Source organism: Paraglaciecola sp. (assembly GCF_039964565.1).
Taxonomy (GTDB): Bacteria; Pseudomonadota; Gammaproteobacteria; order Enterobacterales; family Alteromonadaceae; genus Paraglaciecola.
Map to the genome: position 1 here is coordinate 1 of NZ_JBDVXF010000005.1, position 57,671 is coordinate 57,671.

General features: G+C 39.2%; 50 protein-coding genes (1 of these 50 running past the window's edge). 23 read left to right on the plus strand and 27 right to left on the minus strand.

The features are described 5' to 3' along the window. Nucleotides 1–362 precede the first annotated feature (362 nt). On the minus strand, nt 363–1,187 hold the full coding sequence (locus ABJK37_RS01390) for a transporter substrate-binding domain-containing protein (protein WP_348349348.1): 825 nt from the start codon (nt 1,185–1,187) through the stop codon (nt 363–365). Between the two features lie 307 nt (nt 1,188–1,494). Here ABJK37_RS01390 and ABJK37_RS01395 point away from each other — a divergent pair, with 307 nt between their 5' ends. The 3 genes from ABJK37_RS01395 to ABJK37_RS01405 all read left to right on the plus strand — a co-directional run bounded on the left by ABJK37_RS01395 (nt 1,495) and on the right by ABJK37_RS01405 (nt 3,378). Next, nucleotides 1,495–2,136: an energy transducer TonB gene (locus tag ABJK37_RS01395; protein ID WP_348349350.1), complete on the plus strand. Its 642-nt coding sequence runs from the start codon at nt 1,495–1,497 to the stop codon at nt 2,134–2,136. A gap of 92 nt (nt 2,137–2,228) precedes the next feature. Continuing rightward, nucleotides 2,229–2,807, plus strand: a complete 579-nt coding sequence (locus tag ABJK37_RS01400) for a sigma-70 family RNA polymerase sigma factor (RefSeq protein WP_348349352.1) — start codon at nt 2,229–2,231, stop codon at nt 2,805–2,807. Then, a complete protein-coding gene (locus tag ABJK37_RS01405; protein ID WP_348349354.1) occupies nt 2,800–3,378 on the plus strand; it encodes a hypothetical protein in 579 nt (192 codons plus the stop codon). Before ABJK37_RS01400 ends, ABJK37_RS01405 begins: the two co-directional genes overlap by 8 nt. Before the next feature lie 165 nt (nt 3,379–3,543). Here ABJK37_RS01405 and ABJK37_RS01410 read toward each other — a convergent pair whose 3' ends face one another. Further along, on the minus strand, nt 3,544–3,834 hold the full coding sequence (locus ABJK37_RS01410) for a GIY-YIG nuclease family protein (RefSeq protein ID WP_348349356.1): 291 nt from the start codon (nt 3,832–3,834) through the stop codon (nt 3,544–3,546). Between the two features lie 587 nt (nt 3,835–4,421). Here ABJK37_RS01410 and ABJK37_RS01415 point away from each other — a divergent pair. Next, nucleotides 4,422–5,852 (plus strand): TonB-dependent receptor, encoded by a 1,431-nt coding sequence (locus ABJK37_RS01415; RefSeq protein WP_348349358.1) that lies wholly within the window; start codon nt 4,422–4,424, stop codon nt 5,850–5,852. 140 nt (nt 5,853–5,992) lie between these two features. Here the strand turns inward: ABJK37_RS01415 and ABJK37_RS01420 are convergent, their stop codons facing one another. Both ABJK37_RS01420 and ABJK37_RS01425 read right to left on the minus strand, forming a co-directional pair. Next, on the minus strand, nt 5,993–7,588 hold the full coding sequence (locus ABJK37_RS01420) for a hypothetical protein (RefSeq protein ID WP_348349359.1): 1,596 nt from the start codon (nt 7,586–7,588) through the stop codon (nt 5,993–5,995). A gap of 162 nt (nt 7,589–7,750) precedes the next feature. Then, nucleotides 7,751–10,162, minus strand: coding sequence for a zinc-dependent metalloprotease (locus ABJK37_RS01425; RefSeq protein ID WP_348349361.1), 2,412 nt, complete (start codon nt 10,160–10,162; stop codon nt 7,751–7,753). 266 nt (nt 10,163–10,428) lie between these two features. Between ABJK37_RS01425 and ABJK37_RS01430 the strand changes: the two genes are divergently transcribed. From ABJK37_RS01430 to ABJK37_RS01440, 3 genes are read left to right on the plus strand one after another with little or no spacing between them, the layout of a single operon-like run. Then, entirely contained in the window at nt 10,429–12,096 is a 1,668-nt protein-coding gene (locus ABJK37_RS01430) for an ABC transporter ATP-binding protein (protein ID WP_348349363.1), read from the plus strand. 34 nt (nt 12,097–12,130) lie between these two features. Beyond that, the gene (locus ABJK37_RS01435) at nt 12,131–12,397 is read left to right on the plus strand and encodes a PqqD family protein (RefSeq protein WP_348349366.1); all 267 of its coding nucleotides are present in this window, start codon (nt 12,131–12,133) and stop codon (nt 12,395–12,397) included. Nucleotides 12,398–12,440: 43 nt separating this feature from the next. Further along, on the plus strand, nt 12,441–12,845 hold the full coding sequence (locus ABJK37_RS01440) for a lasso peptide biosynthesis B2 protein (protein ID WP_348349941.1): 405 nt from the start codon (nt 12,441–12,443) through the stop codon (nt 12,843–12,845). Between the two features lie 209 nt (nt 12,846–13,054). On the opposite strand, the gene ABJK37_RS01445 is transcribed toward ABJK37_RS01440, so the two are convergent. Further along, a complete protein-coding gene (locus ABJK37_RS01445) occupies nt 13,055–14,941 on the minus strand; it encodes an asparagine synthase C-terminal domain-containing protein (RefSeq protein WP_348349367.1) in 1,887 nt (628 codons plus the stop codon). 317 nt (nt 14,942–15,258) lie between these two features. On the opposite strand from ABJK37_RS01445, the gene ABJK37_RS01450 reads away from it, so the two are divergent. From ABJK37_RS01450 to ABJK37_RS01500, 11 genes are all read left to right on the plus strand, one after another. Then, nucleotides 15,259–15,915, plus strand: coding sequence for a PEP-CTERM sorting domain-containing protein (locus ABJK37_RS01450; RefSeq protein ID WP_348349369.1), 657 nt, complete (start codon nt 15,259–15,261; stop codon nt 15,913–15,915). A gap of 11 nt (nt 15,916–15,926) precedes the next feature. Next, the gene (locus tag ABJK37_RS01455; RefSeq protein WP_348349372.1) at nt 15,927–16,082 is read left to right on the plus strand and encodes a lasso RiPP family leader peptide-containing protein; all 156 of its coding nucleotides are present in this window, start codon (nt 15,927–15,929) and stop codon (nt 16,080–16,082) included. 55 nt (nt 16,083–16,137) lie between these two features. After that, a complete protein-coding gene (locus ABJK37_RS01460) occupies nt 16,138–17,085 on the plus strand; it encodes a hypothetical protein (protein ID WP_348349374.1) in 948 nt (315 codons plus the stop codon). A gap of 35 nt (nt 17,086–17,120) precedes the next feature. Further along, nucleotides 17,121–18,527, plus strand: a complete 1,407-nt coding sequence (locus ABJK37_RS01465) for an undecaprenyl-phosphate glucose phosphotransferase (RefSeq protein ID WP_348349376.1) — start codon at nt 17,121–17,123, stop codon at nt 18,525–18,527. Nucleotides 18,528–18,655: 128 nt separating this feature from the next. Beyond that, nucleotides 18,656–19,654, plus strand: coding sequence for an NAD-dependent epimerase (locus ABJK37_RS01470; protein ID WP_348349378.1), 999 nt, complete (start codon nt 18,656–18,658; stop codon nt 19,652–19,654). Next, on the plus strand, nt 19,644–20,864 hold the full coding sequence (locus tag ABJK37_RS01475) for an oligosaccharide flippase family protein (protein WP_348349380.1): 1,221 nt from the start codon (nt 19,644–19,646) through the stop codon (nt 20,862–20,864). The genes ABJK37_RS01470 and ABJK37_RS01475 overlap by 11 nt, the downstream gene beginning before the upstream one ends. Next, the gene (locus tag ABJK37_RS01480; RefSeq protein WP_348349382.1) at nt 20,861–22,366 is read left to right on the plus strand and encodes a hypothetical protein; all 1,506 of its coding nucleotides are present in this window, start codon (nt 20,861–20,863) and stop codon (nt 22,364–22,366) included. The genes ABJK37_RS01475 and ABJK37_RS01480 overlap by 4 nt, the downstream gene beginning before the upstream one ends. Further along, nucleotides 22,351–23,544 (plus strand): polysaccharide pyruvyl transferase family protein, encoded by a 1,194-nt coding sequence (locus tag ABJK37_RS01485; protein WP_348349384.1) that lies wholly within the window; start codon nt 22,351–22,353, stop codon nt 23,542–23,544. Before ABJK37_RS01480 ends, ABJK37_RS01485 begins: the two co-directional genes overlap by 16 nt. A 2-nt stretch (nt 23,545–23,546) precedes the next feature. Next, nucleotides 23,547–24,722 (plus strand): glycosyltransferase, encoded by a 1,176-nt coding sequence (locus tag ABJK37_RS01490; protein ID WP_348349387.1) that lies wholly within the window; start codon nt 23,547–23,549, stop codon nt 24,720–24,722. A 12-nt stretch (nt 24,723–24,734) separates the two neighbouring features. Next, entirely contained in the window at nt 24,735–25,835 is a 1,101-nt protein-coding gene (locus ABJK37_RS01495; protein WP_348349389.1) for a glycosyltransferase family 4 protein, read from the plus strand. Nucleotides 25,836–25,887: 52 nt separating this feature from the next. Further along, nucleotides 25,888–26,409: a hypothetical protein gene (locus ABJK37_RS01500; RefSeq protein WP_348349391.1), complete on the plus strand. Its 522-nt coding sequence runs from the start codon at nt 25,888–25,890 to the stop codon at nt 26,407–26,409. Between the two features lie 12 nt (nt 26,410–26,421). Here the strand turns inward: ABJK37_RS01500 and ABJK37_RS01505 are convergent, their stop codons facing one another. The 16 genes from ABJK37_RS01505 to phoB form a co-directional block, all read right to left on the minus strand. Beyond that, nucleotides 26,422–27,486: a nucleotidyltransferase family protein gene (locus ABJK37_RS01505; protein ID WP_348349393.1), complete on the minus strand. Its 1,065-nt coding sequence runs from the start codon at nt 27,484–27,486 to the stop codon at nt 26,422–26,424. Nucleotides 27,487–27,702: 216 nt separating this feature from the next. Beyond that, nucleotides 27,703–29,097 (minus strand): O-antigen ligase family protein, encoded by a 1,395-nt coding sequence (locus ABJK37_RS01510; RefSeq protein ID WP_348349395.1) that lies wholly within the window; start codon nt 29,095–29,097, stop codon nt 27,703–27,705. Further along, nucleotides 29,094–29,672 (minus strand): hypothetical protein, encoded by a 579-nt coding sequence (locus tag ABJK37_RS01515; protein ID WP_348349397.1) that lies wholly within the window; start codon nt 29,670–29,672, stop codon nt 29,094–29,096. Before ABJK37_RS01515 ends, ABJK37_RS01510 begins: the two co-directional genes overlap by 4 nt. A gap of 112 nt (nt 29,673–29,784) precedes the next feature. Beyond that, on the minus strand, nt 29,785–30,525 hold the full coding sequence (locus ABJK37_RS01520) for a CpsB/CapC family capsule biosynthesis tyrosine phosphatase (RefSeq protein ID WP_348349399.1): 741 nt from the start codon (nt 30,523–30,525) through the stop codon (nt 29,785–29,787). A 252-nt stretch (nt 30,526–30,777) separates the two neighbouring features. After that, nucleotides 30,778–32,979, minus strand: a complete 2,202-nt coding sequence (locus tag ABJK37_RS01525) for a polysaccharide biosynthesis tyrosine autokinase (RefSeq protein WP_348349401.1) — start codon at nt 32,977–32,979, stop codon at nt 30,778–30,780. A gap of 74 nt (nt 32,980–33,053) precedes the next feature. Next, on the minus strand, nt 33,054–33,584 hold the full coding sequence (locus tag ABJK37_RS01530) for a polysaccharide biosynthesis/export family protein (protein WP_348349403.1): 531 nt from the start codon (nt 33,582–33,584) through the stop codon (nt 33,054–33,056). Between the two features lie 28 nt (nt 33,585–33,612). Beyond that, nucleotides 33,613–34,791: an outer membrane beta-barrel protein gene (locus ABJK37_RS01535; RefSeq protein ID WP_348349405.1), complete on the minus strand. Its 1,179-nt coding sequence runs from the start codon at nt 34,789–34,791 to the stop codon at nt 33,613–33,615. Further along, the gene (locus tag ABJK37_RS01540) at nt 34,788–35,198 is read right to left on the minus strand and encodes a 3-phosphoshikimate 1-carboxyvinyltransferase (protein WP_348349407.1); all 411 of its coding nucleotides are present in this window, start codon (nt 35,196–35,198) and stop codon (nt 34,788–34,790) included. Before ABJK37_RS01540 ends, ABJK37_RS01535 begins: the two co-directional genes overlap by 4 nt. Nucleotides 35,199–35,854: 656 nt before the next feature. Then, entirely contained in the window at nt 35,855–38,017 is a 2,163-nt protein-coding gene (locus ABJK37_RS01545) for a S9 family peptidase (protein WP_348349409.1), read from the minus strand. A 156-nt stretch (nt 38,018–38,173) separates the two neighbouring features. Further along, complete coding sequence (locus tag ABJK37_RS01550; protein WP_348349411.1) at nt 38,174–39,418, minus strand: serine hydrolase; 1,245 nt, start codon at nt 39,416–39,418, stop codon at nt 38,174–38,176. A gap of 159 nt (nt 39,419–39,577) precedes the next feature. Then, the gene (locus tag ABJK37_RS01555; RefSeq protein WP_348349413.1) at nt 39,578–40,765 is read right to left on the minus strand and encodes an ABC transporter permease; all 1,188 of its coding nucleotides are present in this window, start codon (nt 40,763–40,765) and stop codon (nt 39,578–39,580) included. A 2-nt stretch (nt 40,766–40,767) separates the two neighbouring features. Next, a complete protein-coding gene (locus tag ABJK37_RS01560) occupies nt 40,768–41,925 on the minus strand; it encodes an FtsX-like permease family protein (RefSeq protein ID WP_348349415.1) in 1,158 nt (385 codons plus the stop codon). Beyond that, nucleotides 41,922–42,620 (minus strand): ABC transporter ATP-binding protein, encoded by a 699-nt coding sequence (locus ABJK37_RS01565; RefSeq protein WP_348349417.1) that lies wholly within the window; start codon nt 42,618–42,620, stop codon nt 41,922–41,924. The genes ABJK37_RS01560 and ABJK37_RS01565 overlap by 4 nt, the downstream gene beginning before the upstream one ends. A gap of 34 nt (nt 42,621–42,654) precedes the next feature. After that, nucleotides 42,655–43,680 (minus strand): efflux RND transporter periplasmic adaptor subunit, encoded by a 1,026-nt coding sequence (locus ABJK37_RS01570; RefSeq protein WP_348349419.1) that lies wholly within the window; start codon nt 43,678–43,680, stop codon nt 42,655–42,657. A gap of 198 nt (nt 43,681–43,878) precedes the next feature. Then, the gene (gene phoR, locus ABJK37_RS01575; RefSeq protein ID WP_348349421.1) at nt 43,879–45,198 is read right to left on the minus strand and encodes a phosphate regulon sensor histidine kinase PhoR; all 1,320 of its coding nucleotides are present in this window, start codon (nt 45,196–45,198) and stop codon (nt 43,879–43,881) included. An 83-nt stretch (nt 45,199–45,281) separates the two neighbouring features. Further along, complete coding sequence (gene phoB, locus ABJK37_RS01580; RefSeq protein ID WP_348349423.1) at nt 45,282–45,971, minus strand: phosphate regulon transcriptional regulator PhoB; 690 nt, start codon at nt 45,969–45,971, stop codon at nt 45,282–45,284. Between the two features lie 263 nt (nt 45,972–46,234). On the opposite strand from phoB, the gene ABJK37_RS01585 reads away from it, so the two are divergent. Next, a complete protein-coding gene (locus ABJK37_RS01585; RefSeq protein ID WP_348349425.1) occupies nt 46,235–47,956 on the plus strand; it encodes an ATP-binding protein in 1,722 nt (573 codons plus the stop codon). A 221-nt stretch (nt 47,957–48,177) separates the two neighbouring features. Next, nucleotides 48,178–49,086: a recombination-associated protein RdgC gene (gene rdgC / locus ABJK37_RS01590; RefSeq protein WP_348349427.1), complete on the plus strand. Its 909-nt coding sequence runs from the start codon at nt 48,178–48,180 to the stop codon at nt 49,084–49,086. A gap of 179 nt (nt 49,087–49,265) precedes the next feature. Here the strand turns inward: rdgC and ABJK37_RS01595 are convergent, their stop codons facing one another. Beyond that, complete coding sequence (locus tag ABJK37_RS01595) at nt 49,266–50,102, minus strand: HDOD domain-containing protein (protein WP_348349429.1); 837 nt, start codon at nt 50,100–50,102, stop codon at nt 49,266–49,268. Between the two features lie 235 nt (nt 50,103–50,337). Here ABJK37_RS01595 and ABJK37_RS01600 point away from each other — a divergent pair, with 235 nt between their 5' ends. Both ABJK37_RS01600 and ABJK37_RS01605 read left to right on the plus strand, forming a co-directional pair. Further along, a complete protein-coding gene (locus ABJK37_RS01600; RefSeq protein ID WP_348349431.1) occupies nt 50,338–52,044 on the plus strand; it encodes a Zn-dependent hydrolase in 1,707 nt (568 codons plus the stop codon). 26 nt (nt 52,045–52,070) lie between these two features. Then, nucleotides 52,071–54,011, plus strand: coding sequence for an EAL domain-containing protein (locus tag ABJK37_RS01605; RefSeq protein WP_348349433.1), 1,941 nt, complete (start codon nt 52,071–52,073; stop codon nt 54,009–54,011). Here the strand turns inward: ABJK37_RS01605 and ABJK37_RS01610 are convergent. The 4 genes from ABJK37_RS01610 to folB are packed head-to-tail and all read right to left on the minus strand — an operon-like array spanning nt 54,003 to nt 56,055. Then, nucleotides 54,003–54,368, minus strand: a complete 366-nt coding sequence (locus ABJK37_RS01610) for a histidine triad nucleotide-binding protein (protein ID WP_348349435.1) — start codon at nt 54,366–54,368, stop codon at nt 54,003–54,005. The genes ABJK37_RS01605 and ABJK37_RS01610 overlap by 9 nt on opposite strands. A 12-nt stretch (nt 54,369–54,380) precedes the next feature. Continuing rightward, nucleotides 54,381–55,181, minus strand: a complete 801-nt coding sequence (locus tag ABJK37_RS01615; RefSeq protein WP_348349437.1) for an undecaprenyl-diphosphate phosphatase — start codon at nt 55,179–55,181, stop codon at nt 54,381–54,383. Beyond that, nucleotides 55,178–55,699 (minus strand): 2-amino-4-hydroxy-6-hydroxymethyldihydropteridine diphosphokinase, encoded by a 522-nt coding sequence (folK, locus tag ABJK37_RS01620; protein WP_348349439.1) that lies wholly within the window; start codon nt 55,697–55,699, stop codon nt 55,178–55,180. The genes ABJK37_RS01615 and folK overlap by 4 nt, the downstream gene beginning before the upstream one ends. Continuing rightward, the gene (gene folB / locus ABJK37_RS01625; protein ID WP_348349441.1) at nt 55,696–56,055 is read right to left on the minus strand and encodes a dihydroneopterin aldolase; all 360 of its coding nucleotides are present in this window, start codon (nt 56,053–56,055) and stop codon (nt 55,696–55,698) included. Before folB ends, folK begins: the two co-directional genes overlap by 4 nt. 73 nt (nt 56,056–56,128) lie before the next feature. On the opposite strand from folB, the gene plsY reads away from it, so the two are divergent. Then, complete coding sequence (plsY, locus tag ABJK37_RS01630) at nt 56,129–56,728, plus strand: glycerol-3-phosphate 1-O-acyltransferase PlsY (RefSeq protein WP_348349443.1); 600 nt, start codon at nt 56,129–56,131, stop codon at nt 56,726–56,728. A 3-nt stretch (nt 56,729–56,731) separates the two neighbouring features. On the opposite strand, the gene tsaD is transcribed toward plsY, so the two are convergent. Continuing rightward, nucleotides 56,732–57,671: the 3' portion of a tRNA (adenosine(37)-N6)-threonylcarbamoyltransferase complex transferase subunit TsaD gene (tsaD, locus tag ABJK37_RS01635; RefSeq protein WP_348349445.1), read on the minus strand. Its footprint extends 74 nt past the window's final position; 940 of the gene's 1,014 nt are visible here — the last part of the coding sequence; the start codon falls outside the window, past its right edge; it ends in the stop codon at nt 56,732–56,734.

Genomic DNA, 57,671 nt, shown 5'->3' on the forward strand with positions numbered 1-57,671 from the left:
TTCAAAGGACTAGAACGAAGAGAGAAAGTCGCTGGTGTTCTCCCTTTGGGCGAGGTTTAAAAGCACCTACTCTGCGTTGCTCGAACTTACAATAGAATAACTATTGCTTCATTCGAGCGCCTTGATTAGGTGATTTTAAATCTCGCTGAGCGATCAATTGTTAGGATGGATTGGTATAACTTCGTTACAATTGTTTAAGCGGTATGAAGGGAAGATTATTTATATCAAGGATCAGCAATTTCCGCTATTGAGCTGTATATCGTGAAGAAACATAAAAGTTGACGAACCTAATAACTGAACTGCCCCCAATTAAGTTTCATGCCAATTTAAATTTTAATCTAATAGATGGAAAAAAAGCATGACTAAAAGAGGTATTTATTGAATATTTTGTCGTAACTTCCATCTTCTTTCATTGACGCTAGTACATGATTGAATTCTGCAATGGCCTTACTGAAGTCTCGTTTATTTGTGAATGCAAGGTAGCTTGGGATGGCTTCTATATCAGGAGATAACTGCCTTATTTTTGCACTCGCTCCTAGTGATTTCGCTGTACTAAGTGCAACATGTCGATAAGAGGGAATTAAATCAACACGACCTGCCAACAACTTTTTAACGTTGCTTTGAGAACTCTGTGCTTGACTCACCCAATTAAACACTCCCGCTTCTAGTGCCGAATCTAATCTGGGGCCATAGCTAGTTTGATTGATAATGCTAATCGACTTATTTGCCAATTTACGAAGATCACCGTCGAAACTAATACTAGAGTCAGAAGTCACAAAAAATGCTTGTACTTGCGTTATAAGCACTTCGTCGGTGTAACTTAAAAAAATCACTCTCTCAGGTGTTTTGTATACAGAAAATATTCCATCAACGCTGCCGTTTTTGACCTCTCTAAGACACCTAGCCCACGGCATAAGCAAGATTTCTACAGTGTGACCTGACCGCGAAAATACTTCGGTTATTACATCAACCAATATACCTCTCTTTTTTTGATTGGATAGGTATGAGGTAGGATTACTTTTTTCGGCTGCCGCAAAAACAAATTTGGCTGCCGAAGCTTTATTTGAAATCAAAATCAAAACTAAAATTAAGAACAATGACAGAAAATAAAACCAATACCCATTTAATTGAGGGAATAGTCTAGATGGCTGTGCATAATAAGAAATATTACTTGAATCGACATGCATATTTTTGAACCTAATATGGAGCTCCAACTAGGCCAGTCATTGGCGTTTTAGCATCAAGCCATGATATGTAGAGCATATAATAATATGTAGCGCACTAACGGCCGCAATATTTGCGCAGATTGTCAAAACTCCGCTCAAGAATCCATCTATTACGCTTACTCTAAATAACCCCATTTAAAAACACAATCAAAGAACAAGGCATTTAGTGATTATTTGTTTTTTGACCCGCGGCGCAGCAAAGTCTAAAAATTTTTAACCCCTTTATTCATTGTGATTCGTTACTCAAATGAACCAACGGAGAAATTCTATGCACATTCTACCAGCGCAAAATACACTACATTTTAACCTAAATAAATATCTAGTCATTGCTATCGTCGCCATCACCATTACATTTACGTTATTTGTTGGCATGAAAAAACTGATTGAGAGTGACCAAATTCAACCAATTGAAGTAACTGTTCCACCACCCATTACATTAACCTATGACATCAAGGAAAAACCGCTTGTTGAGAGAATAAAACTCAAACCTAAGCCGGTTCCTTTACCTCAACCCAAGTTAATTGCGAGAGTAACAGAGTCCGATCCTAATACTGGCTTTGATCCAAACTCACTCATATCAAGTTTCGGCGCGCCTAAAATTAAGACTCAAATCAATCCAACCTTTGATTCTGGCGGCGGTGACGCTCGCCCCATAGTTAGAGTAGAGCCTAAATATCCAACGACTGCTGCCAAAGATGGTGTCGAAGGCTGGGTAAAGCTAAGCTTTTCAATTACGGCATCAGGAACTGTCAGCAATATTAAAGTATTAGACTCCAAGCCCAAAAGAACATTTAATCAAGCGGCTAAACGGGCCTTGGCAAAGTGGAAGTACAAACCGAATATTCAGGCTGGTAAAGCGCAGGCTCAAGATGGCATGATGGTCATGTTAGACTTTAAATTGGCAAGTTAACTACTTTGTCACCACATGATATATACACATTAGGGATAAAGAAAACAGCCTATGTGCCAACTATTTTGAGTACTGCTAATTAAGGAGCGTCTATGAGTTTTGCGTTAACCTTAAAATCGAAATTATTTGATCGAACCAGTAATGAAAATCTTATGATGCGCTATGCAAAGTCCGGTGACCGGGCTTTGCTCACCAAGTTGTACGATACCTGTGGTGATGATTTGTTTCACTTTGTGTTAACCCTTTCTGACCCAACTATGGCTAAGGATATTTGCCAAAAAACTTGGTTGAAAGTGATAGAAAAAAAGCATTTATACCAACAATCCGGACAGTTTAAAGCTTGGTTATTTACGATGGCTCGCAACCAGTTAATTGACGAGTTTCGTAGCAACAAAAACAGTGATAGTGAAATCGAACAATTACTTGACGATGAGCAATGTGTCGAGGTGAGCCTGAATGATGAGAATATTAGTCTCATGTTTGACAAGGCACTACTTTCCTTGGCGTTTGAACAAAGAGAGGCATTTTGTTTGCAACAAGAAGGCTTCTCCTTGCAGGAAATTTCCAGCATAACTCATTGCACGTTAGAAACCGTCAAAAGCAGACTGAGATACGCGAAACACAATATTCGCAAGGTACTAAGTAAACAGTGTGGAGAGCAGCATGAGTAAACCAGACCCAAAATCAGATGAGGCACTACAGCGACTTTATGTTAGACGCAAAAGTCAACATGCGGCCCCTACATCAATTAAACGCCATGTATTGACTCAACAACAAGACAAGCAAAGTACCGCTTATATATTTAAACGTATTAGCTATGTTGCTGTGGCTGCCAGTACCTTGTTATTGATTAATTTGTTATTGCTGCAACAAGCTGACCAAGTATCCACACATTATCAATACCAAGTTGCACAACTGCATACTTTGGATGTCGAGCCTGAAAGTTTTTCTGACAGTATCAATAATCGCCATGCTGAACATTACAAGAACTATTTAGCACAAAAACAAACCTATGCAGCACACCACAAATCCAAGGCAGTTCTGCAACTTGTTGATGAAGGGTGGCGGTTGAAAAGCTGCGATAACCAAGTGTTACAAATATCCAATGATTTAATAGCTGCGCTAAGCCAAATGCGGCAAATAGACTCACAGATCAGCAGCGGTGATGCAGTAGAAATTGCGTTCGACCAAACTGGAATAATCTTGGGCATCACTCGCAGTGGAAACCATTTGCGCTGTTAACGCACAAATATTTGGCAATAGAGAAAAGTAATCACTCAATAATTATTCTTACAATCTGTACGACTGTTTTGAACGTTGAGCTAGACGTTATTTTGATTGAAACAACTTCCCTTCATCCTTGCGAAAGCAAGGACCTCCCAAAAAGCTTACCAAACTCAACCCATCTCAACCTATCAAATCTGGGTACAAGTCTTTCCAACTTGGGTTCATCTCATTAATAAGCCGGTTTTTCCAATCTCTTTTCCACACCTTTAACCTTTTTTCACGAGTGATCGCATTTTCCATATCTTCAAAGCACTCAAAATAAACCAACTTATCGAGGTTATACTGAGCGCTAAAGCCCTCTACCAATTTATTTTTATGTTGGTAAATACGTTTAACCAAATTACTGGTTACACCGATATATAAGGTTGTATTGTGACGGTTTGTTATGATGTAAACACTTGGCTGTTTCATTATCATTGAATTCCTTTTCAACTGAGCACTTAAAATACACTTTAAATATAATATTAGCTGAGTAGGATAGCTTTGCATTTGGCTAGAGTGATGGAGATCCTTGCCTTCGCAAGGATGACTCGGGGGAGGTTTCAAATATACGAATAAATTGCTTATTGCGATGTTATTTCTTTTATTTGAATTAGCTTGTTCACTGAGCCCATAGTGACGTCTGTAGGTTGATTTAAAGCAATCCTATACTTGAATTGCAAACCGGCTCTAGGCATTTTGAAGACGACTAGCAAAGTCGCTTGGTGTTAATACTGTTGGTTAAGATGTTTAGTTAGCACTTTTCTACGAGACTATTTAGCGCACTTTCCTTTGGGGAGAATTAGTTTTTCTACTTTATTATCCATGTTCATAGTGTTTTTTATGTTTTTATATGACTACTGCCTTACCTTACTTTTAGCTTTTAACTTTTCATTAACCATTTCGTCATATTATTCAATGAATTAGTCGCTTCTATGATGAAAATTTAGATTAATGCCGTGACGAAAAAAGGCTACAATAGTGGTATTCGTTCATTGCCCGCTTCATTAGGAGAAATCATGGATAAAAATATCAAATCTCGCAGTAGTGTCAGTTCCCGCACCACAACTCAAAAAGCACTACGTTTAAATCTTGATGAGAAAAAATACGGCACTATTGTCGAAATCGGCGCAGGTCAAGAAGTTGCAAGACAATTTTTCTTGGCGGGGGCGGCAGCGGGTACCATTGCCAAAACCATGTCTGCTTACGATATGAAATTTTCAGATGCCATATACGGTGTACAAGAAGACGGACGTTATGTGAGTCGAGCCCGTGTAAAGGCGATGATGGAGCAAGAGTTTGATCTGGTGGTAGACCGAGTCGGTGAGATACGTTCTAGGTCATCTCGCTATTTTGCGTATGCAGCTACTGTCGCTGCAAAAAGCTTTAATCGCAAAAACGAATGCCACGCTTGGTGTGGAATTCGTGTGCAAATGTACCCTGGTGCAAAGCCTTCAAATATTACAGTACATGTCAGGATGTTGGATGACAATGCCGAAGCACAACAGCAAGCGCTAGGCGTGCTGGGCGTTAACCTTATTTACGCCGCCTACCATTATTTTGAAAACCCCAAACAAATTATTGATTCATTAACTGATGGCATGAAAGCCAATCGAATTGAAATTGATTCAATTGAATTTGAAGGCCCGTACTTTGAAGATATCGACAACAGAACCAAAAACATTCATCTAATCCGTAGTTGGAAAACACGTGCCATCATGTTTAGACCCGACGGCAGTGTGGCAGTGCCAGCCGAGATGCTATACAAAAAGAATGTTCTCACAATTCGTGGCTCGTTCCGACCTGTCACTAAATTAAATGTAGACATGATTGAGCAGGGGCAAAACTCTTTTTCTACCCTAGCGGGTGTCGAACCAGGCAACACCATTGCCATCGCCGAAATATCCCTAAATGACGTGCACGGAAACGACGCAAAAGTACCAGAAAGTGACATTGTAGCCAGAGTGCAATTATTAAACTCACTGGGTTACAACGTAATGGTCTCGGATTACACCCGATACTTCTCTCTTAGAGCTTACTTCCGCCAATTTACACAATTACAAATTGGCATAGTAATGGGTATGGTCAATGTAAAACAGATATTCGATGAGAACTTTTATCGAGGTGTTGAAGGCGGTATTTTAGAAGGATTTGGTAAGTTGTTTCCTGATAATACCCGATTGTTTATTTACCCAGAAATGAATGAAGAAGGCGAAGTAACCGAATTTACTGATGTAAAAGTACCAGAACATTTACGCTTTTTGTATCGCCATTTATTAGAAAATGGTTTCCTTCACGGAATTGAATGTAGCGACCCCGCTTTGTTTAATATCTATTCGCGTCAAATCCTTAAGCAGCTCGCTACTGGTAAGGGTGAATGGCAAGACAGCTTGCCAGACGGTATTGCCGAAGAAATTATCAAACATAAACTCTTCGGTTACCGCGGCTAAAGCATCTCGATTTAAAAAGGGCATAAACCCCTAGTTTATGCCCTTCTATCTACTATCTACTATCTACTATCTACTATCAATTAAACGTCAATATGACGAGCATCCGTCAATTGTCGCAACCTTAGATACATTTTAATCAATTATTGGCAGTAAATAGAATTCCATGCCCAATTTGTGCCTAGTTCAGTTCCTTCAGGTAAAGATTCTAAAGCAGGAATATTAAACTGCGCCGCTACTTCAGTAGTCTCTGGGCCCCAACCACCACTGAGTACACAAGGTTGTTGCTCCCACACAATTTCGATTTTTTTATCAACATTTCCGTCACTATCTAAATCTTCTTCGATTAGGACCAACAAACCTGCGGTATTGTAACTGAATGTGGTTGTCACTAATTTTGCAGTATAGGTAGGTGTATTAGATACAATGGATGACATAGAACCATCGCTACCATAGGTGTAAATTGTTTGGTTTATCAGCTCTGTGTCATAGGTTACTGTCAATTCGGCGAGAGTATTATTACTATTCCACACGTAGGTCACTAACCTTTCATCGTCTTGATACTGGGCAACTTCAGATATCACGCGATTTTGTTCATCGTAAGTAAGGGTGCCATTAAAGTCTCGAATCAGTTCTGAGTTTTTTTCAGCCTCATAAGATTGTACGAAATTGCCGGAATAAACAGGGGCTATTGTCCAAGTATATTCAAAAGGATTTTCTTCACTTGTTGAATAACTGACTATTGTCATCTTACTTACGACAAGATCTTCTGCATATTCATAAAATCGATCTAGCGCTTGTGCTCCCTGAACCTGGGTTTGCTCAATTATTCGATTCGAATTGTCATACACTATCTCAGATTCAACTGATTCATCCTGAAATCCCCTAAACATACCAGCAGACATTGACAATGGGTGGTCTTCAAACCCATCGTCTAAGTAGTTTTGCTGTATAAGAACAATTCTATTTGCGGTGTCATAATCAAGCTCAATTCGACCTTCTGCAATTCCATTGGCGTCGTAATCAACGGTTAGACGCTCTGCTCGCCATGTTCCAGTAGGCACAAGTGTATCGCTGACTACAGGAGGGGTGATGATAATGCTAATCGAATCTTCGGTTGTGGCTCCCTGATTGTCGGTGGCAACAAGACTAAATATAAGCTCCTCAGAAAAGGTAACTTGTGGTGCCATAAAAGTAGGGGTGAGTACGGTATTATCTGAAAGAACTACGTTAGTGCCGCTGATCTGCGTCCATACAACCGTAACTTCACTTTCTGTATCGCTAGCCGAACCATTGAGGCTAATAAGGGTGTTACCTTCAACCGTTTGATCAGTTCCAGCTTCAACAACAGGGGCGTCATTCATTACTTCAATATTTATATTGACAGTATCAGTTGAGGTTGCTCCTTCATTGTCAGTAACGGTAAGTCTAAAAGTTAAGGTTGTATTACTAGAAACCAAAGGAGCAGTAAAACTTAACGAGCTACTATCTGCCCCACTCATTGATACAGCATCACCAACAGTTTGGGTCCATGAATAACTAACAATAGAGCCATCACTATCGGTTGCGGAGGCAGACAAAGTCACGTCAGAATTAGGACTGACACTCTGCACATCCCCCGCATCAACACTAGGTGCTAAGTTAGTAGGCGTTGGGCTTGATTTGGAACCACCAGAGCCCCCGCATCCAAGCAGCAACAAAACAATTAAAATTAGACACAGGTTGGAAGTTACTTTCATACGGATATTCCCTTATCAAAAAATTGAGTTTAAATAGGTTTCTTCAGCAACGTTGACTGAATTGATGGAAATAATAGTTCCCAAAAATCGATTACGCCAGCTATCTACTACCTACTAACAATTAACCTTCATTTAAAACGCTTCAACTTAAAAAACTGTCTCCTAAATTGGTGATCCCGGAGGTAAAGGTTTTACCTTAAATTGAGATTTCCACTCGCCTACTCGCCAATATTGCTCTAATTGCCTGGCCATAACAGCGTTGTGTGCGTTGCGTTTATTGTTTTTGAACCACTTATGTAATTCAACCAGGTTTGTTTCTATTTCACCCCGCACTTCAGGCGCCAAGTTTGCTTGTTGCATGGCTTTTACTACCTGATCTAACACTAAATAGTTTACTCGATTGCTTAGCTGAGGATGGGCTTTATTGGTGCCATGCTTAATGGTTTGTTTAAACAAACGATTCATTAAATAACCTAAATCAGGTGCATCTTTAAGTTGTTGTTTTTGTTGGGCTACACGGTTAAGGCGCTCGGCTTTTAACAACAAATTAAGACTATAAGCTGCAGCTGATTCGGCAGCGCTAATAGGATCGAACGTTAATCCCGTGCGCCCCTTAAAACTTTCTCGGTTGCGATATTCGCCGTAAGCTTTAGGGGTAATCAATTGTGTCAACGTAGTGGGAATACTCAAAAACTCACTCTTTAGAGTCTCTAACATCGCTGTTATAGCGTGTTTTTGCTGTTCTGCAGCAATCACTTCAACTCCTTTAGCAACAAAGTAATCTCCTTTTAGTTCATATTCATAGTTCACCCCACCAATCACTTTTGCAACGGCGTCTAGTTGATAACGATGTAACAAATAAATAGGCGCAAAGGTTTCTTCTAAAGAAGACAATGTGGCACCAGACTGAATGGTTTTAAGCCCGAAATTAGCCATGGCGACTTTTCGCACTTCGCTGATCCGCTTTAATTCGCTGATCGCATCAGCGCCGTTGTCCCAAAGATGTCCTTCTACATTAGCCGCGTTGGATGGGCGGGCATCTGGATCAGATTGGTACCTAAAGCCTTTTTCTCTGGCTGCAGCAACTAACTGCTCTAGTCCTTGATGTTCTTTGATTTTGTCGCTGTAAGTTTGATATCCATAGGCCACGACGTATTTATCCCACTCACCCATTCCCACATCGTAAGCGTTATCTAAAGTAATTTTTCCGTCTTTAATGCTCACTAAAGGATGGGGATAATCCATAACCGATTCACGGCCATATTCGCTAGCGGCGAAGTTGTGGGCGATGCCTAAAGTGTGCCCCACCTCGTGGGCTGAAAGCTGACGAATACGCGCCAATGCCATGGCCTTTTGTTTAGAGGTATCGACTTGCTCATCGGATTTACCATCAGCACTAAAAGGGCTAGTTAGACCTAAAGCGATTAAATAATCTTGCCTTACCCGCAATGAACCCAAAGTAACGTGCCCTTTGATGATTTCCCCAGTACGAGGGTCAATCACCGAAGAACCATAAGACCAACCTCGTGTAGCCCTATGCACCCACTGGATCACGTTATATCGTACATCCATAGGGTCTGCCTCTTCAGGTAACACCTTAACTTGAAAGGCATTTTTGTAACCTATGGCACTGAATGCTTGATCCCACCATAATGCACCGTCTTTTAAGGCGCTCATAACAGGCTCAGGGATACCCGGATCAAGGTAATAGACTATAGGTTCCACCGCTTCACTAACCTGTGCGTTAGGTTGTTTTTTAGTTAAGCGATGACGAGGGATAAACGCTTTGCTCATGCTGTCTTCGATGGGCACTGAATAATCTTGATAGCCCACAGACCAAAAACCCGAAAAAGGTACAAACTTTCTGGGTTGATATTCTGAATCTGGCAACTTCACTAACGAATGGTGCAAATGCACCGAAATACTAATGGGATCGGGGGTAACTTGATTGACATACTGCCCAGGTTTAGAACCACCAAAGGTCACTAGAGCTTCTAATTCGGTGTTATTTGGAAAGGCCTTACTACGCTTTAAATACACCCCACTTCTTTTCGCATCGGGTCGATAACTGCCTTGATTTGAACCCGACAATCGTTGCGATATCTGGTGAATATCTGAGAGCAAAAAGTCGGTGTAATCTATCACCACCACGTCATCATCACTCGCCACTACAGAAAACCCAGCAATTACAGAATCGGCAAAAGCTTCGTCTATACTTGCTTGTTCGGCAAGGTTAGACGAGCTTGCTCGGTATTGGGTATTTAATTGTTTTAACAACACTTTATTGCCGTAGCGTTCGAATTTAACGAGTCGCGTATCCCCCAATTGACCGCGATCTAAACCTATATCATTCGAACCAATACCTTGGGGCAGACTGCTTTGAAAAAGAAAGGGTTGATCAAACTTATCAATCTTGAGGAACACTTTGTCTTGTTCAATTTGATAATAAAAGTCAAAAAAACCACTTTGCTGCGACATGTTTGCAGTAAAGTCCTCGACACTAGTTGGTTTATTCGAGTCAGAAGCAAACACCTGAACAGAAAGCATTAACAGGCAAATAACAGCAAAACGCATTGGGCTTATCTCATTAATAAATATATACAGCTAACATTAACGATATTTACACACAAAAAAAAGCAAAGTTGATTTATTGATAAAAATTGCATGACAAGCATTTTATTTTTTGACTGGAAACAAGGTAATATACAGCCCTACTTTAACAACGCCTTAATTTGTTTTTCTGACATCCTTTGAACTCAACTAGGTCAATCCATCAATTGAGTTGAGTAGGCACACTCTTTGCGTATCTTTTATTTTAAGTAAATGGACTGACTAGCATTATGTTTAACACCCTTAAATTTGAATATGCCATGAAGCTATTCAAAGCACACAAAAAAGCCTTTGCTTATGTGGTGTGTCTTATGATTTGCGAAACGTTAGTCAGCTTGTCTGTGCCTTTTTTAGCCGGTCAGTATTCAGAATATTTTATCTCCAATGCCACCGGCATGAATCAAACCCATATCTATATTTTACTGTTGTGGATTGCCTTATTTGCGGTACACGCACTGCTGAGATTCTTGTCCACCTATAATGTCAGTTTAATCGGCGCGCGTTTAATGGCAGAGCTGAGTTGCCGACTGTATGACCATATTCAAGTATTACCCATGCAGTACTTTAAAGAAAATAAACGTGGTGATGTGTTGTCTATGTTGAGTAATGATTTAGCCGTAATCAGCTACTTCGCTTCCAGTGTGTTGACCAACCTAATACCCAGCGTGTTGGTGTTAATTGGCGCTGCGATTTTGATGTTTACAATAGAACCTAGCATTGCCTTACTTATTATTGTGTTTGTACCCGCGATATTTATCGTTTTGAAGTTTGTGAGTCGCGGCATGCAACCCATCTCTAGAGCTCTCATTCAACATCAGGCAGATTCAATGGCTTTAGCCAGTGAAAATATTGGCGCAATCTCTTTAATCAAAGCCTTTAATCGTGAGTCATCAGAGTCAAAAAAATTCAAACACAAAACCTCTGAAATACTCGCGCTTCGCAGTCAGCAATTAAAACTACAGGCAATTTTGTCACCTTTAGTGCAATTTATGGCGTCTATCGCTGTGTTAATTGTGATTGTCTTGAGTTTTATTCGCTTTCAATCTGGCAACATCAGTATTCCTGATTTAATTAGTTTGATGCTTTATGGACTAATTTTTACTCGCCCTTTAGGGGCATTAGCGGGTTTATATGGGCAAATACAACAGGTGATGGGTGCATCAGACAGATTGCTAACCTTTTATCATGTCGAATCTGAGTTTCAGTCAAGTGCCAATCAACACTTAGTAATCAAAAATGCCGATATTTGCTTCGACAATGTTTCTTTTGCTTTTAAGAATAAGCCCTCTGTTTTTGAATCGTTATCCTTTACGTTAGATGCAAAACACACCATGTTGTTGTACGGTAAAAACGGCGGAGGCAAAACAACATTACTGCATTTATTGATGAAATTTCTCGAGCCAACCAAAGGCAAGATTTCAATCGATAATCAAGATATTGCCCAAATGAATAACTCGTCGGTACGTGCCGCTATTGCCTTAGTTTCGCAAGATGTATTGTTATGCAATGGCTCCATTTTGGACAATATTACTTATGGAGTGGTGGCTCCCTCTGCAGAAAGGATCAGCAAAGCCTGCCAAGCCTCTGGGGCTGATAGATTTATTCAAGATTTACCACAGGGGTATCAAACAGCAGTAGGAGAAGGCGGTGTTTTGTTATCAGGTGGGCAAAAACAACGCATATCTCTGGCCCGAGCACTATTACTAGAACCGCATATTCTGCTGTTAGATGAGCCCACCTCAATGCTTGATGAGTTTTCTAGCCAATCTTTTAAAGATGAGTTTACGCGATTATTTAGTCGCTACACTGTTATTGTCATATCTCATGATAAGTCGTTAATTGAAATAGCAGATGTTGTGTATAAACTAGATAATGGCAAATTAACCCAAGAAAAATAACGTATAAGTCCCAGCTAATTAAAAGGAACTAAAAATGGATCTAGTATTAAAAGAAGGCCTACTTATACAGAAAGTAGTAGACGAAGTGGTAATACTTGAGCCAGATAGTGGCGATTATTACACCTTGAACGAAATCGGCGCATTGATGCTTGAGAGTCTACAAAAAGGGCTATCAAGTAGCGAAATCGCAGACACATTAAGCCAAAAATTCACTGTGGAAACTGGCCAAGTTGAACAAGATTTACAGTATCTAATGATTGCCTTATCTAAGTGTGGGTTAGCACATTTAAAAGATGCCTAATTTCCTTATAAAATGGATGGCGCTGCCCCTTAAACATAAACTCATGGTCTGTCGTCTTTGGTGTTCATTTATATATTGGCATCTGGTGATTGCGTATTTGCCGTTTCGATTTTGGCGACACCACCTAATGGATATCTCCCAACAATCAACCGATACATCATTGTCTGAGGTACGCCAACTCATAAAATTAAGCGAAAGTGTTGGGCGGAATCATTTTGTCAAAATTAACTGTTTACGCCGCTCTATGGTACAAAAATCGCTGTTAGAACGCCTAGGCACAAAAAGCCACCTAGTTATAGGTGTTAAAAAAAACCAAGAGGTTTTCGCCGCACATTGCTGGTTGACCTACCAAAATAAAATCATCAACGATTCAAAAGATACAACCAGCGAATACATTACATTAGAAAAAATCAACGCCAATTCCAGCAATATTTTCAAACACTTTTAACGCTGTAGTCAGAAAAAACACAAGGCAAAAAATTTGAAGTAAAGTGGGCACGGAGGACATGGAGAAAAGATTAGCTAAAATTAAAATCTAAGTAGTTGAACATATGATTGTGATGTGATTGACCTACTCATACTTCCCCAAATTCTTCTTTACTCTGTGTAGCGCAGCGCTCTGTGTCCTCTTTGATTCAATGGCTTTTTCTATAGCTATCATTCAGGAAAATGCGTTTTTAACCAAGTAAACGTCAAAATGGCATAAAGCAAATCCACCTGTAGCGGAATATCTGGATTAGCCACGACTCTATCGAATTCAGCTAATAGTAACGACTGGTTAACTAGTCCCATATCGGCCAAGCGATGATCCTGTAGAACTTCTCGCAACTCGTTAGCGTTTTCTCGCACTAAATTGCCAAAATGTTGGTCGAATGTGGTTTTTTTAAGATTCCAACAAACACTACTTGGTAATTTATCACTCATGGCATTTCGTAAAAGCCACTTTGGATAAGGACCTTGAATCAATTGCTTAGGAGGGATCGCAAAAGAAAACTCGGCGATCGCAGTATTAAAAAACGGATGACGAACATCGATACCAAATTGTTGCGCCACTTTTTCATAAGAACGCACCGCATTGTAAGTCGAAGTTGTTTTTAAACTGCTATATCTGTTATACCCAACAGGATCTTTGTTTATATCAAAAGGATTATTAATGCGAGTTTCTTCAATAGATAACGACTTAGCCTTATCGGTTAACCATATAGGCATGCTGTGTTCATTGGAGTTTTTGCGATTAAGTGTCAGGATTTTTAACACTATTTCTGGCACAAAAGGTTTCACAAATAAGTTTGTTAGTGTTTGACGTTTCGACATACCTATGGCATCACATGCCTTAAGCACCTCTGTAATCACTCGCCAATCCCCCTGTTTAAACCTTTGTGTATAGGCGGCGCTATGCCCCCAGCACATTTCATCACCACCATTGCCCGTAAGCAGCACATCAGCCCCTGCCTTCTTAACTAAGGCCAGCTCTTTTACATACCGAGGTGACAATACGGTTCCCGGACTTTCTAAGTCAGTGGGATACAAGGCTAAAAAGTCTCGGTCTTTGCCTTCATCAACAGACATTTGAACGCTTTTTTCTATTTTCAAGACATCCAACATATCCCTAACCAATTGACTTTCATCAGATTTCTCAGACTGAGTATAAATATGCGATAACGGCAGTACCTTTTTATCTACACTGTTTAAATAGTCATTGGCTAAAGCGGTAATACTAGTGGAATCTAACCCACCACTCATTTGAGAGGCAATTACCTGTTGCTGCGAATCACAAGCAGCATTAACGCTATCACTCAATAACTCAACAAAACGTTCTGAATACTCTGTTTGGCTTGCTAAGGTGATTTTATTATCGGGTTCTATATCCCAAAACTTAGTGACTTTAGCTTTATCTGACAAAGACAATTCAAGCCTGTAACCAATGGGTAACACATTTACCCGTTCAAAAAGTGATATCGCGGGATTAGGGTAACCACTTAGCCAACTCGCTAACCCCCGCTCTGAAAGCCCTAATTCTTTACCCAACATAGTGCTAATAAATGCCAAATCGGTAGACACCATTACGCAACATTCGTCTTCAATCCAATAAATTGAACGCGAACTTAGAGGATCTGTTGCTATATGGATACTATTTTGACCCGCAATCTTAGCCACAAGTAAGAAACTACTTTTTAATTCGGTAAATATTTCAGTTTTATATTGGGAAAATTTATTGCTCAAACTTTGTGCAACATTATCTATATCAGTGCAATTATCGCCGTTAGGAGACGAAGTAAAAAATGCTTTTCTTCCCTCATAATCACCTAACAACATGCTTTTATTCACTATTTCTTCATTAAATTCATCAAAGTTAAATTTTGGTTCAAACTTTGCAAAGTCATCAGAATAGAGAATTGAAGCATCCCCACTTTCAATAACCATAAGGCGGTCGAATCGCTCAGGAAAAAGTGCGGCAAACCTTTTACGGAAATGCTCAACACTGCCAAACATGACAGTTTTGTTAAGATTTTGTGAATTTTCTTTGAAAATGCATACAAACATCAGTTTTAACAACCTTTACAAGGTAAATATCAATAATATCAACAGCAAACTATAGCAAACCAAAATTTGCTGATGAAATATTAGACCAATTAGGGATCAAAAATTGGGCGGTGTCTGATTTTTTTACAGAGTTAACGACAATATAGCGGATAAAGCCCTATAAAAACAAAACTAAACCCTAAAATAAAAATAAGATAATGATTTACAAAGATAAAAATTAATAGGATCATTTATTGCATATAAAAAATAGAATTTAGAGATACTTAATTCGACTAAATTTTAGTTAATGACAACACCCTAACTTTTTGGAGACGGATATGAAAAAGCTTTTAATAATGGGTTTTCTATCAATGTTTGGCGCTAGTCAAGCTCACGCAAGCTTTACAAGTATAATTACCGGTGCAGATATGGCTGGTTTGGAAGTAACAGCTAACTTTTCAGGTGGCCTTACAGAAACATTGACCTGGCAGGTTATTAGCACTGGTACTGGCTTAACCGACACAGTTTCATTGGAAGCGGAAGAAGGCGGTGTAGACGGTTCATTGTTTTCACTAACCCAGAATGGCGACTCTATAGGTAACGTAGACACAGGTGGCACCTCCGATTTCAGTGACGATATCTTTTATGGTCTTTGGTCACTCACCAATAAATCTCAAAACATCTTAACGTCAATTGTAATTAGTGCTTTAGGTACTGATGTAGTGTTTGACTCTTTATTCGACGACAATGGAAATGGTTCTGGTTTAGGCCGTGCATTTATAATTAAACCATCGGGTGTAACCGCAATAGCGACCTACAGCGACCTAATTCAAGACGAGTTATATAGCACCTTATCAATTGAGCTAAATTTAGATGGTCAAGAGAGTGTTGACTTTTTTGCAGATACCGATATTAAAAATGTACCTGCTCCAGCAACTTTATCATTGTTGTTATTAGGCCTTGGTGGCTTAGTAGCTCGACGCAAACAGGCTTAAGGAGAATTCACATGACTAAATTAATTATTGATGCAAACGAAAAACGTGAATACGTAAAGCCTGAACTCACCAAAGTGGGTAGTTTGGCTGAATTGACTCAAGGGTTCTCTGGTAGTGTTCCAGACGAAAACGGCGGTCATACTAAACGTAACCCGTTCCAAGGTTAAATTTTCTATCAACCCCTAAAAATTGTTTAGGGGTTGATACTTCCGACAGAATCTAATGGTTAATGATTTTTATACTATGCCCTTACATGGCGTAGCGTGTGCTTTTTTGGGCTCAAAAAGCCAACAAACTAACTTACCTTACAGCCTGTCATTGAATTTTGATTCAATAGTAGAAAGTACGGTAGGACCAAAAATTTGGTCTTTAACGGATATTGGTGAAAAGTACCGTACTGAACTTAACCTGTTCAGAAGTGCTACTAGCTGTAGTTTAAAAGTTAATTGTGAAGGCCATGGTGTTTTTAAATTTACCGGTAACCAATTAACTGTAGATTGGCAAAAATACGGCACAGGATCAGCGCATTATTTTCAAACAGTTGGATTAGCTGTTTGGTTAGAACTGAAGCAAATTTTATGTATTCATGGCAACGCACTTGAATATAAAGGACAAGCAATAGGGTTAGTAGCGCCAAGTGGCACGGGAAAATCCACACTGAGCGCAAAGTTGTGTGATAGCGGTTTTTCGTGGATGACCGACGACATGATGGCGTTACATCCCGAAAATAACGGCGAACAATACCGAATTTATCCGAGTTGGCCAATTGCCAGAATGTGGCCTGACTCAGTGGAAACAGAACTTGATGTAAGTCACAAGTCGCTGTCCAAGGTACACGAGGGGTTTAATAAACGGGTAGTAAAATTAGAAGGTAATTTGCCTGCTGGTAATGCCAGCCAAATACTAACCACAATATATGTACTTAACCGGGTAGCAGAGTCACAAAAAAGCTGTGAAATTAAAACGGTTAGAGGCAGCAGAGCACTGATACTGCTGTTGCAGAATAGTATTTTAGGTGACGCCTATAGAGCCCTAGGGGTTGAACAAAACAGAATGGCAACCCTAAGTAATTTGCTCGAAAAAATAACGATTAAAGAAGTCACTTATAGCAACGGAAGTCACAATTTAAATATTGTACGCAACAACATTCTTGAAGATTTAGCTAAATAACCCGTTAAATATTGAATGCAAGGGAAATAAATAAAATGACGAAGCAACAGCATGGCATGGTTAAAAATAACACCAATAAAATGGCGGCTTTATATCGCTTAATTGATATTATTTTGATTCAATTGCTTCTCTATATATGTGCAACCTTTTACACCCAAAATTATAACGAACATTACTTCACAATTTCTCTCATAGGCTCGGTGGCTTTTGCGTTAATTGCAGAATCATTCGCACTCTACCGTTCTTGGCGAGCAGGCTTTTTTACACAAATCATTTTTTATACCTTTACCTGCTGGGCGTTTTCTTCAGTTGTAGTGTTTGGTTACTTGTTTTTCTCAAAAACTTCTACAGACTTTTCCCGTGTAGCATTAGGTTTATGGATGTGTTCATCGCTATTTAGTTTGATAGCATGGCGCTTTTGTTTTCAGATGTTTTTGTCGAGCATGCGTCGTAAAGGATACAACACTCGCAACATTGCCATTTTTGGCTTATCTGAAAAAGGCATTCGTTTAGCTAAAGAAGTCATAGATAACCCAGAGACAGGTTACCGAATGGCTGCCTTTTATGATGATCGCGACAAAAGCAGACTAGATGAAGACTATCACTACTACCTTCGTGGCAGTATTGCTGAAGGCATCAAAAACGCTAAGAACAATAAATACGACGTTATTTATATCACCCTGCCTATTCAAGCCAAAGTTCGTATTGAAGAAATGTTATATGCCTTAGGAGACTCCACTGCCAATGTGCATGTGGTGCCCGACTTGTTTATGTATTGTTTAATGCACGGCGAAATGTCTCATGTGGGTGATGTGCAAACCATCAGTGTTTACGATAATCCTATGCAAGGCAGTTTAGGGGTATTAAAACGCTTAGAAGATTTGTTCCTATCAATGAGTATTTTAACTGTCATCGCCTTACCCATGTTGGTCATTGCCTTAGCCGTAAAATTAACGTCGAAAGGCCCTATTATCTTTAAACAAGACAGATATGGCCTTAACGGTCGTAAAATAAAAATGTGGAAGTTCCGCTCGATGACAGTCACCGAAAATAATGACGTTGTCACCCAAGCAACCAAAGGTGACAAACGCATTACTAAGGTGGGCGCTATCTTACGTAAAACCTCATTGGACGAACTCCCCCAATTTATCAACGTATTAAAAGGCGACATGTCGGTGATCGGCCCTCGCCCCCACGCAATCGCGCACAACGAAGAATACCGAAAAATAGTCGACTTCTATATGCTGCGCCATAAAGTAAAACCCGGCATAACCGGCTGGGCTCAAGTAAATGGCGCACGGGGCGAAACCGAAACAGTCGACAAAATGAAAACACGTGTAGAGTACGATTTAGAATACATTCGAAATTGGTCATTATGGCTAGATTTCAAGATCATGATGATTACGATGTTTCGCGGATTTAATGATAAGAATGCATATTAATAGCAACCTGATTGCGTACATTTACAATCATATTTTTTTATGACCGAGATGGAACGTCACCGCTTAAAATATACACCTAAGTTTAGGCGCGGTTATTGCACTAAAAAACAGAGATATAGGTATATATAGTGAAGTACTTAGTAACAGGTGCCGCAGGATTTATTGGTATGTACACTTGTATTCGTTTATTAGAACAAGGTCACGACGTAGTTGGCATAGACAATTTAAATGCCTATTACAGTGTCGAGCTTAAAGAATACCGCTTAAATAAACTAATACCCTTTGATAACTTCACTTTTATAAAAATGGATATCAGCAATAGAAATGCAATGCGTCAACTATTTGCTGACGAACAGTTTCAAAAGGTTATTCACTTAGCTGCGCAAGCAGGTGTGCGTTATTCAATTGAAGCACCGTTTGAATATGTCGACAGTAACTTAGTGGGCATGATGACTGTTTTAGAAGGTTGCAGACAAAATAAAGTTGAACATTTAGTGTATGCCTCATCTAGTTCGGTTTATGGTATGAACCCTAAAGTACCCTTTTCGACCGACGACCCTGTAGATCATCCTGTTTCATTGTATGCCGCCACTAAAAAATCAAATGAACTCATGGCGCACTCATATTCACATTTGTATGACATACCGACCACTGGCCTAAGATTTTTTACAGTTTATGGCCCTGCAGGTCGGCCAGACATGGCACCTTGGTTATTCACTGAGGCTATTAACCAAGGTAAACCAATCAAAGTGTTTAACAATGGTGAAATGGAACGAGACTTCACTTATATAGACGACATCGTTGAAGGCATTATTCGCATTCAAAACGTGATACCTAAACGCAATAACGATAACGATTTAATGAGTCCCGCTAGTAGCACAGCGCCATACAGCATTTACAATATTGGTAATAATAACAGTGTTAAACTTAGTGACTTTATTGATGCCATTGAAAAAGCCTGTGGTAAAAAAGCAGAAAAAATAATGCTACCAATGCAGCCCGGTGATGTGAAACGTACTTTTGCAGATATAGACCAGCTATCGAAAGCCATTGGTTATAAGCCTCAAATGGATATTTATAAAGGCATAAGCAATTTCGTAGATTGGTATTCCTCGTATGAAAAGTAAAGCCCTATGGATGATTAGTGGCAATGGTGGGTATGCAGCATTTCAACTTCTAAACATGGTAGTAATCAGCAAAACTTTAGGTGTTGAAGAATTAGGTGTATTTAGTTTGGGCTTGGCCCTGTCAGCACCAATTATGCTGTTTTCGAATTTCGGAACAAGGATTTTGTGGATTACAGGTGTAAATCATGGCATGTCCTTCCGTTTATTTAGAAACGCTAGAATAATATCATCTTTAGCTGGATTGCTAATTTGTCTGGTTTTTCTGGCTATTTATACTCAAATGTCAGCACACCTACCCATCATGTCTTTGATAGCCATGTCTAAAGTTATCGAAAATAATGCTGATATTTATTATGCCGATTTTCACAAGACCTCCAATCAAAAACTAGTCTGTACCTCTTTACTTGTGCGAGGACTGTTTGGAGTGACTGGTGTTATAATAGGCTGCGTAATTTTTGATAGCTTATTAGTTGCCGCACTCCTTTATTTTTTAACATGGGGTACAGCTCATTTATTAACCGAGCACATTCTTACAAGAACTGCAGTTAATATGGGGAGTGATCAAAACACACTATCCAAAAAGCAATGGATTTGGCTTGCTAAGCAAGGAACTCCATTAGCCATCAGTATGTTCTTGGTAAATTTCAATATGAATATCCCTAGAGTAATACTCGAAAATCAACATGGACTAGCAGCAATCGGAATCTTTTCTGCATTATATTTCTTTATTCAGACTGGTACCGTTGTTGTTAACTCTATTGGCCAAGTCGTGCTTCCTATTTTATCGTCTATGTTTGATAAAGGGGAAACAAAGAAACACCTTTTTATAACCTTAAAGACCTTCGGAGTAATTTTCGCTTTTTCTTTATCAGGGGCTGTATTTAGCTATTTTTTCGGAAAATATTTTCTAAATTTATTATTCAGTAAGGAAATATCTTCTTATTCGTCATTATTATGTCTGTTCTTTTTGTTGTCACCAGCACAATATTTAATAACTATCATGAGTCAAGTTATTGCATCAACGAAAAACAACATCTCTTTAATGTGGTGCCAGTTAGTCATGCTAGTCACCGTGCTCATTCTTTCTTTTGTATTTATACCCTCAAATGGTATTAAGGGTACCTATTGGGCTACTGCAATTGCCAGTGGCATTGTATTTTTAATTTATATTTTCTCTTACCTCAGAGCGATAAAAATAGGAAATGAATGATTTCTAAAAGCTTGATGTATTCAATTTGTTTATCCTTAAGCATAGGTTTTTGCTTAATGATGGTATTCGGTCGTGAAGCATTTAGTTTAACTTTTGTGTTTGGGATATTGTCTACTTCAGTTATTTTGGATGATGTAGTTAAAATTTTAAGAGGAAAACGCGATTTACTCGACCCTGCATTATTAATAGGCGTTGTCGGTACATTCCTATTTTTAATTAGTCCAGTAAGTCAAATGGCATGGGATTACTGGCCCTTTCTACAGAACATGAATGAACATGCGGTTTGGATAGATACCTGGGCAGGTTTGAATTTTTTGGGGCTTTTAATTTACAAATGGTCATCTTCTACTTCCTTTAAAAAAACTAATCCTCGAATGTCAAATGTTAATGGAATGAGAAGATGGAATTTTTTAGATGCACGATTTCGAATTGTGGCTCCAGCCTTTTTGGGGATGTGTTTTCTTGCACAACTAATTATCTATATTTCATTTGGTGGTATATCTGGTTTTGTAAACGCTTTTACACAACGACAGGAATATGGCGCATTGAGTGGGAATGACCCTTTTGAAGGAATGGGATTAATAATGCTGGTCGCTGAAAGCTTCAAGTATATTTTTGCAATGTATGTTATTTACTTAATAAGAAAATCAGGTCGTTTTCAATCCAACAACGCTTTTTTATTGGTAATGGCGATATTGGCGATTACTTTTATTTTCTTTGGGGGCTTAAGGGGAAGTAGAAGCGCTACATTGTTCCCTTTATTTTTTGCCGCTGGTATGTACCATTATTATGTTCGCAAGCTTGATACAACACTTATCGCTTTTGGAGCTGTTATTACGATATTATTTTCTGTTTCATATTATTGGTATAAAATTGCTGGGCTTCAGGGTATCGAAGCCATTTATAATGTTGAAGCAAGATCAAGTTTTCATTCTCAACGACAGGATGCGAATCAATATATGATTTCGAGAGATCTTGGTCGTATGGACTTTCAAAGTTTGGCATTAAAGAATATTGCTACAGGTGAAAATGCCCCTTCATTTGGCCGAACTTATTTAGTTGCAATATTTTCTAGTATACCCAAGTCAATAATCCCCTTTAACCCGCCGCAAATTACTAAAGAGAAAACCGAATTGCTGCATGGTGAAGGTACCTACATACACAATGCACCAAGACAAACAACTTTGGTATTAGGCCAGTTCGGTGAGGCCATAGTCAATTTTGGCCCCTTAGGTGGACTGGCCTTTTATTTTTTATTAGGTCGTTGGGTTTATATGGTAAGGCACCTAGCCAAAAAATTACATGCTTCTGATGTACGAAGATTGTTTCTGCCCGTACTCAATTTTATGCCCGTTCTTATGCTTATAACAGACATGAATGTAATTTTATATCAGCTAACGAGGTATTTGACTTTGCCAATTATCTTGTTTTTGGTTTGTGCAAAAATATTTACGTTTAAATTTAGTTCAGGGATGGGTGGTCAAAAATGCATAATAAAGTAATTGTGTGTACCGCGAAGTATAGCGATAACCTCGGAGATGGAGTTATTTCAGATAGTGTTGAGTATTTACTTAAACGTGCGAACCCAAATATTCAAGTAGACACATTAGATATTTCGGGACGAACACACTATGACAACAGTGACAATACCGATACTACCTTAGTTAAGAAAGTGTTTTTAAATACGCCAGAGATATTTAGGCCACTGGTGACTTTGATTGGTTGGTTTTTTATTTTTAAACCGCGATTACGCACTGAAATTAAACGTTTAAATTTCAAACAGTGCAGCTTGTTAATTTTTGGAGGCGGACAACTCATTAATGATATTGCTTTAAACTTTCCACTTAAAATGTCGTATATCACTAAACATGCCAGACAACAGCAGTTGAAGTATAGCTTTAATGCGGTTGGTGTCGGCCAAAAGGTTTCACCAGTGGGGAAGAAGCTTTTTAACTCTATTTTCAAATCCCGCCATTTAGTTTCGATTCATGTAAGAGATAATGAAAGCCTACAACGTTTTAACCATATTTTTTGTAGTCATAAAGAGCCATTATTGACTATTGATTCTGGCTTATGGGCACAAGAAACTTACAAATTAACGAGCGTTGCTCGAAACAATAAATCATTAGACGGTAGACTTCGGATTGGAGTTGGGATTTCCCATCCAAAGGAGCTAGCGGCTCACTCCGTTGACGTTAGCAACCTAGACATGATTGATTTTTGGGTTGAAATAATATCTCGAATTACCCAGCTTAATTTATGCCCTGTACTTTTTACTAATGGCTCTAGGGATGATCATTTGTTTATGAGACAAGTTGTTAATAAACTAGATGAGCATGATAAGTTAAATGACATTGACGTTTTGGCCCGCTTTAAAAAGCCTGAACAACTAGTAATGGCAATTGCTACCTTTGCAGGAGTTTTATCTCACCGCCTACATGCCAATATTATTTCACATTCGCTAAATGTCCCATCAGTAGCGTTAGCTTGGGATAAAAAAGTACAATCCTATTTTAATCTAATAGAAAGAAGTGAATGGTGTTATTCCGACAGTTTACCTCCTGAGACTATTGTTAATGGGCTAATTGAAGCCATAAACTTAGGCCTAAATCAGAAAAAAATTGATAATTTAAAAATAATTTCATTAAGGAATTTGGAAATGCAGATTAGGATGGATTAGTTATGGAGCTGTTTATTATTCGAGATGGAGCATTCACTCTTAACAAAGGTAAACCCGCTTCAAATCTGCTGCATTACGATTCTTTTGGAAAACGATATTTAGATATTTTCCAAAGAGTTTATATAGTAGGCCGCCTATTTGAAAGAGAAGACCCTACTGCCAAAGCAGTGACTGGGAATGGAGTCGAGTTTATTCCTCTGCCAGGAAAACGAGGTATTTTGGGTTTAATTAGTATGTTTTGGACGCTTTTAATATTTTCGCTCAAGAATGCAAAAAAAGGGCGAGCCTACATATTGAGAGTGCCCGGCACCATTCCTAGTGTGTTTTTTTGGATATTATTGTTAAAGAGAATTCCCTTCGCTGTTGAAGTGGCAGCTGATCCATACGACTCCTACTCCTCCAAGGCTTTAGATGGGCATTTTTTAAGTCCTCTAGTTCAACGCTTTTTTGTATGGTTAGTGAAACTTCAATGTAAATATGCGGAATCGTCTGTATATGTAACCAATTATTCACTGCAACAACGCTACCCACCTGGAAATATGCAGACTTCTTATGGCTTTACATCACTTGATTTGCAGGAAGAGGCTTATGCCCAAAACCCTAAATCACTTTCAGATTTTAATATGAATACACCTCATATTGTACTAACTGGGAATATGCAAGGAAGCATGAAGGGACATGATGTGTTGATTAGAGCCTTAGCCAAAATCAGAAAAGTTGGAATTAATGCGCAATTAACAATAATAGGCTTTGGTGACAATACCGATTATTTTAAAGAAATGTGTAAAACAGAAGGACTGAGTAGCTTTGTGACTTTTGCCGGTAAACTTAGCAGTGGTGAACCTGTACGAGCGATTTTAAGGCAAGCAGACCTTTTTGTCTTACCTTCACGACAGGAAGGTTTACCAAGAGCATTATTAGAAGCTATGTCGCTTGGATTACCAGCTATCGGCACTCGTGTAGGAGGGGTCCCAGAACTAATCAGTCCTTCAGCAATTGTAGAGCCTGACTCTGTTGAGCAACTTGCAAATAAAATAATAGAATTTCTTAGTTCCTCTGAGTTATTAGTGGCATATTCTGTCGAAAATTTATCTAAAGCTCGTTCTTATAGTGCATGTAAGATAAGTGAAAAAAGGAATGCATTTTTAAATTGCTTAAAGAAAGTATCTAATAGCTAAAGGAAGATAAAAGTGAAAATTGCTGTTATTCATGATTGGCTGGTAGAGCTAGGTGGCGCAGAACTTGTATTGAAAGAAATAGTAGAATGTTATCCAGATGCGGATGTATTTTCATTGATTGATTTTCTTTCTGAAAAGGATAGAAAATTTTATATACAGGGTAAAAAAGTAACTACAAGCTTTTTGCAAAAGTTACCTAAAGCTAAAACCCAATATAGAAATTTTTTACCTTTAATGCCCATCGCTATAGAGCAGCTTGATCTGCGTGGGTATGATTTAGTAATTAGTAGTAGTTACGCAGTTGCCAAAGGGGTTATTACCGGACCAAATCAAGTTCACGTTTGTTATTGTCATTCACCCATAAGATATGCATGGGATATGCAATTTCAGTATTTAGAAGAAGCAGGGTTGACTCGTGGTTTAAAGTCAATTTTTGTTAAATATATATTGCATAAAATAAGAAACTGGGATGTTAGGAGTTCTTTTTCAGTGGATCACTTTTTATCAAATAGTAAATTTATCAATAGAAGGATACACAAAGTATATAAAAGAAACTCAACTGTCATTTATCCCCCGGTTAATTTGGATGATTTTACACTTTGCGAAAATAAACAAGACTTTTATCTAACTGCATCAAGAATGGTGCCATATAAAAAAATTGATTTGATTGTTCGTGCTTTTAATAAAATGCCTGACAAAAAACTTGTTGTAATTGGAACAGGACCCGACTTTGACAAAATAAAAAAGCAAGCTGGCCCTAACGTTAAATTAATGGGATACCAACCGTTTGAGCAATTAAAAGCCAAGATGTGTATTGCTAAAGCCTTCGTATTTGCTGCCGAAGAGGATTTCGGTATTGTTCCAGTCGAAGCTCAAGCATGTGGAACGCCGGTCATTGCGTTTGGTAAAGGAGGGGCGTTAGAAACGGTAATAGATGGCACTACCGGCATTTATTTTGATAAACAAGAAGAGCAATCGATTGTAAATGCCGTCTATAATTTTGAGAAAAAAGAATTTGCTCCAAAAGTTATTCGAAAACACGCAGAAAGCTTTTCCACACCTAGGTTCCGCAAAGAGTTGATGTCATATATCCAATCGGTAATGCAGAGGTAGTATATCGATTGATCTGTTGTTACCACTTTATTAAAAGGCATTTGAATTAATTATGGGTTTAATTGTAGATTTGAAAGAAGATATTCGGATGGTCGGAGCAAAATCACCATCAGTTATCAGGTTTTTAGTATTACTTACTATGGACGCTGGGTTTCTTGCTGTCTTTTTGTATAGAATTTATAGTCGACTATATAGATGCAACATACTCTGCAAAGTATTAGCAAAAATTCTATGGCGTTTCTCAGTATTTATTTGTGGGTGTTACCTTCAACCACAAGCAAAAATTGGCAAAGGCTTTTGCTTACCCCACCCTATTGGTGTTGTTGTTGGTGAGGGGGTGACTATAGGCGAATTTGTCAAGGTATATCAATCTGTAACGTTAGGACAAGACAGTTGCAATAATTATCCTGCTATTCAAGATAGAGTGACAATATTTGCAGCTACAACCATTGCTGGTAAAGTAACAATCAATGCTAGAAGCATCGTTGGGGCTAATTCATTTGTTAACAAAGACGTACCCAATGATTGTACTGTTGCAGGTGCTCCGGCAAAAGTTATTCGGCAAATTAACTAAATATTGAGGTTGCTATGTTCTTAGCCATTTTAAAATACCCTTTGCTAATCGCTTTGTGTAGTACAGCCATAGTAGTTTATTGTTGATTTTTCCGTATTTTAAATAGATTTGTTCTTTTGGTGGAAATAAAGTTTCCACCAAAAGAGTGACGGCACTACTAATTTTTTTAGTCGCTTGCATCTGCCTGATGAACCTTTGCAGTCCGTTTTTGTTGTCGTCCAGAAGGTAGTTTAGTTTGCGAGCAACGGGTAGGTGCTGCATTATATTTCTTAGGGCGTTTAAGTGCTCACTTTGAAAATTTTCGCTAGTATCATCTATTGCTTGAATGATTATATTTGAAATAGATTTACGTTTTACTATCGAAATCAATTCATCTCGTTCCGCAATAGTCATTTTTTCAGCGATCGCGACAAGGTCATATAGCCAAATCAGTCTTACCATTTCCTTTCTGTATTTATGCCTTAAAAAATGTATGCACGCATGTATAAAGGCATAAGGTCTACTGATTGATTTAAACCATGTATTTCCAGCGTTAATAATTGCATGATTGCTATAAATTTCATTAAAAGGGAGTAAATTTGATACTTCATGGTCATTAGATATAAGCCGATGAATGTCCAGATGGCATGTAATGTTTTTGGCAATGGTTTTTGAATAAGTAAACTGTAGGTGTACTTCTTTTGGTTCCCACTCTTTAATATTATGATACTCATTTTGCAAAAATATTTCTTTCGCACGCTCAATATCTTTTTCCTCAATCATAATATCAATATCAACAGAAGGGCGCAGATGTGGATTTGAGTATGTATCGTGTGCCAAAGCAAATCCTTTGAGTACGATATAGCGTATTTTATTTGCGTTTAATTTATTTAATAGTTCGAATGTTTCTTTATGTATTAAACTTGTGCAAATAGCTCCACTTAAATTTCTATTTTTGACTCCATTAAAAATACGTTGATAAAAATCTCCATTAATCTGAGTTTGTGAGTCACAAAAACGCTTATATATTAAAGGTATGATTCCATGAATCTGTGCCTCTTCTAATATCTCTTCTACATCAAACTCTAAATCACTCAAATGACTACTTTTATCAAAGTTTATCAAAGAGGAAAGGAAAGATGTGTGCTTTGGCTTGTAATTCATGAGGCGTAACACGTGAAGTTTTTAGTTTTAAACAAAATATACGTGTTCTGATAGAAGTTGAATAAACCTTTCATCATTAGATGATCAATTTCGAAAATTACACTCAGAATTCGTACAAGAGGGCTACTCACGATGTCTTCACCTAGTTATTCATTGTTGTTCTGCCATTCTTAACAGAAGAGCTATAATCACAAAAAAATACACTGATAAGGCTAATGTACCAAAATTAAAATCTATAAATGAATGACCAAGTATACACACGATAGACACTTGGCATCCCAATACAACACTTACGTTTTTGTCGGGAATTCTATAAAAAATTTTACTTAATATTAATAGCAGTGACCAAGTAATGAGCAAAGCACCAAGCACTCCTTGCGTAGCCAATAGCTCTAAATAGTCATTGTGAGCATGTTTCGACATAGCTGAATTACCCAATCTAATATCCTTGTAGCTGTGTTGAATAGCAGAGTAAGTACCCGGTCCTGTGCCCAGTAAGGGATAATCTTCAAATATTGATAAGGCCGTTTTATGTAGCATTATCCTGCCATTATCCTTAATACCGAGCGTTGTGAAACGCTCATAACTTTTAGATGTGAAAAAAACTATTGAAAAAACAACCACAACGCATGTGACAAAAATTGCTTTATTTTTAGAGAAATTGTGTGTTTTTGTTCTTAAAGAATAATTCAACAAGGTTATCGTCGTAGCTATGGCTAAAATTAAACTACCTCCTCTAGAGTTAGTTCCAAAAAAGGACACCAACATCACTATCAACAGCAAAATAGTAATAATGTGCCTTGTGGTAACTAAATGTATTATGAAAGTGGTTACATTATTTAGATCTAACTGTTTACTCTTTTTTTTCAAATTATTAAGTAGTAAGCCAAATCCAATGGAAATGGTCATAGCGAGATAGATAGAATATTGATTTTTATAACTAAAAGTACCTCTAACCATGGAGTCCCATGGACTTCCAAAAGGCGGAATGGCTCGAACTAACTCAAACTGCCCGTTGGTGTAGTGATTAACCTGTGAATAAATAGCCATTACTGCACTACTATAAAACAATACTTTTAGTATCTTTTCTTGTTGAGTTCTGTGTTTTGCAAGCAAATAACAAAGACAAAACACACAGATTACACTGGCTATTTTCGCTAATTCAATCAGAGTTAAAGCCTTTGAAATCGTTAAAATGACGCTTTCTTTCTGTAAGCTATTAGCTTCAATTAGCATTGTCATATTAGGAGATAACCTTTGCGCCATTTCAACAGGTAATGGTATTAGAAAAATACAACAGTACACAAACCAGAGTATCAGCAGGCACAATGGTAATTTCACATTGGTAAATGCAGTAAGTACATTTACTTGTTTTGACACTATCGCGAATCCAAATGTCGCCATAAACAAAGCAGAAAACAGCATTATTTCCCAAACTAACTCTGCCCCATGTAACCAAGGGATAAACCCTAACAATAATAGTAACGATGTAAAAAGAAATGGTTTATGCACATGACCGGCTCCAGGCACATTTATTGAATTCATGGGCAATTCCTCTGTTTGCCCTTTTTCACTTTAATCTCATTGGTTTGCTGTGGGTTAATAGCGTGAGTAACCAAAATATCTATTGCACAGAATTTTGCTGCAACCTGCAGTGCTTGCCTAAAGAAATGAATATAAGTTGAAAACATATTATCTAACATTTTGTGAGTGTTAAGTTGGTTGGTATTAGATAATTTTTGCCAATTTTCAAGGGCAATAGGAAGTAATTTTTGTTGTGAAAGCTTTTCGTACTTACCTGCTTCAAGCGCCCTGTTTAATTTGATATCAATGTCTTTAGACCAACCATATTGCTGGTACAAATAATCTGTTTGCCATGCTTTGTGTTGAAACGCAGTGGGTTCTAATTCAATAGCCTTTGCAAAAAATTGGGCAGTTCTAGTTGGGGCAAATCCTGTTTGTTTTTTTTGTCCCAATAATATGTGATATCTACCAGCTAAAGTATAAAAATTCGCGTTTGAGGGGAAAAGATTAATCGCCGTTTGTACCCGATTAAAAAGCAACGAAAGCTCCTCATGGTCATTAGCATTAGCTGTTCGTTCTAAATCGACAACTGCCATAAGTGGTCTTGCTGCGATGATACTTGCTATGCATAACTTTAAAAAAAATAAACTCCCAATAAATAAAGCTACGGCAATGCTCATTTGTGTTATGCGTTGATTTATCAAGCTGTTAGGCACCTTCATCATAATAACAATTAAATTGTATGACGTTTTCAACTTGGCTAATTACCAAACGAGCAGCTTGTTCTTCACCATAGGTTTTATGAAGTTGCTGATAGGCATCGACCAAATCCGGCGATCTGCCCTTCAAATTATGACAATCAGAAGCAACAGCCAATACCTGTTCTTTTGCGACTAGATCTAAAGCCATAACTTGTGCCTCGTCACCAAATTTACCGGTTAAGCTACTGGCAGTAACTTGCAGAGGGCAACCTAAATCGATATAGGTTTGTAGCTTATTTCGATTCCGAAGAAACGATTTATTACGCTCTGGGTGGACAATAATAGGCATAATGTTTTTTTGTATTAACCATCGCACTAAATTGTCACTGCCATGTGGCACATCTATTCGTGGGAATTCTAACAAAAACGTTTTTTTGCCTTGATACTCACCTAACCAAGGAATTTGATCTTGTTGTACCAGCTGCATTAGCTCAGGACCAATTCTAAGTTCAGCGCCCAACAATAATGTTATAGGGATATTTTCAGCAGCAACTAAATCACGAAACCTAAGAAAGTGTTCGGTGAGTTGTTGCTTTGTATTGTCGAAACGGCCAAAATGGATATGAGGTGTAAGCACCTGCGTTGTCACTCCTTGATCGACTGCCATTTTCAGCATATCCAAAGCCTCAACAACTGTTTTAGCCCCGTCATCCACCCCAGGTAAAATATGACTGTGAATATCAATCATAAGTCACCTTCAAAGTTGGAAACTGTTACAAGTAGATAACCGATTGTAAACATTTATAAAACTCCGTCATAAAAAGCTAGACCTAGAGTTAAGGTTGATAATAATTTCAACTCCAAAGATTAGTTAGTACTACAAGTAAAGCTCAGACAACTATGGCAAAGAAAGTAACTTATTGAAGTTGCAATTTTCAACAGTGCAAGCTTCGCCCCTTACAAAGCGACAATAATTTGCTTTACATTCCTTTTTTAGTATCTATGCATCCCTTTGTGTCCCGTAATATTCACCAGAATAATAATGGTCGCCGTAGTAGCTCATTTTTTGAGGTTCGGCTACAGTTAACACCGCTCCTATAACATTCGCATTAAGCTTTTTGAGGCGATTAACAGCTTCTTTTGAAACCTTAATTTTGGTCGCCTCTGATTTGACAGCGACTATCACACCGTCCACTTTATTGGCTAATACGCAGGCGTCACTCACAGGCAAAGTGGGCGGTCCATCTAGAATGATATGGTCAAAGTGTTTCATTAAAGACTGTAATGCGTTAGCAAATTTATCTGAAGACAACAGTTCAATTGGATTGTGGGGAATAGTGCCACAAGGCATTACATTAAAGCGTTTGTCGTCATTTGGATTTACAATACATTCGCCAAAATTAACATCACCAGCTAGCAAATTTGTTAACCCAACTCGGGTTTCTAGCTTTAAATTTTTGGCCACACTTGGTTTACGCAAATCGACTTCTAACAGTAATGTTTTACCGATTTGCCCATAAGCTGCCGCAAGGTTCATGGCTAAGGTAGATTTACCTTCGGATCCGGTAGCAGACGTAACCAATATTGTTTTAGGTGGGTTATCGATGTTAGAAAACTGCAAACCGGTACGTATTGTATTGATACTCTCAGCAAACACTGAGCGGGTATCATTGGTATATTCCATCTCTGGTATACCATGGACATCTTTTTTCTTTAAAGACATGGTTACCCCTAATGCTGGAATTTGCAGTTTTTCTTCTAAGGCATCAGTTGTTCTATAAGTGTTATGCATGGCTTCTCGTAGGAAGGCCATTACCACACCTAATAATACGCCTACAAAAGCTGAAAGCACAATAATAAGCTTTACGTTAGGTTTAATTGGAAATTTTGGTACTGTCGCACTATCAATTATTTGTATGTTTGAAGCGCTGAAGTCGCTCTTTATATTGGTCTCCATTAACCGACCCATAAACGATTCGTAAATACGTCGGTTATTTTCTACCTCGCGTTCGAGTGATGTTAGTTTAAAGCTAGAACCTTGTAATGACTGCACAGCCTGTTTTTCTTTAGCTGCTAATTTTTCGATATTACTCACTTGCTGTTGCGCAAGGCGATAATCACTTTCGATGCCCTGCACAATCTTTTCAATTTCACTTCTCAAACTGGCTTGTACACTTTTAAGTTCACTGCGAGCCGCCACCATTTTAGGGTGTTTTTCTCTATAACGATCGAATAATTCGTTTACTTTACTTTGCAAACTTGCTTCATCTTTCACTAAATCACTAGCGGTGCGGTTTTGTAGTACAGGACCTAATGAGTAGAATTCCTTAGAATGGGGTTTTAAACGCTTAACTTGTTGATGTAGTTCTTCAGCCGCACTTAATTTGGTTTGCGCATTAATCAATTGATTATTAAGGGTTTGCATACGAGAAGTTGCATCACGTTGCTGGAAGTCGGTATCGACCATTCCTTGCTGCAATCTAAATTCACGGAGTTTGTTTTCGGAAGCGCTCAATTGTTCTTTTAAATCAACAGATTGTTCACTTAACCAAACTTCAGTATTTTTCACTTCACCTAATCGTGCTTCAAGGCCAAATTGAATATAGGCTTGTCCCACTGCATTAATAATATCAGTTGCGATTTGTGGGTCGGGTGATTGATAACTTATATTTATAATTTGGCTTTGTTTACCACCACTTACACTCAGCTCACTTTGAATACCTATAGCTAACATCACTTTAATTTCTGCGTCTGTTAACGGAGTTGGTTTGCTTTTTTTCTCTTCGTTACCAAATAAAGCAGCAATTTCCTTTTTAATTGAAGTGAAAAGAGATTCTTCTGTTACTTTGTTTAAAAGCTGCTCTTTTTTGTATGCCTCTACCAAACCTAATTTATCAACCACAGTTTCAGCAATGGCTCGTGATTGAATAATTTCGTATTGGGTTTCATAAAACAAAAATACTAGAGATGAGGCAATGTATTGCTCCTCTCGGGCTGCATTAGGTTGTTGAGGATCGGCTAGTAATTTTGTTGTTGCCCGATAAATTGGTTCAGAAGTAGTGGCGACCATTACCCCAACCAATAAACTGCAAAGAGTCACGAATACAATACTCCATTTAGCACGCTTAATAGTTTGCCAATACTGACCTAAATGAATTACATCTTCTTCGTAAAATTGACTGCCCAATTGACTATTATTCATTTGAACATTTTCTTGAGGTACCATGCTTACCGCTCCATTACCTTGTTTTATCCTAAAATGACTAAAAATAAGTGCTAAAAAAAGCTTTCCTCAACGGTAATCACATCACCGGGACTGACCACATCACTAATTGTCACTTTTATTCTGTTGGCTCCTTCCATTTCTTTTAACAAATAAATAGAGTTTCGCGATGCCCTTTCAGTAAATCCTCCTGCGATCGTAATCGCTATTTGTACCGTCATATTAGTTCTATACGCATAACTTCCGGGCTTTTTAACTTCTCCATTAATATAAAATGGGCGATATTCAATGATGGATACTGACACACTAGGCTTTTTTAAATAGTCGGCATCGAAAAGTTGGGTTAGCAATACTTCAACTTCTGGCACAGTTTTACCTTTAACTTCAACTTGCCCTAACAGAGGTACGGAAATACGCCCGTCATCTGATATTTTTGCTGATTTAAGTCCTAATTCAGGCTCATTAAAAACGGTAACCGACAACACATCACCGGTTGATAAACGGTAGGTTTGATTATCTTGTGCCATTAAATTAAATGACACCACCAGCAATATACCTAAACACCACTTACTCATAATATTCATTCTTACTCCATTACACTTTGTCAGTCGTTTAATCGAATGACAAAACAACTCCCGCGTTAATTACTTTTGCATCAAATTCATATAATTGTGAACTTGACTCTCTTTCTATCAAATCAAACCCAACATGTAGTTGTAACCAATGTTTGGATTGATATTTAAGCGCCACGCTAATGTCTTGTGATTCATTTTTACGACTCTGGAGATAATTAAAATCATATTCAATATATTGATAACCAACAGATAACTGGGTTCTGTGGGTAAATTCATGCTCTACACTTACGTTAAACTGATTACTCAAATACCCACCAATAGACTGCTCTGCACTTTCTTTCGCAGATCTGCTCGCACCAATTTTAAACAGCGTGTAAGTATTAGGTTTCCAAAACATATCAAGAAAATATGACAAACCTGATAAATCGCTTAATAAATCGTTAGCATAATCGACATCTTGGTAACCAATTTTCAATACACTGCTAGTAATTGCTGTTGCGTTCCACTCAACCCCTGCTAAATACGATTTTTGTTTACTAGAATAATCAAAATTTAGAGTATTTTCGTAATCCAAATTAGCTGCACTAGCTTCTAACAAAATGCGCGTTTTTGGTGCAATCCTATAGAAAAACGTGCCAACGAGTTTGTCACTGCTGTAATCCCGGAATTCTTGGTCGTTGTTATCATACCTCAACTTACTATAGGCATAAGAAGCAACAATTTGACCTTTACTTTGTCTAGCTCCATAGAGCACTTTACCAGACACCCCAGTTCTTGAAACTTGATTAAACTCGCTTAATTGACTAGTCGCAGCATTATTTATGCCGGGTTGCTCAATGTTGTCTCGGTAATTAACGCTAAATTCACTGCTAAGTGAATAGCTATGGTCAAGCTGAGCCTTGGCAGCTATGTCATGGTTTGCGTAGCTTAATCTGCTATTATCTGAAAAATGTTTGTACTCCCCTTTATACAAAAAGCCTATTGCTTGTTTTCCATAAAGTTTATTGTATGCAAGTGTTGGCGCTACAGATGCGATAGTGTCGTCAATTTCATCCGCTGTGCGATAAATGTTACTATCTTGCAGAAGGTTAATCTCAACACTAGGTGTAAAGCCTTGTTCTTGCGATAAAACAGCAAAGGAAGTACTCAACAAACTCAGAAGTAACATTATCACGGGACCAATTTTCGACTTTTTACATCGCCAAATTGTTTTCATTTCCATAAATCCTTAAACCATCCCCATACACCAAAAGAAAATCCTTCTATTAAATCAATGCCCAATGCCGATTTAACTAAATACAAAACTAAAATCCCAAACATTGCGCAAAGTAAAATAAAAAGGCTGGTAAAGAGTGTTAGCGTAAAAGCAGATATGGCTTTTTCACTTCGTGTTAACTCTCGATGGTTACGCCCCATCAAGAACACATAATAAATTTTCGATTTAAAAAATGGCATAGGGAAGGTTCCACGAAAATCGACCTTATGTTTCCCCCATTTACGAGCACCTATTGCCACTTTTAGAGCCATCAATTGATCATCAGAAAAGCTATTGCTTACATTTTCTGGCATTCGGTCAAGCAAATTTTGAATAGCTGTTTCGTTTCTAATCTTTGAATCGCCCACCACACCTCCTTTGCTCACTATTACTTTTGCTACAACCATTTCATATGAATGATTATATTAACTGGATTTTATTTTCCCGACTACAGTTAAGCATAACTTATTATGAATAATCACAAAATCCCTATTACATACTCAAAATAGTATCTAATAGGCAACTAACCCCACTGTTTATAGAGGTTAACAATACAAATATTAAAATCTTGTTAATAAAAAAATAGCTAAATGTATATAGTTAACTTAGTATTTTACGTATAACAGTGAATATGTTGATCCAACTGTGCACTAGAAAGATATAAGGCTGCAAAATCAGTAATTAGTAGTCTGCAGAGAAGAAATGACTCTAGTCTTATTCTGAATACTATTTTTGTTGAAATGCCTTACTTTTGGCTACATAACCAAAGATCTGAGACGCACCAAATTGCGCAAAATATTTACAATTAGGTTAAAGATGCATTGTTGCATTTTAAAGACACCTAATTCATCCAAAGCCGCTATATTGAAATTGTTAGGCAATAAAAATATCTATGGAGTCAACACGAGTTGCAGTATTCTATTAAGGCAGTCTCCCATTGGAGACTATCTTAGACAAAGCTCTTTTTTCAGTGGTCACTTTTTCTTATAGCGTACCAAAATTTATTACAGTGCAATTATATGAGCTACTGCTCAATCCCATGTGCAACAAGAACAAAGGCGTCTTCTTCGGCATAATCTTTTAAACGCCCATATCGGCCGGTATTAGAATAATGCCCTGCTCCCATATTCATGCGCATCAGCAATAAATTTTTGTCGGTTTTGGTGGCGCGCATTTTTGCGGTCCATTTTGCGGGCTCCCAATAGGTCACGCGAGGATCATTCAGGCCACCTGTTACTAACATAGGTGGATACTCTTTGGCTTGAATGTTGTCATAGGGGGAGTAACTTTGCATATATTCAAACACTTCTTTGCTGGCCAAAGGGTTGCCCCATTGACCCCATTCAGGTGGCGTTAACGGCAAAGTTTCATCGAGCATGGTATTCAACACATCAACAAATGGCACGGCAAGGGTGACCGAACGCCATAACTCAGGTGCTTGATTGATAACAGCGCCCATTAACTTACCGCCTGCGCTGCCTCCCTTAATAGATATGTTGCCTTTAGTAGCGTACCCCTTATCAATTAAGTGTTGAGCCACATCAACAAAGTCATTAAAGGTATTGGTTCTTTTATCCAATTTACCATCCAAATACCATTGGTAACCCATTTCATCTCCGCCACGTACATGGGCAATCGCATAGGCAAAACCTCGGTCGAGTAGACTTAAACGAGTCGTAGAAAAACTTGGGGGCATGCCGATACCATAACCACCGTAAGCATATAGGTACAAAGGTTGAGCCCCGTCTTTTTTAAAGCCTTTTTTGTACACTATGCTAACGGGTACTTTAACGCCATCACGGGCGTCAGCCATGATACGCTCAGTGACATATAAATTTTTATCGTAACCAGAAGGGATATTTTTAGCTTTGCGCAAATTTAGCGTTTTAGTGGTCACGTCGTAATCATAGGTGCTATCGGGAGTAATCATGGATTCGTAGTTTATACGCAGTTGTTTTTGTGAAAACTCAGGATTATTCCCTAAACTGACACTGGCGACTTTTTCTGGTAATTCGATTTCATGACTCTTACCTTGATTTGGTAAAATACTGATTGACTCTAATCCTTGAATACTCTGGCCAATGGCCACAAAGTCTTTGAATACTTGTAAGCCTGTAAAATATCGGCTATCTGAACCGGCAAACACTGTCTGCCATTGTTCGTGTTGTATTTGCTGTTCTGGAGCCTTGGCAATTCTGAAATTAACGTGATTATCATTGGTCAACATATAAAAATACCCATTGCCATGATCAACCTCTAATTTAAAGTTTTGCTCTCGGGTATTCAGCATTTTTGGCGTTTGGGTTAAATCGGCCATAGGTAAAACTGACACTTCAGTTCTCTCAGAATCACCGGAGCGCAATACTAAATATTGCTCGCTACTGGTGAGTTCAAACCCTAAGAAAAAGGATTCGTCTTGTTCAGTCACTAACACTTTATCGGAACTTTGTTGTGTTCCCAGTTTGTGTACATTCACACTTAATGGCAGCCATTTATCTTGTCGTAATAAAACATAGATAAGACTTTGGTTGTCTTGGCTAAACTGAACCTCACCCGTCGCATCAGTTAATTCATCGGCAAAGTATTCGTTAGTGGTTAAATTTTTAATTTTGATGGTACTTCGTTCGCTACCATCCGTGTCAACCGAGTATGCAAGGAGTGTATTGTCTTGGCTAATATCCCAATCACCTAAGGAAAAGTATTCGTGCCCTTGTGCTAGCTGGTTTTCATCCAAAAACACCTCTTCAACATCGCTATCTAACTTGCGCCTAACCCAAGTTCTGTATTCCTTTCCAGGTTGAAAATACCAGCGATATTCATATCCGTTTTTTTGCCAAGGCACTGAGGTATCAGTTTCATCCACTCTACCTTTAAATTCCTCAAATAACGTATCAATCAATGGTTTATGCTGCGCTAAAAATTTTCCGTAGTAGTCGTTTTCAGCTTTAAGATAATCAAGCACTGGCTTATCGTTTACTTCAGGGTAATCTTGATCTCTTAGCCAGTGATAATCATCGGTAATGGTTAGCCCGTGATACTGAGCTTGATGAGGTTTTACTTGTGCCTTAGGTGCCGCCACATCTAATTGTGATAGACGGGAGAAAGACTCAGATTTTTTTGTACTGCTGCAAGCGGATAACAAAGACAAAATAATAATTCCTGCGTTTAATTTAAAAAACAACGACATATACCTATTCCTATCAAAACATTAGATGCTAGTGACTTGCGTATCAGAAAGCGCAAAAGTTGCTTTTATTTGCGCTATTCTTCGACTTTTCCTTCATTCCACTATGCCTAGTGGAGTCACTTGTGTTTACCTTATTACGAGCCCCTATTCACTGCTTTATTCTCGCTGTGAGTCTTTGGGAAAATGCTCACTGATGGCCCTAAACATGGCATAATGTTTGGCTTTCCAATTTAGACTTTTATCTGTAAAACGATAGTTAGCTGAGTTTTTCACTATGACTAGCTTTTGGTCGGGATCAATGTAGATATATTGATCATAAATGCCTTGAGCGGCAAATTCGTCATCGGCGCCATCAGGCAGCCACCATTGATACCCATATCCAAAGTTTGAGCTAGATAGCGGGTTGTTTTCCCCTGCCAATAAATGTGGGGCATCAGCCGTGACAGAATCCACCACCCATTGTTTAGGTACAATTTGTGTGGTGTTACCTTGTCTATCTTGCCACTGCCCTAAATTCAGATATAACCAACCTAGCTTTGCGTAATCCCGCAATGATACATTTAAACCACCTAGAGCCAATTCCATATTGTCGTCATCGGCTAACCAAAATGCTGGATGCTCCATGCCAAGGGGCTCCCAAATTTTTTCAGACAAATATTGGCTTAAACTTTGCCCTGTCGCTCGAGTTAACACCATACCCAGCACTTGTGTATCTATGCTCACGTAGTGATGAAACGTACCTGGGGTTCTTTCTCGAACAAGAGATGCCGAGAACTCGTCTAAAGAAGTGCCAAATGCAGTGGCTCGAGAAAATCGGTTAATATCAGAATTAAAATCGCCATAGTCTTCATTAAATCCAACCCCTGAAGACATTTGTAATACGTTTTTAATACTGACACCTTCGTAGCCACTGCCCACTAACTCTGGTACATAGTCAGTGACAGCTTCTTCGATACTGGTGACATACCCCTCTTTAATTGCTATCCCCATCAAGGCCGAAACAAAAGATTTAGCCACCGAAAATGAAATATGTTGCTTACCTTCTCCATGGCCCAACCAATAGTTTTCATACAAGATTGTTCCTTCCTTTAACACTAATAACCCTGTCGTTTGCGTGTCATCAAGAAACTCGGTTAAAGACTTGGATTGGCCTTCATAATTAAAACTTTCAGGAAGAGATTTGGGTTCTTCAGGGAATTCAAACGTAGCGCTACTAGCTGGAATAACCGTTGAATTAAACGACTCATACATAGATAAAAAATTATGAGCAATTTTATCTTCATCGTATAAGGTCACGGCTGTATACAAACGAATAAGATTTTTTTGATAGATAACCAATAACACTAACACTACAATCGAAAAGCCAAGGCCGATGCCTTTTAAACTTAGTTTTTTTATCATTTTTTACTTCCCTTTTGTACGGCGCCAAAATACGACATAAGGCTATCACCTTAAATGAGACTGAAATAAAAAACCATCGTAACGTACACAAAACCAAAAAAGCCGAGTATTGACTACTCGGCTTTTTATTAGAGCCTGATTTTAGTTAAATGAATTCATTCACCTAGCAGATTGAAACGCCACTATCACTGGCACTCTTGCGGCGCGCCAAGCGGGAAATACCCCACTAATAAACCCAATAATTAAAGCCAAAGTGATACCTTGCACAAACAGTTCAGAGGTAAGTTGAAAACTAAATACGACTTGGGTAAAACTGCCCCCTAAAGTAGATGCATTCATACCATCAAAAAATATAAATGCGGCTAGCGCCCCCACTAGGCTCCCGATTACCGCTAACGTCATGGCTTCAACCATAGTGCCAACAAAAGCCGACATAGAACTAAAACCAATGGCGCGCAATGTGGCTATTTCCATGGACCTATCGGAAACTGAGGTATACATAGTATTGAGTGCGCCCGCTAACGCCCCAAGCGCCATAATGGAGCTTATCACCCAACCAAAAATTGCCATATATTCAAGGCTTTTACCTTGAGTAGCAAAATAGGCGGATTCTGTTTGTACCTCATGCGTCAGCCTTGGTTCTGATTTTAGGTAATCATTGATGGCCGTAAGGTCATCAGATGACCCAATCCTTGCTCTCACTGTTTGATAGGAGCTACCGCGGTTATACAAGTTTTGAATCACCTTAGCATCGGCCCATAACTCACTTTCAAACACATTGCCGCCCGTAGAGAACACCCCGACTACTTTCCAGGTATATTTGCCAAAACGGATTTCCTGCCCCAGGTCAAAACCATCGAACTCACGTAATATGCCCGCACCAACAATTAACTCGTCTGTTCCGGGTGTAAACATTCGTCCTGCGGTTAACGTGAAGCCATTTCGCATATCCACGCCTCGCTGACTTAGACCTCGAAGAGGAATGTTAGCTTCTTGTTGTGTGCTTTTCTTTACCCCGTCTACTATCACGTATAACTCAGGTGAGACTAACGGCCCTTGTTCGTCTTTGAGAATACCTGGCGCGTTTTCGATTAAATTAACCTGATCCCTTGAAGCAGAACTGTTTAACTCAGCGGCAGATCCAGTACGCATAAAAAAAGCAACATTATCTGATCCTGCACTTTGCATGGTGGCTTCAAAGCCTTTAGCCATAGCTAAAAACGCTAGTAAAATTGCGACCACCACTGCGCTGGCAAAAACCATCGCAAGTGACATCCATAACCGTCTAGGCAGGCTACGAATATTCATCACTATGACAGCGGTACTTTGTGACATTAGATTACTCATAATTAGCCCCTATTAAATGCAGTAATAATATTGAGTTTCAAGGCGCTAATAGCCGGTGCAATGCCCGTTATTAACCCTAGTAGCAGCATGTATCCTAACGCTTGAAGCAGAATATTTTGGTCCAACACTAAATTAGGCAAGAACCTAGCTAAGTTTTCTGACGCGCCTTGTATTAACAAGTAAGCCCCGCCTAATCCTAATAGCCCACCTAAAAATGCCAACAAACAAGACTCGATTAGAACCATTTTAAAGATGCGTATCGATGCAAAACCTAGTGTTTTTAACACTGCAATCTCGGCCGTTCGCTCTCTTATCGCTAAAACCATAGTGTTGCCCACTACTATTAAAATCGTAAAAAATGCCATAAACACTACGCCAAAAATAATCAGTCCAATGTTGCCTATTTGTTCTATAAAGGCTTTATTAAACGCTTGCTCGGTGCTGGTATCGGTTTCGGCATTGGAATTGGCGAAATTATTATCAATGGCCTTGGCAACGGTTTCGTTCATTGATGCGTCTTCTGTGGTTAGAATTAACCAACCTATGCTGTCGCCCCCCCAAGATTGGGTTTCTTTGAAATATTTGTAATGAAACAACAGATAACTGGTATCAGTTTTTTGCTCTGCTCCTTTAAATATGCCTTCGATGACAAAGTCCCAAGTTTGGCCTCCATCTTTGTGAGAGAATATATTCGATGAAAGTGGAATGCGGTCGCCTACCTTCCAACCATTAGCTAAAGCAATACGCTCACCAACCAATATGCTTGCTTGATTGTTCAGCCATGCTTTGCGCTGCTCGGGTTCTATCACTAACTCGGGATAAACGGCTAAGTAACTTTCTGGCTCAACTGCAAAGGTCACGACCTGATTCGCGGGCTCTTGGTAATAACCACCAAACCAGTTTGCATGGGTTACCTGTTTGACTCCTTCGATGGCCTGAGTTTTATTCACATAGGAATAGGGCAAGGGATTGGTAAAATTGGTTTTATGTACCACAACCAACCGGTTGTCGGCGGACATTTCAACCCCAGAATTTAAGGCGCCACGAAGTGCCATAATGGCCCCAAAAATAAGAAACGCGATAAAGATGGCAAAGGTAGTGAGAAACAACCGCATCTTTTTTCGGGTTAAGTTTTTGTAGACTAAATACAAGTCTTTCATGCGGGCAACTCCTCAGCTGTGACGAACTCGCCTTTGTTCAGATGAACAGTTTGTTTGGCAAATTTGGCTGCCGAAGGATCGTGGGTCACCATAACAATGGTTTTGCCAAACTCTTCATTGAGAAGCTGTAGCGTCTGTAGAATTTCATCGGCGGTTTGTCTGTCTAAGTCACCTGTTGGTTCATCGCAAAGTAGAAATTTAGGATCAGATACAACCGCTCTAGCAATAGCGACACGTTGCTGCTGTCCACCTGACATTTCACTTGGCATGTGGTCTGCTCTATCACTTAAGCCAACTAGCTCTAAGGCTACTTTGACTTGTTTTTGTCTCTCGCTGCGGCTTAGGTTGGTCAATAACAATGGTAGTTCAACGTTTCGAGCCGCATTTAGCATGGGCATTAAATTGTAGAATTGAAAAATAAATCCAATGTTATTGGCCCGCCATTTTGCCAATTGGCTTTCACTAAGGTTATCGATACGCTGTCCATCGAAGGTGATTTGCCCTTCTGTGGGTTGATCTACACCACCGAGTAAATTAAGCAGGGTCGTTTTTCCTGATCCCGAAGGACCCATAATGGCTAAAAAGTCTCCTTCTTTAATTTGCATATTTAAATCCTGAAAAATACTGATCGTTTCCTTACCTTTAGTGAATCGCTTTGCTACTTGATTTAATTCAAATAAATTTTGATTACTCATTTTCGTATCCTTTATTTCTGTCGCAATTGGCAAACTAATTGTCTTTCATAAACCCGACTTTGACGCCCATTTCTGGGAGTATTCTGGGGTCTTGTAATTCTATTTTGATTCTAACTTGTACTGTTGCTTTCGCTCTGTCGGCGGTGGGTATGGTCGCGATAACAGAAGCTGGTATCGGCCAATCAGGATAAGCGTCTAAGGTGGCATTCACTTTTTGACCGGGGTACACCCGTCCAATAAATGATTCGTTTACGTCCACTTCTATTTCCAAAGAGTTCATATCCACTATGGTGCAAATACCTGTACGAGTGAATCCTCCCCCCGCCGATGAGGGTGCGACTATTTCACCGGGTTGTGCATTTTTTTGTGTCACTACACCGCTAAATGGCGCTCTTATGGTGTGATCTTCGAGTCGCTCTTGTTGCCTACGAATTTCTACCTTGGCGACTTTTAAATCGGCTTCAGCACTTTCTAAATTGGCTAACAAACTTTGCTGTTGGGCGAATCCTCGGGTGCGTTCTGCTTCACTTGAGTAAGGGTTATTCAGAGTCCGCTGGTAATTGATTTTTGCTTCTTCTAGATTAACGAGAATCGCTTTTCGTCTAGCATCTAAGACATCTAACTGCGCCTGAGCGTAATCGAGATTGACTTCAGCTAAATTACTATCGAGGGTCGCCAGTATTTGACCTTCCTCTACATTCATACCTTCTTCTACATTAACTTGGGTAATCAACCCCATTACTTCAGAAGAAACGGTAGCCATACGCCTTGCAGTGATATAGCCGGAGGAATTTAAGATAGTGTCACTTGGTTGTATTTCTGGGGAAACTGCCTCTGTTACCGTTGTAGACTCAGCTTGAACCTTATTAGGTTGAATCTCTGATTGATTCTGTTGCAAACCTGATTGCTCAGGCACAAAATAACTGAGAGTAATCCAAATGGACAAAGCACAACAAACAACCAGTAGCAGTACAACTTTCCAAGTCTTTGTAGTGGTGTTTTGCTGTATTTGATTTCTGTCTAACTTAAGTTGCTGCAATAACTCACTTTTATCCGTCACCCTAACCTCTGTATCATTTAGTATTTATATTGCCAACACTGCCTCTTAAAACAAAAGCCTAAGAGATGTTTTAACAATCATGGCATATAAATTTAAAAAATGAATAGGTCAAAAGTCATAACGATAAGATCACGGGCACTGTAAAAAGCGAACCTGTTAATCGTGTGAGGTTAAGCGGATTTGATGCTTAGGGGATAATTAAGAATTCGTGTTTTTTTCAACTATATAGGTCTGTTCAGGTGAAAAACTACAGGAGAAAGTTGAGCCTTTACCCAACTTACTGTGAATATTTAACAAAGAATTATGATGTGACAGCACGTGCTTAACGATAGACAAACCTAAACCTGAGCCACCGGTAGTTCTCGAACGCGCTTTGTCTACGCGATAAAACCGCTCGGTCAAACGTTCAATATGCTCTGAGGCAATACCATAACCATTATCTTTTACGCTAAATTTGACCTGCTTACCTTCTAAAGTCCATTTGACTTCGATCACCCCGCCGTTGGGCGTATAGTTAATTGCATTAAAAATCAGATTTGAGAACGCACTACGAAGTTCAGTTTCAATACCGTATACGTACAAAATAGGTGAGATATCAAAAAATATTTTGTGCTTCTTCTCTCTATTTAGGGCATCTGCCTCGACCTGAATTTGCCACAACAATTGCGGAACATTGACCAGTTTTTCAAAGGCTCTTTCAGTACTGGCCTCAATACGAGATAACACCAATAACTCTTCAATTAAACTTTGCATTCGTACCGACTGAGAGCGCATTTCAGAAATGGCTTTTTTCATCATAGGCTCGGGCATGTCACCATTTTCAGGCAACATTTCTAAATATCCATTGATAACGGTTAGCGGGGTTTTTAGTTCATGGGAGACATTTGCTACAAAATTCTTGCGCATTTTTTCTATTTGAGTCAGACGCGTAACATCACGAATGACAACCATCAGATTCTCGTCTTCATAGGGCACCATTCTAAACTCCAAAACTTTATTTGGATTGATTGGTGACATGATCTCTATGGGTTGCTCAAAACGGTTGGCATGATAAAAGGTAATAAACTGCTTATCATTGATACGCTCGTATATTTTCTTTCCCATATCCTCAGGCCAACTTAGACCTAATTCAATGCGAGCGAGTCGATTACACCAAGTAATCTCAGCCGTTTTATCAATTATAATTGCCGCGTCGGGTAGTGCTTCTGAGCCCTGCCGAAAACGGCGAATTATTTCACCTAATGCTTTACGTTTATCACGACTTCTTAAATTAGAGCTATAAATACCCTGATATATATTGGACCAAATCCCCCTCACAATAGGTGGAGAAATTTTCTTACTATGCCATAACCAATGGTTAAGCTTGTAAAGGCGCCAATAATGCCAACCTAGCAAACAAAACGCACCAATCAACAAGGCAAGGAGTAACTGATTAAAATATAAGCCAAGCAAGGTGCAAGACGTCAGAAAAATCATGACTCTAACAAAACTTTTCAACCATGGATAAGCGCTTTGCATTAGGGTATTACTCCTCTTTGACTGATTAACCTATCCATTGACCCAAGCCATAACATGGCTGCATATTACTTAGCCTACTATTTCTAAACTTTACTAGAAAACCGATACCCAGCACCGCGAACGGTTTGAATCATATTATCATGGGCATACTCAGACAAGGCTTTACGTAACCTTCTAATGTGCACGTCTACGGTTCTGTCTTCGACATACACGTTGGTACCCCACACATTATCAAGTAGCTGTTCACGACTATAAACTCGTTCTGCATGGGTCATAAAAAAATGTAGAAGTTTAAATTCAGTAGGCCCCATATCAATAGGTGTTTCGTTAGACGTAACACGATGTGAAAGCGGATCAAGTTTTAAACCTTGATAATCAATCGCATCTTCGCTCGAAGTAGGCGATACACGCCTGATCACAGCTTTGACTCGGGCGACTAATTCTTTGGGTGAAAACGGCTTAGTGACATAATCATCAGCGCCTGCTTCCAAACCCCGAATTTTGTCTTCTTCCTCACCTCTAGCAGTTAACATAATGATTGGTATGTCTCGCGCATATTCGTGTTGCTTAAGTTTTTTCGCTAATTGCACACCCGTTCCACCTGGCAACATCCAGTCCAATAAAATCAAATCAGGATAAGGCTCTACAATTTTTTCAAGTGCTATTTGAAAATCTTCGGCCTCAACGGTTTCATAACCAGACTGTTCTAATACAAATTTCAACATGTCACGGATGGGAGCTTCATCTTCCACCAGTAAAATACGTTTTGCCATTTTTATGTTCCTTGCTACACCAACAACGCCCTAGATTATTCAGATTTTGTGTGACACTTTTATTACGGTCAGCATTTTAGCTAACATTTAGTCTATAAAAACAACATTTTATTAGTTTAATAAGCTAGATAGCTAATTTTGAACAAAGTATCAAAACACATTGTTGATCAACCTTTTAGTCCCATGTCTTGTTTATTTTTTTTATTCCGCATATTCTTTGTATTCTTTAGTGTGTGCTCAAGCTTAAGGAAATAAAAATCTCGATGCCAAACGTCAAACAAGGGTTATCCAAAAAACTTTTAGCAAGGGTGCTGTCGGTTTATTTTGTTTTAACTCTTATTGTGACAGCGGGCCAAGTTTTCACTGAATATCTCAATGCTAAAAGCCACATTGAAGATGAGCTGAAAACCCTAAAAAACACTTTCAGTACTAGTCTAACCCGTGCCATTTGGGAATTGAATACAATCCAAGCTAAATCCATCGCTGTAGGCTTAATGGAATTACCTATAGTCGAAGGAGTACAAATTCGCGATGAAAACAGTAATTACATCGCTGATTTAGGGCGCACCACCAAACTACACAACGAATCGATTACTAAAGGTGCCGTGCGAGATCATATTGGTGGAACCTTTGGTTATAGTTTCCCATTGATTTTTGAATTCTCTGGCAGAACGTCATTAGTTGGCGATGTGACTTTGTATTCTAGTTCCACCATTATCTTTAGCAGAATTGAGGTGGGGATACTTTTCTTAATAGGCAATGCCATAGTCAAAACGGCGTTTTTAGTTTTCCTATTTATGAGTGCGTTTCGCACTATGTTGACCAATCCCCTGAATGAATTAACCCAACAAATTGCCGATTTTAATCTCAACGATCCTGAGTCTTCCAAACTTGATTTAAGTATAACTGAAGAAAATGAATTGAAAGTTCTGGAAACCTCATACAATAAATTAATCGATGAAATTATCGCGTTTCAATCGAGATTGGCTGGAACCCAAAGTGAGTTGCAGCAAGCAAATCAAAGATTAGATGATCAAAATATCTCTTTAGAAGAAGAAGTTGCTAAAAAGACCGCTACGCTAAGTAGAATAATGTTGGACCTAGAACAACAAAAAGACGAGTTGCTAATCAATCAACGTGAATTACGTCAAGAAAACGAAAACCGCCAATTTATTGAAGATGAACTCCGCAAGCGAAATACAGAACTGGCGACTTCAATGGAAACAATTCAAATGGCTAAAGATCAACTTGTTGAATCTGAAAGAATGGCGTCTCTTGGTGGTCTTGTGGCCGGCATCGCACATGACGTCAATACGCCATTAGGCGTCAGTGTCACTGCCACTAGCTTTTTGCAAGACAGAGTCCAAAAACTCCAAAACGCTTATGATGATAAAAAACTTACCGGCAGTACCATGACATCGTTTTTGTCTGAGGCTCAACAAACTATCACACTGTTAACTAACAACTTGAATCGTGCCTCTGATTTAATTTCCAGCTTTAAACAAGTGGCAGTTGATCAAACCAGTGAAGCGGTTAGAGAAATAAATGTCAGTGAATATTTGACGGAAGTGGTGCAGTCTTTAGCGCCCAATTTTAAGAAAACCCAGCATACTATCGATATCCATTGCCCCGATGATATATCTATCAAGTGTGCGCCGGGTGTATTGGCGCAAATATTAACCAACATGATAATGAATTCGCTTATTCATGGCTTCGAGGATAAACCTAAAGGTGCCATAAAACTGGATATATCGGACAAAAATGGCAACCTTGTTATTGATTATACAGACGATGGTCGAGGGCTTGACGAAGGTACTTTAGCCCGGCATTTCGACGCGTTTTTTACCACACGCAGAGGTAAAGGAGGCAGCGGCTTAGGCACACACATAATGTATAACTTAGTTACCCAAACCTTAGGCGGCACAATAGAAGTATTCAGTGAACCTGATAAAGGCCTGCAATACAAAATCACTATCCCTTTTTAACTCTCCATTATTAGTCAGGCCGCAAATTATTTAAGTATATTTCTGGCTTTTTCACATAGTAGATAGGCGTAATTCCTGATAACCTCTACAGCCATTTTTAATAGCGCACTCAGCGCAGATGGCTTGTATATTTTTCGCAATCAAAGCACCCAATTCCGCTTTGAGAATACTGACATTTAACGCGAAATGTAAACAGCCTCAACTATAAGCGGATTATTTTCATGTGGTTTAAAAATCTTAAGCTTTACGCAATTACCCAAGATATGGATTTCGACGAACAGGACTTTGAAGACAAGCTAGGTGAATTCAAATTTCGCCCCTGCGGTAGCCAAGAGTTAGCAACAATGGGATGGGCCTCTCCCTTCAATCAAGGCGAAGCATTGATACACGCCACTGCGGGCAGGATCTGGCTAACCTTAAAGAAACAAGAACGTATACTACCCGCTGTGGTTGTTAATGCAGAATTGGCCGACAAAGTCGCGTTGATTGAAACAGAAACCGGCTCTCCTGTTGGCAAAAAGGCGCAGCAAGATCTAAAACAAGAGATCATCCAACGTTTGTTGCCACAAGCCTTCACCAAGAATAGTTACACCCATGGTTTTATCTCAACTAAAGATAATTTGGTGGTGGTTGATTCTTCTGCTGATGGCAAAGCTGAAGCCTTTTTAGCCATGGTACGTAAAGCCGTCGGGTCTTTACCCGTAGTTCCATTAGCCAGACATTCTGTTCAAGGCGAATTAACTGCATGGTTAAAAGATGATTCTGCGCCTTCTGATATCATTGTTCTAGAAGAAGCTGAGCTTAAAGCGCAAGAAGATGAAGGCGCGATTATCCGTTGCAAAAACCAAGATTTATACTGTGACGAAATCAAACATCACTTGGAAGCAGGGAAGTCAGTACAGAAGCTAGCGGTAGAATGGAGCGAAACACTTACCGCTATCATTCAAGAAGACTTAAGCATCAAACGTTTGAAGTTTACTGATGTGATACGAGAACAAAACGACGATATACCAAAAGATCAAATGTTAGCTCGCTTAGATGCGAACTTTGCCTTGATGTCTGGTGAAGTGGTGCGTTTTGCAAAACGACTAAAAGAGATATTTAACTTAGACGATGAAAAAGTCAGTTAAGGGAAGTGGCTAGTGGCTAGTGGCTAGTGGCTAGTGGCTAGTGGCTAGTGGCTAGTGGCTAGCATAATTATAAGCGTTAAAAAAAACAGGAAAAGTAGTACTTTTCCTGTTTTTTTATATTCTGCTTTTTAATTGTTAAGCTCGCGACTCGAAGCTAGTAGCTCGCTGCTTCTCTTGCTCTATTGAAAAATGAGTTTTGCGCTTTCTCGTAAGTCTTCAAACTCATCAGTGAGTAATTGAGACAAGTTTTCTACGATACCTTTTGCGATTGACGCTTCAAATATCTGATCTTTATGACTCTCAAATTTGCCACATAGTGCCGCACCTAGTCTGACTAAATCTAAATAAGAGACACTGTCTGAAGTAACAGATAGGTCTTTCCAATTCTCAGCAACATGCACAAATTCTGGCTCAAACCCCCACTCTTTCATGATGCTAGCGCCAATTTTACCTGCCATTTTATCCATCGCAACATCTAAGAATGTTGAATTAGCAAACACATCTGCGTGACGCTCTGCTTCTGTCAAAATAGGTAGCACCCCTATGTTATGAACCAGTGCGGCTAACATCATAGAATCAAGGTTAAGCGTTCGATTCTTAGTGAGTTTTGTGTGAACTTGTAGCACTGCCATTGAATTGGCGACAATTTCAATAGTGTCAGACCATATCTGCGACATGTACTGTTTTACTATTTCGTTTTTAGAAACAAATAATTGCTCCATTGCCAATGCAGTGGAGATGTTTTTAATTTGTCTCAAACCGATACGAGTAACAGCTTGTTGCGCTGAGGTGACTTTGACGGTTCTGCCTAAATATGCACTATTTGATATTTTTATCATACGCGCGCTTAGTGACGGGTCTTGGCTGATTACATCGGCCATCGCGTTTAGATTGATTTCTGGATCATCCGCGGCTTTCCTTACTTTCAGAGCAATAGCAGGTAAGGTGGGTAGAACCAATGTATCGTTGTTAATTTTTTCTACCAAGATAGTGAGAAGTGCGTTTTCTGTAGCCATGTATTTACCTATTTCCTGTCAAAACCAATCGACTTCAAGAGAATAAGTCGATGAAAATATTTCGTGTCTCACCTGAACATTTCAGCAAGGTTAGTGCTAAATGTAAAAGAACGTAAATGCTAGCACACTTTATAGCGCAATCTAGAGATGATAACCGCAATAAAAGCGAAAAATTTGTTATATTCCATTCGAATTAAGGTAATTAGAGTAATACAACAATAAAAAAGGTGACTCAATGAAAAATCTCTCAAAATCATATATTTCAGCTATCGCATTAGTGGTTTGTTCAACACTGACTATGTCCTGCAATAAACCCCAAAATGACACATCTGAAACTCCGTCCAAGGTAAAAGAGTCTATCGTAAGCGCCTCAGAGCTGACATTGACTCCAGAGTACAAAAACCGACTCAATATTTATTTCCCCGTTACTCTTTCTGCAGACATCAGTCACTTAAGTGATAACCAGCAGCAAATGTTAGCCGTACTAATTGAAGCATCGCTAATAATGGACGACTTATTTTGGAAACAAGCCTTTGGCGAAAATAAGACTGCTTTTTTATCACGTATTAGCGACCCAGCAGTCAAAAACTTTGCGGACATAAATTATGGCCCTTGGGACAGATTGAATGGAGACAAAGTATTTTTAAGCGGCGAACCTGAAAAACAATTAGGTGCTCAGTTTTACCCTGCGGATATGACCAAGGAAGAATTTGAAAACAGTAACTTTACTGACAAAGATGGTTTGTATTCGATGGTTCGCAGAAACGACCAAGGTAAATTAACCGCGATCCCTTATTCAAGCTATTTTGCTGAAGAATTAAAAAGTGCAGCACAACTCCTTAGGAAAGCGGCCACATTAGCAGAAGATAAGAGTTTTGCCGATTATCTTAATTTGCGGGCTGAAGCGTTATTAACTGATAATTATCAAGCGTCTGACTATGCTTGGATGGATATGAAAACCAACCCTATTGAATTGGTTTACGGGCCCATTGAGACCTATGAAGATCAACTCTTTGGTTATCGAGCAGCATTTGAATCCTATGTTTTGCTAAAAGACTTGGCATGGAGCGAACGACTCAGTAAATATGCGTCCTACTTACCTGAATTGCAACAAGGCCTGCCCGTTGCCGAAAAATACAAGGCACAAATGCCCGGAGCCAATGCCGATTTAAATGCCTACGATGTCATTTATTATGCTGGGCATTCGAATGCGGGGAGTAAAACCATTGCCATCAACTTGCCTAACGATGAAGAAGTGCAGCTTAAAAAAGGTACCCGAAGGTTACAACTCAAAAATGCGATGCAAGCGAAATTCGACAATATTTTAGTGCCCATTTCGAAACAATTAATTGTCCCTGAACAGCGCCAACATATTACCTTCAATGCTTTTTTCGCCAATACTATGTTTCATGAAGTGGCTCATGGACTAGGCATCAAGTCAGTTTTAGACAGTGAACAAACCGTTCGACAGGCCCTTAAAGAACACGCGTCTGCTTTAGAAGAAGGTAAAGCTGATATTTTAGGGCTGTATATGGTCCAGCAGTTGTTAGCCAAAGGTATAATTGATGAGGGTATGTTAGAAGATTACTATGTCACCTTTATGGCAGGGATTTTTCGTTCGGTTCGATTTGGTGCATCCAGTGCTCATGGCAAAGCCAACATGATACGGTTTAATTTTTTCCAGGAATATCAAGCCTTTAGTCGCAGAGAAGACGGATTTTATCAGGTCGACATGCAGAATATGAGCAAGGCGATTGATGCCTTATCAAACACTATTCTCACTTTACAAGGAGATGGCGACTATAATGGGGTGGCTAAATTAGTAGCTGAAAAAGGCGTTATCAAGGAACAATTGCAGCAAGACCTTGATCGATTAACTGCTGCGGATATTCCGGTCGATATAGATTTCAAACAAGGAATACAAACATTAGGGTTAAAATAACTTAATCCTTCTGCTAGGAGACGTACTTGATCAATGAAACCCCTCCAGCGAAGCCAGCCTTTCATGAAGACGTGGCTGAGTTGCTATACGGAAATGCGCTGGCGGGGATTTTAGTTACGTTGTTAGCATCCAGTCTATTGGTTTTCGGTTTTCCATCGCCTGAACTACAAACCTATAAGTTATCTTGGTGGGCAATTATCTCTGCACTTATGGTAATTAGACTGGTCGACGTTTTTTACTGGCGTAAACGCAAAACACAGCAAAACTACAATAGTAAAAAGGCAGTGAGTCGATTTGTAACAGGCACATTTGCAAGTTCTATAATGTGGTCTATTTTCTGTTTGTATAATTCTCAATATGCCACCAGCACCGAACTCGCTTGTATGATTATCATTGTATCTGCCTTAGCTGGCGGTGCAGCGACTGTGTTGGCAGCCCACAAAATAACAGCAATGACCTATTCATTGATAATGTTAGGGCCATTTTCATTGAGCCTGTTACTGTCAAATGAACAATATCAACAGGTGCTCGGTTCACTAGGATTGGCATTTAGTTTAGTAATGATGATTACGGCAAAAAAATCTGCCGACTTCACAACAAACGCGATACATTTGAAGAATGACAATGCGGCCTTAGTCAATCAGATGGAACAGAAAGTCGCGCGAAGAACTGCAAAAATTTACCAGTTATCTAACCTTGATCCTCTCACCGGATTATTTAATCGTTCTGCCTTTATACATCATCTGCAAAAACAACTCGCAGTGAGCCAAGAAAATGATATTCCCATTGCGCTATTATTTATTGATTTAGATGGTTTTAAGAAGATTAACGATAGCTTAGGCCATGACACTGGAGATAAAGTACTCAAACTAACCGCAAGACGATTAGAAAAATTCTGCGACGAACAGCACTTATTGTGCCGATGGGGAGGTGACGAGTTTTTAATCGCGTCTATTGGCGCAAACCAACAAACGGCGGATAAGGATGCCAAAAAGGTCATTGACGCTATTTCTGAATATTACGATTTCGAAAGCAATAGATTATCGATAGGCGCAACAATAGGGATTGCGCTTTACCCCGAGCACGCTTCAAAAAGCAACGAGCTGATTCAATTGGCTGATACAGCCATGTACTACCAAAAAAAGAAACAGCCTCGCTCAGTCGGCGTATTTAACCAAGAGATGGGACAACGTCTTTTCCGTGAACAAAGATTAAAAACAGCCTTAGCTGAAGCCATCAATCAACAACAATTGCGCATGGTTTATCAACCAATTGTCGATGCGCAATCTCATGAGGTCATTGCTTTTGAAGCCTTACTTAGATGGAATTTAGATGGAGAAAATGTGCCTCCCGATGAATTTATTAACCTTGCCGAGCAATATGGCTTAATTAATTCAATTGGAAATTGGGTTCTACAACAATCTTGTATTGCTGCAAGTCAATGGATTGAAGCTAACACTGCTATACAACCTTTGGTCAGCGTTAACGTCTCAGTTTTACAACTACACAATGCAAACTTTATAGAGATTGTTCGGTCGGCCCTCTCAAATGCGCAACTCGATCCAGAAAAACTGACAATTGAAATCACAGAATCCATTTTTTCAGATGACAAAGAAATAATCTTTCAACGAATAAAACAACTGCAATCGATGGGGATCAAAGTCTCGATTGATGACTTTGGAACCGAGTATTCTTCCCTTTCGGTGATTCAAGACCTAGCGGTCAATACCGTAAAAATTGACCGTTCTTTTGTTAATAAACTTAGCTCTAACGGCATGGCGATAATTGAGGCGGTCAATCAAATGGCCTCATCATTAAACTATGAGGTGATTGCCGAAGGAGTAGAAACCCAACAACAAGTACAGATTCTCTCTGATTTAGGTATCGAAATGTTGCAAGGCTATTATTTTTCTAAACCCCTCGAACGGGACAAAGTCATTCCGTATATTAATCAACACTTAAGCTGACTTAATTTTATCTTGATAAGGTGGCCATCCCATGGCTTTTCCCGCTAAAACATGCAAATGGATATGATAAACCGTCTGACCACCGTTTTCGTTGCAATTCATGACTGCTCTGTAACCCTCTTTAGCAAAGTCCATTTTTTCTGCTAGTTGTGCCGCCACCCAATAAAGGTGCCCTACTAAAGCTTTATCGGCATCTTCAATGTCATTGATAGTTTTGATGGGCTTTTTGGGAATGACTAAAAAGTGTATCGGTGCTTGAGGGTTAATATCACTAAATGCCAACGCCAATTCATCTTCATAAAGGATATCAGCAGGAATTTCTTTGTTTATGATTTTAGTAAAAATCGTTGCGCTCATAGTTTTGCCTTCCTAAATAAAAATAAACAATAATAATGCTGAGCCTAAAATCAACCTGTAGATTACAAATGGCAGCATTCCTATTTTAGAGATCCACGCTAAAAATAGGTATATACATCCATAAGCACTTACAAATGAAAAGAGTGCTCCAAACAATAATGCATGCCAATCAACCTGATTCGGGTTTTGTAACAAGTCTATAGTAGCCAGTAACCCAGCGCCTAGAATTACCGGGATAGACAATAAAAAGGAATATCTAGCGGCACTTTCACGATTTAGACCAATCATCAGTCCTGCGGTCATAGTTATTCCGGAGCGTGATGTACCAGGTATAATTGCGATGGCTTGTGCAAGACCAATAAAAATCGCGTTTTTCCAGGTAATTTGATGCACTGTTTTAGTCTGTGAGGCTTTACTATCTGCGTACCAGAGTAACAAACCAAATCCTATGGTAGTAATTGCTATCACTAATGCAGAACGCGTATAAATTTCGATAAAATCTTTAAAAACAAACCCAAAGAATACAGCCGGTAATGTGCCAATGATAACCCACCATGCCAAGCGACTGTCTGGGGTTTGCTGTGAACTAAGGCCGTGACCAAACCAAGCTCCAGCAAGACGCCAGATATCTTCACGAAAATAGATAATAATTGCTAGCAGACTTCCCACATGAACGGCCACATCAAAAGCCATGCCCTGATTATTCCAACCTAATACCTGTGAGGGTAAAATTAAGTGGGCTGAACTAGAGATGGGTAAAAACTCAGTTACCCCTTGTATAATAGCCAAGATAATAATTTCAATTAACGTCATGTATTGCTTGGACTCCATTCAAATTTAATTGCCCACAGTTTCTGTTGGCTTTTGTCATATTCTTGCCAAAGTTTGCTGTAGTTTTTGTTCACTTCAGGATGAATTTGCTCAGCAGCAATTTCGGCCAGTGGTTTTAATACAAATGCGTTAAAAAGGATCTCTGGACGGGGTAAGAGGATCGGCTTCGACGTCAATAAGTCATCATACAAAAGCAAATCTAAGTCGAGCGTTCTAGGAGCGAACTTTTGCTCGCCACGCTGGCGTTTATTATCTTTTTCAATTTTTTTAAGAACACGACACACTTCTGAAATAGCTAACTTGGTGTTGGCCTTCACTACCAAATTGTAAAAGTTGTTGCCTTCAAATCCGACTGACTCGCTTTCGTAAACAGAAGAAAGAGTTAATTCACCAAATGCCTGATACATGCCTTGCAGACCAGCTTTAGTATGCTTTTCTTTTTCCACGTTACTACCGACACTGATATAAATAGTATGTGATGTTTCAGCGTCAATACTCAAAAAGTTTGTTCCTTAGTAAATTCTACCGCAACGTTTTTGGCGTTAGCTAAAATATCTGGCTTACTTAGTTTTAATCGCACAACTTTTAGCAAAGGAAAAGTTTGTAACAACCAGTCGACCATATGGCTAGCTAAAGCTTCAATTAATTTGAATTGGCTATTGGCTGCAAAAACAGTTATTCCTTGGGCTATTTCGGCATAATTAAGTGTGTTTTCTACATCATCTGTTTGTGCCGCCATTGAAAGGTCGGCACTTAGCTCGACATCAACGATTAAACGTTGCTGATGTTTTCTTTCCCAGTCATACACGCCAATTAACGCTAAGACCTCAAGCCCTTCAATATGAATTTTATCCATTAGTGATCCGCGCTGCATTTTATTGGTGTTTGGTATATTCTGCTAAATTGTAACCCATTCTTAATACAAGTACATGACAGCACTTACAATTTTAATATTTGCTTGCACCTATTTAGTGGGGTCTATTTCCAGCGCCATTCTAGTTTGTAGACTTTTTAAATTAGGTGACCCTAGAGCACAAGGTTCAGGTAATCCTGGAGCCACAAATGTATTGCGCTTAGGTGGAAAGCTGCCAGCAATTTTTGTGTTAACCTTCGATGTATTGAAAGGCACCGTACCAGTTTGGGCGAGTTATTATTTGGGATTGGAGCCAATTAATCTAGCCTTTGTTGCTGTGATGGCGTGTTTAGGCCATATGTACCCTTTGTTCTTTGGCTTTTCTGGTGGAAAAGCTGTTGCCACCGCTTTTGGTGCCATTTTACCACTGGGCTTAGACCTAGCGGCAATATTAATAGTGACTTGGGTCATAGTAGCTCGACTGACACACTACTCTTCTTTAGCTGCCATTGTAGCTGTCAGTCTCGCACCTTTTTTCACATGGTTGTTAAAACCAGAATATAGTTTTCCCGTCGCTATATTGAGCCTTTTAATAGTGCTACGTCACAAAGATAATATTATTCGGCTGTTACGCGGGCGAGAAAGTAAAATATCTCAAAAAAATAACCTAAAATAACCACTAGATTGGCGGTAACTCTTCCAAAGACCAACGAGGCCTTGCCTTAGTAGACATTCCTTCAATTTCACCTGCTTTGAGTCTTTGTAGACCTGCGTACGCAATCATCGCACCATTGTCAGTACAAAACTCTAATCTTGGATAAAACACTTCACCATTGATTTTTTTCATCATAATGGCTAGGTCTTCACGTAGTTGTTTATTGGCGCTTACCCCACCGGCAATAACCAAACGTTTTAATCCGGTATGTTTCAAAGCTCGCTTGCACTTGATAGCTAAGGTATCAACTACTGCTTCTTGAAAAGCAAAAGCAATATTGGCCTGAGTTTGCTCAGAACCGTCTGATGCTCTAATAGTGTTGGCAGCAAAGGTCTTCAAACCACTAAAGCTGAAATCCAAGCCAGGTTTCGTAGTCATAGGCCGTGGAAAGTCGTAGTGCCCCGCCTCTCCCTTTTCAGCCAACTTTGCCAATAAGGGACCGCCTGGATAATCTAATCCCAATAATTTTGCAGTTTTGTCAAAGGCTTCACCGGCGGCATCGTCGACTGATTCGCCCAATACTTGGTATTGTCCAATACCCGCAACCTTCACCATCATCGAATGACCGCCAGAAACCAAAAGAGCGACAAAAGGAAACGCCGGCGCCGGTTCGTCTAACATAGGCGCAAGCAAATGCCCTTCCATATGATGTACACCTACAGCCGGCTTGTCCCAAGCATAAGCCAAACTGCGGGCAACTGATGAGCCAACCAATAAAGCCCCTACTAGACCTGGTCCTTTGGTAAAAGCAATTCCATCAATGTCCTCAGCGCTGCAGTCTGCTTCTAATAAAGACTGCTTTATTAGAGGCACAAGTTTACGAACATGATCTCTAGACGCAAGCTCTGGCACCACCCCGCCATAATCCGCATGCAGTTTTACTTGACTATATAATTGGTGCGAT

Excerpts from the sequence above, each read along its gene's own strand:
- ABJK37_RS01395 (WP_348349350.1), top strand. The coding sequence starts at position 1,495 with ATGCACATTCTACCAGCGCAAAATACACTACATTTTAACCTAAATAAA.
- ABJK37_RS01510 (WP_348349395.1), bottom strand. The coding sequence starts at position 29,097 with ATGAATTCAATAAATGTGCCTGGAGCCGGTCATGTGCATAAACCATTT.
- ABJK37_RS01530 (WP_348349403.1), bottom strand. The coding sequence starts at position 33,584 with ATGAATATTATGAGTAAGTGGTGTTTAGGTATATTGCTGGTGGTGTCA.
- ABJK37_RS01430 (WP_348349363.1), top strand. The coding sequence starts at position 10,429 with ATGTTTAACACCCTTAAATTTGAATATGCCATGAAGCTATTCAAAGCA.
- ABJK37_RS01490 (WP_348349387.1), top strand. The coding sequence starts at position 23,547 with ATGGAGCTGTTTATTATTCGAGATGGAGCATTCACTCTTAACAAAGGT.
- ABJK37_RS01545 (WP_348349409.1), bottom strand. The coding sequence starts at position 38,017 with ATGTCGTTGTTTTTTAAATTAAACGCAGGAATTATTATTTTGTCTTTG.
- ABJK37_RS01535 (WP_348349405.1), bottom strand. The coding sequence starts at position 34,791 with ATGAAAACAATTTGGCGATGTAAAAAGTCGAAAATTGGTCCCGTGATA.
- ABJK37_RS01435 (WP_348349366.1), top strand. The coding sequence starts at position 12,131 with ATGGATCTAGTATTAAAAGAAGGCCTACTTATACAGAAAGTAGTAGAC.
- ABJK37_RS01555 (WP_348349413.1), bottom strand. The coding sequence starts at position 40,765 with ATGAGTAATCTAATGTCACAAAGTACCGCTGTCATAGTGATGAATATT.
- folB (WP_348349441.1), bottom strand. The coding sequence starts at position 56,055 with ATGGATAAAATTCATATTGAAGGGCTTGAGGTCTTAGCGTTAATTGGC.
- phoR (WP_348349421.1), bottom strand. The coding sequence starts at position 45,198 with ATGCAAAGCGCTTATCCATGGTTGAAAAGTTTTGTTAGAGTCATGATT.
- ABJK37_RS01405 (WP_348349354.1), top strand. The coding sequence starts at position 2,800 with ATGAGTAAACCAGACCCAAAATCAGATGAGGCACTACAGCGACTTTAT.
- rdgC (WP_348349427.1), top strand. The coding sequence starts at position 48,178 with ATGTGGTTTAAAAATCTTAAGCTTTACGCAATTACCCAAGATATGGAT.
- ABJK37_RS01515 (WP_348349397.1), bottom strand. The coding sequence starts at position 29,672 with ATGGCAGTTGTCGATTTAGAACGAACAGCTAATGCTAATGACCATGAG.
- ABJK37_RS01485 (WP_348349384.1), top strand. The coding sequence starts at position 22,351 with ATGCATAATAAAGTAATTGTGTGTACCGCGAAGTATAGCGATAACCTC.
- ABJK37_RS01410 (WP_348349356.1), bottom strand. The coding sequence starts at position 3,834 with ATGAAACAGCCAAGTGTTTACATCATAACAAACCGTCACAATACAACC.
- ABJK37_RS01390 (WP_348349348.1), bottom strand. The coding sequence starts at position 1,187 with ATGCATGTCGATTCAAGTAATATTTCTTATTATGCACAGCCATCTAGA.
- ABJK37_RS01520 (WP_348349399.1), bottom strand. The coding sequence starts at position 30,525 with ATGATTGATATTCACAGTCATATTTTACCTGGGGTGGATGACGGGGCT.
- phoB (WP_348349423.1), bottom strand. The coding sequence starts at position 45,971 with ATGGCAAAACGTATTTTACTGGTGGAAGATGAAGCTCCCATCCGTGAC.
- ABJK37_RS01610 (WP_348349435.1), bottom strand. The coding sequence starts at position 54,368 with ATGAGCGCAACGATTTTTACTAAAATCATAAACAAAGAAATTCCTGCT.
- ABJK37_RS01565 (WP_348349417.1), bottom strand. The coding sequence starts at position 42,620 with ATGAGTAATCAAAATTTATTTGAATTAAATCAAGTAGCAAAGCGATTC.
- ABJK37_RS01455 (WP_348349372.1), top strand. The coding sequence starts at position 15,927 with ATGACTAAATTAATTATTGATGCAAACGAAAAACGTGAATACGTAAAG.
- ABJK37_RS01585 (WP_348349425.1), top strand. The coding sequence starts at position 46,235 with ATGCCAAACGTCAAACAAGGGTTATCCAAAAAACTTTTAGCAAGGGTG.
- ABJK37_RS01460 (WP_348349374.1), top strand. The coding sequence starts at position 16,138 with ATGGTTAATGATTTTTATACTATGCCCTTACATGGCGTAGCGTGTGCT.
- ABJK37_RS01475 (WP_348349380.1), top strand. The coding sequence starts at position 19,644 with ATGAAAAGTAAAGCCCTATGGATGATTAGTGGCAATGGTGGGTATGCA.
- ABJK37_RS01500 (WP_348349391.1), top strand. The coding sequence starts at position 25,888 with ATGGGTTTAATTGTAGATTTGAAAGAAGATATTCGGATGGTCGGAGCA.
- ABJK37_RS01480 (WP_348349382.1), top strand. The coding sequence starts at position 20,861 with ATGATTTCTAAAAGCTTGATGTATTCAATTTGTTTATCCTTAAGCATA.
- ABJK37_RS01440 (WP_348349941.1), top strand. The coding sequence starts at position 12,441 with ATGGTCTGTCGTCTTTGGTGTTCATTTATATATTGGCATCTGGTGATT.
- ABJK37_RS01400 (WP_348349352.1), top strand. The coding sequence starts at position 2,229 with ATGAGTTTTGCGTTAACCTTAAAATCGAAATTATTTGATCGAACCAGT.
- ABJK37_RS01615 (WP_348349437.1), bottom strand. The coding sequence starts at position 55,181 with ATGACGTTAATTGAAATTATTATCTTGGCTATTATACAAGGGGTAACT.
- ABJK37_RS01445 (WP_348349367.1), bottom strand. The coding sequence starts at position 14,941 with ATGTTTGTATGCATTTTCAAAGAAAATTCACAAAATCTTAACAAAACT.
- ABJK37_RS01595 (WP_348349429.1), bottom strand. The coding sequence starts at position 50,102 with ATGGCTACAGAAAACGCACTTCTCACTATCTTGGTAGAAAAAATTAAC.
- plsY (WP_348349443.1), top strand. The coding sequence starts at position 56,129 with ATGACAGCACTTACAATTTTAATATTTGCTTGCACCTATTTAGTGGGG.
- ABJK37_RS01420 (WP_348349359.1), bottom strand. The coding sequence starts at position 7,588 with ATGAAAGTAACTTCCAACCTGTGTCTAATTTTAATTGTTTTGTTGCTG.
- ABJK37_RS01550 (WP_348349411.1), bottom strand. The coding sequence starts at position 39,418 with ATGATAAAAAAACTAAGTTTAAAAGGCATCGGCCTTGGCTTTTCGATT.
- ABJK37_RS01415 (WP_348349358.1), top strand. The coding sequence starts at position 4,422 with ATGGATAAAAATATCAAATCTCGCAGTAGTGTCAGTTCCCGCACCACA.
- ABJK37_RS01450 (WP_348349369.1), top strand. The coding sequence starts at position 15,259 with ATGAAAAAGCTTTTAATAATGGGTTTTCTATCAATGTTTGGCGCTAGT.
- ABJK37_RS01465 (WP_348349376.1), top strand. The coding sequence starts at position 17,121 with ATGACGAAGCAACAGCATGGCATGGTTAAAAATAACACCAATAAAATG.
- ABJK37_RS01600 (WP_348349431.1), top strand. The coding sequence starts at position 50,338 with ATGAAAAATCTCTCAAAATCATATATTTCAGCTATCGCATTAGTGGTT.
- ABJK37_RS01560 (WP_348349415.1), bottom strand. The coding sequence starts at position 41,925 with ATGAAAGACTTGTATTTAGTCTACAAAAACTTAACCCGAAAAAAGATG.
- ABJK37_RS01425 (WP_348349361.1), bottom strand. The coding sequence starts at position 10,162 with ATGCGTTTTGCTGTTATTTGCCTGTTAATGCTTTCTGTTCAGGTGTTT.
- ABJK37_RS01525 (WP_348349401.1), bottom strand. The coding sequence starts at position 32,979 with ATGAATAATAGTCAATTGGGCAGTCAATTTTACGAAGAAGATGTAATT.